General features: G+C 60.7%; 54 protein-coding genes, 1 tRNA gene and 1 pseudogene (2 of these 56 running past the window's edge). 23 read left to right on the top strand and 33 right to left on the bottom strand.

The genetic code is table 11. From position 1 onward, the window contains the following. The 10 genes from urtC to CUR33_RS04875 all read left to right on the top strand — a co-directional run. Positions 1-377 carry the 3' end of an urea ABC transporter permease subunit UrtC gene (urtC, locus tag CUR33_RS04920; RefSeq protein ID WP_289238870.1) on the top strand. The gene continues 715 nt to the left of window position 1, outside the view, so the window shows 377 of its 1,092 coding nt (coding positions 716-1,092); its start codon lies off the left edge, out of view; its stop codon occupies positions 375-377. Continuing rightward, positions 377-1,228: an urea ABC transporter ATP-binding protein UrtD gene (gene urtD / locus CUR33_RS04915; protein ID WP_289238869.1), complete on the top strand. Its 852-nt coding sequence runs from the start codon at positions 377-379 to the stop codon at positions 1,226-1,228. The genes urtC and urtD overlap by 1 nt, the downstream gene beginning before the upstream one ends. Positions 1,229-1,275: 47 nt before the next feature. Continuing rightward, a complete protein-coding gene (urtE, locus tag CUR33_RS04910; protein WP_090249594.1) occupies positions 1,276-1,974 on the top strand; it encodes an urea ABC transporter ATP-binding subunit UrtE in 699 nt (232 codons plus the stop codon). A gap of 63 nt (positions 1,975-2,037) precedes the next feature. Then, a complete protein-coding gene (locus tag CUR33_RS04905; protein ID WP_289238868.1) occupies positions 2,038-2,451 on the top strand; it encodes a hypothetical protein in 414 nt (137 codons plus the stop codon). After that, positions 2,448-3,281, top strand: coding sequence for an urease accessory protein UreD (locus tag CUR33_RS04900; RefSeq protein WP_289238867.1), 834 nt, complete (start codon positions 2,448-2,450; stop codon positions 3,279-3,281). The genes CUR33_RS04905 and CUR33_RS04900 overlap by 4 nt, the downstream gene beginning before the upstream one ends. Next, a complete protein-coding gene (gene ureA / locus CUR33_RS04895; RefSeq protein WP_289238866.1) occupies positions 3,281-3,583 on the top strand; it encodes an urease subunit gamma in 303 nt (100 codons plus the stop codon). Before CUR33_RS04900 ends, ureA begins: the two co-directional genes overlap by 1 nt. Before the next feature lie 2 nt (positions 3,584-3,585). Beyond that, positions 3,586-4,080 carry a GNAT family N-acetyltransferase gene (locus CUR33_RS04890; RefSeq protein ID WP_289238865.1) on the top strand — a complete coding sequence of 165 codons (495 nt, stop codon included), beginning with the start codon at positions 3,586-3,588 and terminating at the stop codon, positions 4,078-4,080. A gap of 7 nt (positions 4,081-4,087) precedes the next feature. Beyond that, a complete protein-coding gene (locus tag CUR33_RS04885) occupies positions 4,088-4,393 on the top strand; it encodes an urease subunit beta (protein WP_090249604.1) in 306 nt (101 codons plus the stop codon). Positions 4,394-4,496: 103 nt separating this feature from the next. Next, positions 4,497-6,197 (top strand): urease subunit alpha, encoded by a 1,701-nt coding sequence (ureC, locus tag CUR33_RS04880; RefSeq protein ID WP_289238864.1) that lies wholly within the window; start codon positions 4,497-4,499, stop codon positions 6,195-6,197. Positions 6,198-6,358: 161 nt separating this feature from the next. After that, positions 6,359-6,859 (top strand): REP-associated tyrosine transposase, encoded by a 501-nt coding sequence (locus CUR33_RS04875; protein ID WP_289238863.1) that lies wholly within the window; start codon positions 6,359-6,361, stop codon positions 6,857-6,859. A 147-nt stretch (positions 6,860-7,006) separates the two neighbouring features. Here CUR33_RS04875 and CUR33_RS04870 read toward each other — a convergent pair whose 3' ends face one another. The 6 genes from CUR33_RS04870 to CUR33_RS04845 form a co-directional block, all read right to left on the bottom strand. Further along, positions 7,007-7,273 carry a DksA/TraR family C4-type zinc finger protein gene (locus tag CUR33_RS04870; protein ID WP_160085639.1) on the bottom strand — a complete coding sequence of 89 codons (267 nt, stop codon included), beginning with the start codon at positions 7,271-7,273 and terminating at the stop codon, positions 7,007-7,009. A gap of 74 nt (positions 7,274-7,347) precedes the next feature. Further along, complete coding sequence (locus CUR33_RS04865; RefSeq protein WP_090249614.1) at positions 7,348-8,211, bottom strand: isocitrate lyase/PEP mutase family protein; 864 nt, start codon at positions 8,209-8,211, stop codon at positions 7,348-7,350. Positions 8,212-8,338: 127 nt separating this feature from the next. Continuing rightward, on the bottom strand, positions 8,339-9,331 hold the full coding sequence (locus CUR33_RS04860; protein ID WP_289238862.1) for a type II secretion system F family protein: 993 nt from the start codon (positions 9,329-9,331) through the stop codon (positions 8,339-8,341). 43 nt (positions 9,332-9,374) lie between these two features. Further along, the gene (locus CUR33_RS04855) at positions 9,375-10,094 is read right to left on the bottom strand and encodes a substrate-binding periplasmic protein (protein WP_170049509.1); all 720 of its coding nucleotides are present in this window, start codon (positions 10,092-10,094) and stop codon (positions 9,375-9,377) included. 88 nt (positions 10,095-10,182) lie between these two features. Next, a complete protein-coding gene (locus tag CUR33_RS04850) occupies positions 10,183-10,950 on the bottom strand; it encodes a substrate-binding periplasmic protein (protein ID WP_289238861.1) in 768 nt (255 codons plus the stop codon). An 88-nt stretch (positions 10,951-11,038) separates the two neighbouring features. Beyond that, positions 11,039-11,980, bottom strand: coding sequence for a substrate-binding domain-containing protein (locus tag CUR33_RS04845; protein WP_289238860.1), 942 nt, complete (start codon positions 11,978-11,980; stop codon positions 11,039-11,041). Positions 11,981-12,223: 243 nt separating this feature from the next. On the opposite strand from CUR33_RS04845, the gene CUR33_RS04840 reads away from it, so the two are divergent. The 4 genes from CUR33_RS04840 (at position 12,224) to CUR33_RS04825 (ending at position 15,938) form a co-directional block, all read left to right on the top strand. Beyond that, positions 12,224-12,952 (top strand): VC0807 family protein, encoded by a 729-nt coding sequence (locus CUR33_RS04840; protein ID WP_090251281.1) that lies wholly within the window; start codon positions 12,224-12,226, stop codon positions 12,950-12,952. 24 nt (positions 12,953-12,976) lie between these two features. Further along, the gene (locus tag CUR33_RS04835) at positions 12,977-13,414 is read left to right on the top strand and encodes a YqaA family protein (protein WP_289238859.1); all 438 of its coding nucleotides are present in this window, start codon (positions 12,977-12,979) and stop codon (positions 13,412-13,414) included. 149 nt (positions 13,415-13,563) lie between these two features. Continuing rightward, entirely contained in the window at positions 13,564-14,517 is a 954-nt protein-coding gene (locus tag CUR33_RS04830) for a lysylphosphatidylglycerol synthase transmembrane domain-containing protein (RefSeq protein WP_090249629.1), read from the top strand. 155 nt (positions 14,518-14,672) lie between these two features. Further along, a complete protein-coding gene (locus CUR33_RS04825; RefSeq protein ID WP_289238858.1) occupies positions 14,673-15,938 on the top strand; it encodes an Hsp70 family protein in 1,266 nt (421 codons plus the stop codon). A gap of 72 nt (positions 15,939-16,010) precedes the next feature. Here CUR33_RS04825 and CUR33_RS04820 read toward each other — a convergent pair whose 3' ends face one another. Next, the gene (locus CUR33_RS04820; protein ID WP_289239504.1) at positions 16,011-18,326 is read right to left on the bottom strand and encodes a YgiQ family radical SAM protein; all 2,316 of its coding nucleotides are present in this window, start codon (positions 18,324-18,326) and stop codon (positions 16,011-16,013) included. 203 nt (positions 18,327-18,529) lie between these two features. Between CUR33_RS04820 and CUR33_RS04815 the strand changes: the two genes are divergently transcribed. Together CUR33_RS04815 and CUR33_RS04810 are read left to right on the top strand one after the other, a co-directional pair. After that, positions 18,530-20,437 (top strand): diguanylate cyclase, encoded by a 1,908-nt coding sequence (locus tag CUR33_RS04815; RefSeq protein WP_289238857.1) that lies wholly within the window; start codon positions 18,530-18,532, stop codon positions 20,435-20,437. A gap of 133 nt (positions 20,438-20,570) precedes the next feature. Then, positions 20,571-22,475 carry a diguanylate cyclase domain-containing protein gene (locus tag CUR33_RS04810; protein ID WP_448703119.1) on the top strand — a complete coding sequence of 635 codons (1,905 nt, stop codon included), beginning with the start codon at positions 20,571-20,573 and terminating at the stop codon, positions 22,473-22,475. Position 22,476: 1 nt separating this feature from the next. Here CUR33_RS04810 and alr read toward each other — a convergent pair whose 3' ends face one another. The 8 genes from alr to rnr form a co-directional block, all read right to left on the bottom strand. Continuing rightward, entirely contained in the window at positions 22,477-23,556 is a 1,080-nt protein-coding gene (gene alr, locus CUR33_RS04805; protein WP_289238856.1) for an alanine racemase, read from the bottom strand. Between the two features lie 100 nt (positions 23,557-23,656). Beyond that, complete coding sequence (gene dnaB / locus CUR33_RS04800; protein ID WP_090249643.1) at positions 23,657-25,051, bottom strand: replicative DNA helicase; 1,395 nt, start codon at positions 25,049-25,051, stop codon at positions 23,657-23,659. A gap of 115 nt (positions 25,052-25,166) precedes the next feature. Beyond that, positions 25,167-25,613: a 50S ribosomal protein L9 gene (gene rplI, locus CUR33_RS04795; RefSeq protein ID WP_090249644.1), complete on the bottom strand. Its 447-nt coding sequence runs from the start codon at positions 25,611-25,613 to the stop codon at positions 25,167-25,169. A gap of 21 nt (positions 25,614-25,634) precedes the next feature. Then, positions 25,635-26,528 carry a hypothetical protein gene (locus CUR33_RS04790; protein WP_167142969.1) on the bottom strand — a complete coding sequence of 298 codons (894 nt, stop codon included), beginning with the start codon at positions 26,526-26,528 and terminating at the stop codon, positions 25,635-25,637. Positions 26,529-26,564: 36 nt separating this feature from the next. Further along, complete coding sequence (gene rpsR / locus CUR33_RS04785; RefSeq protein ID WP_069519637.1) at positions 26,565-26,795, bottom strand: 30S ribosomal protein S18; 231 nt, start codon at positions 26,793-26,795, stop codon at positions 26,565-26,567. Between the two features lie 28 nt (positions 26,796-26,823). Continuing rightward, positions 26,824-27,246: a 30S ribosomal protein S6 gene (rpsF, locus tag CUR33_RS04780; protein WP_090249650.1), complete on the bottom strand. Its 423-nt coding sequence runs from the start codon at positions 27,244-27,246 to the stop codon at positions 26,824-26,826. Positions 27,247-27,498: 252 nt separating this feature from the next. Continuing rightward, positions 27,499-28,254, bottom strand: coding sequence for a 23S rRNA (guanosine(2251)-2'-O)-methyltransferase RlmB (gene rlmB, locus CUR33_RS04775; protein ID WP_289238855.1), 756 nt, complete (start codon positions 28,252-28,254; stop codon positions 27,499-27,501). Then, entirely contained in the window at positions 28,251-30,797 is a 2,547-nt protein-coding gene (gene rnr, locus CUR33_RS04770; protein ID WP_289238854.1) for a ribonuclease R, read from the bottom strand. The genes rlmB and rnr overlap by 4 nt, the downstream gene beginning before the upstream one ends. A gap of 215 nt (positions 30,798-31,012) precedes the next feature. Between rnr and CUR33_RS04765 the strand changes: the two genes are divergently transcribed. Further along, a tRNA-Leu gene (locus CUR33_RS04765) sits at positions 31,013-31,099 on the top strand. A gap of 106 nt (positions 31,100-31,205) precedes the next feature. On the opposite strand, the gene CUR33_RS20675 is transcribed toward CUR33_RS04765, so the two are convergent. From CUR33_RS20675 to CUR33_RS04700, 14 genes and pseudogenes are all read right to left on the bottom strand, one after another. Beyond that, positions 31,206-32,090: a methyl-accepting chemotaxis protein gene (locus tag CUR33_RS20675; protein WP_420875451.1), complete on the bottom strand. Its 885-nt coding sequence runs from the start codon at positions 32,088-32,090 to the stop codon at positions 31,206-31,208. Next, a pseudogene (locus CUR33_RS20670) lies at positions 32,064-32,261 on the bottom strand (HAMP domain-containing protein); the annotation flags it as partial. The gene CUR33_RS20675 and the pseudogene CUR33_RS20670, both read right to left, overlap by 27 nt. A gap of 1,016 nt (positions 32,262-33,277) precedes the next feature. Beyond that, complete coding sequence (locus CUR33_RS04755; RefSeq protein WP_167142979.1) at positions 33,278-34,573, bottom strand: adenylosuccinate synthase; 1,296 nt, start codon at positions 34,571-34,573, stop codon at positions 33,278-33,280. A 64-nt stretch (positions 34,574-34,637) separates the two neighbouring features. Beyond that, on the bottom strand, positions 34,638-35,825 hold the full coding sequence (locus tag CUR33_RS04750; protein ID WP_282874899.1) for an ATP phosphoribosyltransferase regulatory subunit: 1,188 nt from the start codon (positions 35,823-35,825) through the stop codon (positions 34,638-34,640). 37 nt (positions 35,826-35,862) lie between these two features. Then, complete coding sequence (locus CUR33_RS04745; protein ID WP_289238852.1) at positions 35,863-36,048, bottom strand: DUF2065 domain-containing protein; 186 nt, start codon at positions 36,046-36,048, stop codon at positions 35,863-35,865. A 100-nt stretch (positions 36,049-36,148) separates the two neighbouring features. Then, positions 36,149-37,018, bottom strand: coding sequence for a protease modulator HflC (hflC, locus tag CUR33_RS04740; protein ID WP_282874898.1), 870 nt, complete (start codon positions 37,016-37,018; stop codon positions 36,149-36,151). Then, positions 37,018-38,175, bottom strand: a complete 1,158-nt coding sequence (hflK, locus tag CUR33_RS04735) for an FtsH protease activity modulator HflK (protein ID WP_289238851.1) — start codon at positions 38,173-38,175, stop codon at positions 37,018-37,020. The genes hflC and hflK overlap by 1 nt, the downstream gene beginning before the upstream one ends. Before the next feature lie 96 nt (positions 38,176-38,271). After that, positions 38,272-39,573, bottom strand: a complete 1,302-nt coding sequence (gene hflX / locus CUR33_RS04730; protein ID WP_289238850.1) for a ribosome rescue GTPase HflX — start codon at positions 39,571-39,573, stop codon at positions 38,272-38,274. 14 nt (positions 39,574-39,587) lie between these two features. Next, positions 39,588-39,848, bottom strand: a complete 261-nt coding sequence (gene hfq, locus CUR33_RS04725; RefSeq protein ID WP_090249679.1) for an RNA chaperone Hfq — start codon at positions 39,846-39,848, stop codon at positions 39,588-39,590. 101 nt (positions 39,849-39,949) lie between these two features. Further along, positions 39,950-40,927, bottom strand: a complete 978-nt coding sequence (miaA, locus tag CUR33_RS04720) for a tRNA (adenosine(37)-N6)-dimethylallyltransferase MiaA (protein WP_289238849.1) — start codon at positions 40,925-40,927, stop codon at positions 39,950-39,952. Positions 40,928-40,955: 28 nt separating this feature from the next. Next, the gene (gene mutL / locus CUR33_RS04715; RefSeq protein ID WP_289238848.1) at positions 40,956-42,833 is read right to left on the bottom strand and encodes a DNA mismatch repair endonuclease MutL; all 1,878 of its coding nucleotides are present in this window, start codon (positions 42,831-42,833) and stop codon (positions 40,956-40,958) included. Then, entirely contained in the window at positions 42,830-44,260 is a 1,431-nt protein-coding gene (locus tag CUR33_RS04710) for an N-acetylmuramoyl-L-alanine amidase (protein WP_374725303.1), read from the bottom strand. The genes mutL and CUR33_RS04710 overlap by 4 nt, the downstream gene beginning before the upstream one ends. A gap of 7 nt (positions 44,261-44,267) precedes the next feature. Then, positions 44,268-44,735, bottom strand: coding sequence for a tRNA (adenosine(37)-N6)-threonylcarbamoyltransferase complex ATPase subunit type 1 TsaE (gene tsaE, locus CUR33_RS04705; protein ID WP_289238847.1), 468 nt, complete (start codon positions 44,733-44,735; stop codon positions 44,268-44,270). Further along, positions 44,723-46,222 (bottom strand): NAD(P)H-hydrate dehydratase, encoded by a 1,500-nt coding sequence (locus tag CUR33_RS04700; RefSeq protein ID WP_289238846.1) that lies wholly within the window; start codon positions 46,220-46,222, stop codon positions 44,723-44,725. The genes tsaE and CUR33_RS04700 overlap by 13 nt, the downstream gene beginning before the upstream one ends. A gap of 60 nt (positions 46,223-46,282) precedes the next feature. Between CUR33_RS04700 and queG the strand changes: the two genes are divergently transcribed. Next, on the top strand, positions 46,283-47,344 hold the full coding sequence (gene queG, locus CUR33_RS04695; protein ID WP_090249692.1) for a tRNA epoxyqueuosine(34) reductase QueG: 1,062 nt from the start codon (positions 46,283-46,285) through the stop codon (positions 47,342-47,344). Positions 47,345-47,389: 45 nt separating this feature from the next. On the opposite strand, the gene orn is transcribed toward queG, so the two are convergent. Next, on the bottom strand, positions 47,390-47,932 hold the full coding sequence (gene orn, locus CUR33_RS04690) for an oligoribonuclease (RefSeq protein WP_090249695.1): 543 nt from the start codon (positions 47,930-47,932) through the stop codon (positions 47,390-47,392). A 75-nt stretch (positions 47,933-48,007) separates the two neighbouring features. Next, on the bottom strand, positions 48,008-48,787 hold the full coding sequence (locus CUR33_RS04685; protein WP_167143002.1) for a class I SAM-dependent methyltransferase: 780 nt from the start codon (positions 48,785-48,787) through the stop codon (positions 48,008-48,010). A 119-nt stretch (positions 48,788-48,906) separates the two neighbouring features. Here CUR33_RS04685 and rsgA point away from each other — a divergent pair, with 119 nt between their 5' ends. Next, positions 48,907-49,938, top strand: coding sequence for a small ribosomal subunit biogenesis GTPase RsgA (rsgA, locus tag CUR33_RS04680; protein WP_170049449.1), 1,032 nt, complete (start codon positions 48,907-48,909; stop codon positions 49,936-49,938). 48 nt (positions 49,939-49,986) lie between these two features. Here rsgA and motB read toward each other — a convergent pair whose 3' ends face one another. Both motB and motA read right to left on the bottom strand, forming a co-directional pair. Then, positions 49,987-51,009 (bottom strand): flagellar motor protein MotB, encoded by a 1,023-nt coding sequence (gene motB, locus CUR33_RS04675; protein WP_289238845.1) that lies wholly within the window; start codon positions 51,007-51,009, stop codon positions 49,987-49,989. An 8-nt stretch (positions 51,010-51,017) separates the two neighbouring features. Continuing rightward, positions 51,018-51,869 (bottom strand): flagellar motor stator protein MotA, encoded by an 852-nt coding sequence (gene motA / locus CUR33_RS04670; RefSeq protein ID WP_167143010.1) that lies wholly within the window; start codon positions 51,867-51,869, stop codon positions 51,018-51,020. A gap of 119 nt (positions 51,870-51,988) precedes the next feature. Here motA and CUR33_RS04665 point away from each other — a divergent pair, with 119 nt between their 5' ends. From CUR33_RS04665 to CUR33_RS04650, 4 genes are all read left to right on the top strand, one after another. Then, complete coding sequence (locus tag CUR33_RS04665) at positions 51,989-53,503, top strand: HDOD domain-containing protein (RefSeq protein WP_167143013.1); 1,515 nt, start codon at positions 51,989-51,991, stop codon at positions 53,501-53,503. A 44-nt stretch (positions 53,504-53,547) separates the two neighbouring features. Beyond that, positions 53,548-54,363 (top strand): rhodanese-like domain-containing protein, encoded by an 816-nt coding sequence (locus CUR33_RS04660; protein ID WP_289238844.1) that lies wholly within the window; start codon positions 53,548-53,550, stop codon positions 54,361-54,363. A 31-nt stretch (positions 54,364-54,394) separates the two neighbouring features. Further along, complete coding sequence (gene asd / locus CUR33_RS04655; RefSeq protein ID WP_289238843.1) at positions 54,395-55,261, top strand: archaetidylserine decarboxylase; 867 nt, start codon at positions 54,395-54,397, stop codon at positions 55,259-55,261. A 232-nt stretch (positions 55,262-55,493) separates the two neighbouring features. Continuing rightward, on the top strand, positions 55,494-56,489 hold the 5' portion of the coding sequence (locus CUR33_RS04650) for a molecular chaperone (RefSeq protein WP_289238842.1). Its footprint extends 810 nt past the window's final position; the window shows 996 of its 1,806 coding nt (coding positions 1-996); its start codon is at positions 55,494-55,496; its stop codon lies off the right edge, out of view.

Genomic DNA, 56,489 nt, shown 5'->3' with positions numbered 1-56,489 from the left:
CGGCGCTGCGTGATGCGGAAAACCGCCTGATGTTCTGCGGTTATGACCCGCGCGGCTACAAGCTGTTTATCTGGGTGCTCAGCGCCGTGTTGTGCGGCCTGGCCGGCGCGCTCTATGTTCCGCAGGTGGGCATCATCAACCCCAGTGAAATGTCGCCGACCAACTCCATCGAGGCGGCCGTGTGGGTCGCCCTCGGCGGGCGCGGCACGCTGATCGGCCCGTTGCTCGGCGCCGGTTTGGTCAACGGCATGAAGAGCTGGTTTACCGTAGCCTTCCCCGAGTATTGGCTGTTCGCCCTGGGCTTCCTGTTTATCGTCGTGACCTTGTTCTTACCCAAAGGGGTCATCGGCCTGCTGCGTAAAAAGGGAGAGCAATGATGCGCGCCACTCCGGTACCCGAATTTATGCTCGAACCCGCCTATGACCCGTCCGGCAGCGGCCGTGACCCAATCGGTGCCAGCGCCCTGGCCAGCAAGGGTCTGAACGTGCGCCACGGCACCATCCTGACCCTGGAAGACATCAACGTCAGCTTCGATGGTTTCAAGGCACTGACCAACCTGACGCTGTACATCGGCGTCGGTGAACTGCGCTGCATCATCGGCCCCAACGGCGCCGGCAAGACCACCATGATGGACGTGATCACCGGCAAAACCCGCCCGGACAACGGCGTCGCTTACTTCGGCGAAACCCTCGACCTGACCCAGATGAGTGAAGTGGAAATCGCCCAGTCCGGCATCGGCCGCAAGTTCCAGAAGCCGACGGTGTTCGAGGCGCTGAGCGTGTTCGAGAACCTGGAGCTGGCGCAGAAAACCAACAAGTCGGTGTGGGCCAGCCTGCGCGCCAAATTGACTGGCGAGCAGAAAGACCGCATCGACGACGTGCTGCAGACGATCAAGCTCGACGCTTCGCGCCAGCGCCCGGCCGGCCTGCTGTCGCACGGACAGAAGCAGTTCCTCGAGATCGGCATGCTGCTGGTACAGGACCCGCAATTGCTACTGCTGGATGAGCCGGTGGCGGGCATGACCGACGCCGAAACCGAGTTCACCGCCGAGCTGTTCAAGTCGCTCGCGCGCAAGCACTCGCTGATGGTGGTGGAGCACGATATGGGCTTTGTCGGCAGCATTGCCGACCACGTCACCGTGCTGCACCAGGGCAGCGTACTGGCCGAAGGCTCGCTGGAGCAGGTACAGGCCGATGAACGAGTGATTGAGGTTTATCTGGGCCGCTAACGCCACGATCACGACCTTCCAAACTCCACAGAATTGAGAGCCTGAACATGCTGCAAGTTGAGCAACTGCATCAGTACTACGGCGGCAGCCATATCCTCCGTGGCCTGTCGTTCGACGTGAAGGTCGGCGAAGTCACCTGCCTGCTCGGCCGTAACGGCGTGGGCAAGACCACCCTGCTGAAATGCCTGATGGGCCTGATCCCCGCAAAAGAAGGCGCGGTGAAGTGGGAAGGGCAGCCCATCACCGCCTTCAAGCCGCACCAGCGCGTGCACGCCGGCATTGCCTACGTGCCCCAGGGCCGGGAAATCTTCGGCCGCCTGACCGTGGAAGAAAACCTGCTGATGGGCCTGTCACGTTTTCCCGGCAGCGACGCCAAAGTGGTACCGGAATTTATCTACGAGCTGTTCCCAGTGCTGCGTGAAATGAAGCAACGCCGCGGCGGCGACCTTTCCGGCGGCCAGCAGCAACAGCTGGCCATCGGCCGCGCGCTGGCGAGCAAGCCACGCTTGCTGATCCTCGATGAACCCACCGAAGGCATCCAGCCCTCAGTGATCAAGGAGATCGGTTTGGTCATCAAAAAGCTCGCCGAACGCGGTGACATGGCCATCCTGCTGGTCGAGCAGTTCTATGACTTTGCCGCCGAGCTGGCCGATCAGTACCTGGTGATGAGCCGTGGCGAAATCGTCCAGCAGGGCCGTGGCGAAACCATGGAAGCCGACGGCGTGCGCGGACTGGTCGCAATCTGAATGGCGACGCTGGCCCTTTACTTTGCGCATAATCAGGCTTTCGCCCACGGATTCGAGGCCCCGATGTTTGCCCTGCGTCACGCTCTGCTCCCGCTCACCGCACTGACGGGTATCGCCCTGCTGATCTGGGCCGGCAGCCAGCCGGACTACTGGATGCTGCGCGCCCTGCCCGCCGGCAGCGAACTGCCCTACCCGCTGAAACCGGTGCTGATTTTCTGCGCCATCGCCTTGGCCGAATGCGGCCTGTTGCTGGCGCTGCTGCGTCCGCGCTCTTACTGCCGCTCCTGGGGCCGTGCGCTGTGCGCCTGCCTGCTGGCCATAGGTCTGGCGCTGTTCTGGCTGCAAGGCACGCTGCATGCCCCGCCCTACTACGGCATGCACCTGCAATGGTGGCTGGTGGTCAGCTTGGGGCTGGTTCTGCTGTGTGTTTACTCCGCCGTGCACGCCTGGCGTCAACGCAACCGGGTGAGCGCATGAACGCTCCCGCCGCCGTCTTCACGCCCAGCTGGCACGCCGAACTGGAGCTGGGCTATGGCCGCGATGGCGATTGCACGCGGCCGACCTTGCGCCGGCATAAAGGCCCGCTGCGGGTGCAGAAGCACCTGTACGCCGAAGGCCCCGAGGTGTGCCAACACATCATCGTCCACCCGCCCGGCGGCATCGCTGGCGGTGATCGTCTAGACATTTCGGCCACGGTCGGCAGCGGTGCCTGGGCGCAATTGACCAGCCCCGGCGCAGCCAAGTGGTACCGCGCCGCCGGCCTGGCTTACCAGAGCCTGAAACTGCGCGTGGAAGCCGGTGCCACCCTGGAATGGCTGCCGCAGGAAACCATCGTCTACGCTGCGGCTCAGGCGGAACTGACCACCGAGATCGACCTGTTCGGCGATGCCAAGCTGCTCTACTGGGACATCGTCGCCCTCGGCCGCCCGGCCAGTGGTGAACGCTTCGATACCGGCCACTTCCACGCGCAGCTGAATATCCGTCGCGACAACCAGCTGCTCTGGCACGAACGCCAGCGCGTGGTCGGCGGCGATGGCCTACTCGACTCGCCCATCGGCCTGGCGGGCAAACCGGTGTTCGCCACCCTGCTGATCAGCGGTGAAATCGACAGCGACCTGCTGGAGCACTGCCGCAATCTGAGCACACCGCTGCGCGGCGACCTGACCCAATTACCCGGCCTGCTGGTGGCCCGCTGCCTGGCCGACGAAGCCTTGCACGCGCGCGCCTGGCTGATTGCCCTCTGGCAGCTGTTGCGCCCGGCCCTGCTCGGCCGCACCGCAGTGCCCCCACGTATCTGGAGTACCTGATGGACCTGACACCGAGAGAAAAAGACAAACTGCTGATCTTCACCGCCGGCCTGGTGGCCGAGCGGCGCCTAGCCCGTGGCGTCAAGCTCAACTACCCGGAAGCCATGGCCTACATCTCCGCCGCCTTGCTCGAAGGCGCGCGCGAAGGCCAAACCGTGGCCGAGTTGATGCACTACGGCACCACTCTGCTGAGCCGCGATCAGGTGATGGAAGGCATCGCGGAGATGATTCCGGAGATTCAGGTGGAAGCCACCTTCCCTGACGGCACCAAGTTGGTCACCGTCCATCAGCCGATTGCTTAAGCATGATGATTCACGACGCTACTGCCGCCGACCTGCCTGCAATTCTGGCCATCTACAACGATGCCGTGCAGCAGACCACGGCGATATGGAACGAAACCCTGGTTGACCTGGGCAACCGCCAGGCTTGGCTGAATGAACGCACAGCGGCCGGTTTTCCGGTGTTGGTGGCCCACAGCGACGCGGGCGAGGTGCTCGGCTATGCCAGCTACGGCACCTGGCGTGCCATTGAAGGCTTTCGTCACACCGTTGAGCACTCGGTGTATGTGCGCAGCGACCAACGCGGTCAGGGCCTAGGCCCCTTGCTGATGCACGCCTTGATCGAACGCGCGCAAGCGGCCGGTCTGCACGTGATGGTCGCTGCCATCGAGAGCGGCAACAGCGCCTCGATCCGCCTGCACGAGCGCCTTGGCTTCGTTACCACCGGCCAGATGCCGCAGGTCGGCCGCAAGTTCGGCCGCTGGCTGGACCTCACCTTTATGCAATTGACCCTGGAGTGAAGCAGCGATGATCCCCGGCGAATACCAGATTCAGGACGGCGAAATCGAGCTTAATGCCGGCCGTCGCACGATCAGCCTGAGCGTGGCCAACAGCGGCGACCGGCCCATCCAGGTCGGCTCGCACTACCACTTCTTCGAAACCAACGACGCGCTGACCTTTGACCGCAGCGCCGCGCGCGGTATGCGCCTGAATATTCCGGCCGGCACTGCGGTGCGCTTCGAGCCCGGGCAGAGCCGCGATGTGGAACTGGTCGATCTGGCGGGCCATCGCCGCGTATTCGGTTTTGCCGGTCGGGTGATGGGCGACCTCTAATCCACGATTTTCGTAGGGTGGAAAACGCCAAAGGCTTTTCCACCCCAGCAGACTCACGGTGGACAAGCTTCGCGCTGTCCACCCTACGGACAGGACCCACAGCATGAAAATCTCCCGCCAAGCCTATGCCGATATGTTCGGCCCCACCGTCGGCGACAAGGTGCGCCTGGCCGATACCGAGCTGTGGATCGAGGTCGAGAAGGACTTCACCACCTACGGTGAAGAAGTGAAATTCGGCGGCGGCAAGGTGATCCGCGATGGTATGGGCCAGGGGCAGCTGTGCGCCGCCGATGTGGTCGACACGCTGATCACCAATGCGCTGATCATCGATCACTGGGGCATTGTCAAAGCCGACGTCGGCCTCAAGGACGGACGCATTGCCGCCATCGGCAAGGCCGGTAACCCGGACATTCAACCCGACGTGACCATTGCCATCGGCGCCGGCACCGAGGTGATTGCCGGCGAAGGCATGATCCTCACCGCCGGCGGCATCGACACCCACATCCACTTTATCTGTCCGCAGCAGATCGAAGAGGCGCTGATGAGCGGCGTCACCACCATGATCGGTGGCGGCACGGGACCTGCCACCGGCACTAACGCCACTACCTGCACCTCAGGGCCCTGGCATATGGCGCGCATGCTCCAGGCCGCCGACGCCTTCCCGATGAACCTGGGCTTTACCGGCAAGGGCAATGCCTCGCTGCCCGAGCCGTTGATTGAGCAGGTCAAGGCCGGCGCCATTGGCCTGAAACTGCATGAAGACTGGGGCACCACCCCGGCGGCCATCGACAACTGCCTGAGCGTGGCTGACCAGTATGACGTGCAGGTGGCGATCCACACCGACACGCTGAACGAGTCCGGCTTCGTCGAAACCACCCTCGGCGCGTTCAAAGGCCGCACCATTCACACCTACCATACCGAGGGTGCCGGCGGCGGCCATGCGCCGGACATCATCAAAGCCTGCGGCTTCCCGAATGTGCTGCCCAGCTCGACCAACCCGACCCGGCCGTTCACCCGCAACACCATCGACGAGCACCTGGACATGCTGATGGTCTGCCATCACCTCGACCCAAGTATCGCCGAGGACGTAGCCTTCGCCGAGAGCCGCATCCGCCGCGAGACCATTGCCGCCGAAGACATTCTGCATGACCTCGGCGCGTTCAGCATGATCAGCTCCGACAGCCAGGCCATGGGCCGCGTTGGCGAGGTCATCACCCGCACCTGGCAGACCGCCGACAAGATGCATAAGCAACGCGGCCCGCTGGAAGGCGACGGCCCGGGCAACAGCAACTTCCGGGTCAAACGCTATATCGCCAAGTACACCATCAACCCGGCCATCACCCACGGTATCAGCCACGAAGTGGGCTCCATCGAAATGGGCAAATGGGCGGATCTGGTGCTCTGGCGCCCGGCCTTCTTCGGCGTCAAACCGACGCTGATCCTCAAGGGCGGCGCGATTGCTGCCAGTCTGATGGGCGACGCCAATGCCTCGATCCCCACGCCGCAACCCGTGCACTACCGGCCGATGTTCGCCAGCTACGGCGGCAGCCGCCACGCCACCAGCATCACCTTTATCAGCCAAGCGGCGTTCGAGGCCGGTGTACCCGAGCAGCTGGGATTGAAGAAAAAGATCGGCGTGGTCAAAGGCTGCCGCGAGGTGCAGAAGACCGACCTGATCCACAACGATTACCTGCCGACCATCGAAGTCGACCCGCAGAATTATCAGGTCAAGGCTGATGGCCAGCTGCTCTGGTGCGAGCCGGCGGATGTACTGCCAATGGCGCAGCGCTATTTCCTGTTCTGAAGCAGCTATTCTGAGCAGCTTGCCGATGTTGGGCTTCGCTGCGCTCAACCGCAACCTACATAGTCACCCGTAGGTTGCGGTTGAGCCGCGCAGCGGCGAAGCCCAACACCCAGGCCCCTGGTCTACACTCGAAGCTCTTGCACTCACCAAGGACGGTGAATATGCGCTATCGACGCGCCTGGGTGCCGGGCGGCACCTACTTCTTTACGGTCACGCTCGCTGATCGCAGCCAAACATTACTGACCGACCACATCGAGCCACTGCGCCAAAGCATTCGCCGCGTTCGCACCAGCCATCCATTCGAAATTCTGGCAATGGCGGTGTTGCCCGACCATCTACATTGCATATGGCAACTACCGGAAGGCGATCTGGATTACCCGACTCGATGGGCCCTGACCAAACCAGGTTTCAGCCGTCAGATAGGACGAGGCGAGTGCGTTTCGCTTTCGCGTCACCTCAAACGAGAGCGAGGCATCTGGCAGCGACGTTACTGGGAACATTACATTCGTGATGAGTTGGATTTGCAGCGACATATCGACTACATCCACTACAACCCGGTCAAGCACGGCCATGCAAAGCAGCCAACTGACTGGCCCTACTCATCCATTCACCGCTACGTGCGCCAAGGCCTGCTGCCAGCAGACTGGAGCGGAACTCCGTAGGTTGGGTTGAGGAGCGAAGCGACAAAGCCCAACGAGACATGCCAAGTAACTGTTGGGCTTCGCTGCGCTCAACCACAACCTACATAGCCACCCGTAGGTTGTGGTTGAGCCGCGAAGCGGCGAAGCCCAACAACTGCCATTACACCCTCAACGCAGTTGGCTGTCCTTACTGCCCCGGCGGTTATAGCCGCTGAATCGGGCCTGTTCCTTGTCATGCGCGGTCTGGCAAGCCACGCACAGGTGCACGCCGGGGATGGCGTTGCGCCGCGCCTCGGGAATGGCCGCGGCGCATTCCTCGCAATGGCTCAGGCTTTCGCCGCGCGGCAGCTGGCTGCGGGCGCGCTGAATGGCGTCCTCGATGCTGCTGTCGATCTGCTCCTGTACCGCACCATCATTTGCCCAGCCACCGGCCATCGCACTTGTCCTCCGCCGTCTATGCCTCTAGATATGCGCCGCCTGCGGGCAAATCTCAAGCGCACGCGGTCGGCCTACTCCTTGACCTCCATAAACTCGCGCGCCCAGACAATGTAGTCCTCGGGCTGAGTGTATTTGTGGGTCAGCTCGGTGGCGTTGAGGTCGCATGCATCAACACCACGCTGCTCACGCAGGCAGTCGTAAGTGGCCTTGATCGCGGCGAAGTAGGCGGCATGACCGTTGACCACGATGCGCACACCTAGGCTGGCCAGACGCGCGTTATCGCGCAACGACGGGTTGCCGTAAGTCACCAGCATCAACGGAACGCTGAGGTGCGCAGCAATCTGCTCCAAGTGAGCAAAATCCTCGACCCCAACCAAGCAGATGGCGTCAGCGCCGGCCGCCTGATAGGCCTGGGTACGGCGAATCACTTCGCTGACATCCAGCACGCCGGCATGGGTGCGAGCGATGATCGCCAGGTCCGGATCAACCCGCGCTTCCAGGGCCGCACGGATCTTGCCGACACCTTCGTCGATGCTGATCAGGTCGGTGGATTTGCGGCCGAATTGCGCCGGCAGCAGAGTGTCTTCGATGGTCAGCGCGGCAATCCCCGCGCGCTCCAGTTCCACCACCGTGCGCATTACGTTGAGCGCATTGCCATAGCCGTGGTCAGCATCGGCGATGACCGGCAGGCGGCTGACGCGGCCGATCCGCGTGGCCTGCTCGACAAACTCGCTGAGGGTGATCAGGGCGAAATCCGGTGCGGCCAGAACTTGTAGTGAAGCTACAGAACCGCCCAAAATGCCGACCTCAAAGCCAAGGTCAGCGGCAATTCGAGCGGCCATAGGATCAAACACAGAAGCGGTGTGATAGCAGCTATTCGAAGCAAGAAGCGCACGAAATTGTGCGCGAAGGTCGTGATGCGAGGCTCTTTGCATGGGGTGCACCATCGTTCATGGTCAATTCTGAGCGAGTGATTATGTAGCAAAACTACAAAACCCGTCATGTAGTAAAACTACATAGTCGACCAGTAACCTTGCACCCTCCTTTCAGTCCACCGTGTCACTAACCTAACTCTGCCGGTAAGCGCGGCCCAAAGCCTGCGCCAGTCAGCAGCCCATAGGCCATCCACAGCATCACCCCGGCATACAGCGCACGCGGCAACCAGGTCGCCAGCTGTTCGGTCAGGCTATCGAGTTTCTGTGTTTCCACCCCGGCGTAGTTGAGCAGGCTGGCTGGCAAGGTGCCACTGGCCTCCCCCGTACGAATAAGGCCAAGGGCCAAGCCATGGCCGGGGAAGTCCAGACTGGCCAGGGCCTGCGCCAGGCTCTGACCACGCTGTACAGCCAGCTGCACACTACTGAAACGTTTGCGCAGTGGCGTATGGCGGATCACCGCGCAGGCCTTGGGCAGGGCGTCGAGCATGGGCATGCCGGCCTCCAGCATCAGCCCCAGGCTCTCGAAAAAGTCCCGCAGATTACGCCGCAGCAGCGCCGTGCCAAAGACTGGTACGCCCACCAGCAGGGCATCGAGCGGCGAAGCCGCGGCCGCTGGCGCGCGCTCACGCCGACGATAAAGCCCACGCCCCAGCGCATAGAGCGTACCCAGCGCCAGCATCGGCCAGAGTAAGCCCCACAGATACCCGGCAATACTCAGCTGGCCACCGACCAATGCAGGCAGCGGCTGGATAAACAACGCCAACACCAGCACCGCTGCGGGCAACAGCAAGCGTGATTTTACTGCCGCGCCCTGCTGCGCGCGGTGGCTGTAGCGCTCGGCCAGTCGCTGATAAACCGCAGCCAGACAACCGCTGGCCTGGGCGGCGCGCAGTAGGGTGCTGTCCAGCGGGGTGAACACGCCACTGCGCAGTCCGGCACTGGCCATATCGCTGCCGCTGGCTATCTGTGCCTGCAGGCTGGATAACGCGGCCTTGCTGCTCCCCGGTAGCGATACGCTGAGCAATGCCTGCGTCACAGGCACCCCAGCTTTTTCCATAGCGGCCAAGTGGGCAAATAACTGCGCACGGACTGAAAAATCCAGCGAAACAGGACGGGGCATTAACAATGCTCGATACGTAAATGGGCGATCTAGAGGTACTGGACTATTCAGTCGCAGTGGGCGGTTGGGCGTGTGGCATCCAACGGCGAAAAATCTCAGTGAAACTACCATCCTGATGCATGCCATCCAGTGCACGACGCCAGCGCTGCACGACAGCGGCATCCGTTTGCGGGGAAAAGGCGATGTAGTAGGCCGAGCGCATAAACGGCAGGTGCGCTTGCACTTGGTCGGCGCGCAACCCACCGCGCGCCAGCTCAGCGTCCAGCGTCAGGTCTTCGGTGGCAATCAATTGCACACGGCCATGTTTGAGCATGGTCACCATGCTCTTCGAACTGGTCACCCCATAGAGGTTCGTGAAACCTCGCGCCGCCAACGTCTCATAGGTGTACCACTGCTTCGGCACAGCCAGAGGGCCACTGTCGGCCGCCTGCTGCAGGTTATCGAACTGCAGATTGCGTGATTTCAACGAGTAGAAACTGGTGGTGCCGATCAACAAGGGCCCCACCCATTGAAACTTGGCCTCCCGTTCAGGGGTGCGCACGGTGGAGAAAATCGCTGTATCGGCCTGCTGCTGGGCCAGGTGGTAGGCACGCGTCCAAGGCAGCAACTGGATGCGCGCCTCATCGCCCGTGCGCCTGATGAGCTCACGCACCACTTCCACCGCCAAGCCATGCAGCTCGCCATTCTGACTGAAGCTTGTGGGTGGTGCTTCCTCGGTCAGCAACTGCAACTCAGCACGAAGCGAACCGGACAAGCAGCACATCAGCCAGATACTGAGCAGGCAACATCGTTTCAGCAAGATGGAATCTCCGAGCACTGCAATCAGCCTAGCTCAGTGCCAACGAATTGCGTCAAGGCGCCGGGGCCAGTACCGGCATGCTGTTAGGGTCAGAAAACCAACGCCGATGGATGCGCAGCAGGCCGCCATCACGAGTCAATTGATCCAGCGCCTGCTGCCAACGCTGCACCAACGCTGGGTCGGTATTTTTGGAAAAAGCGATGTAGGAGTTAGTACCCATCAGGGTGAATTGCAGCTCCACATCCCGGGCGCTCATACCCTGCTCCGCCAGCATGTCATCCAACGCCAGACTGCTGGCCACCAGCAATTCGATACGGCCATGCTTGAACATCTTGGTCATGTGCTGCGGCGTCGGCACCGCGTAGAGGTTTTTTAACCCCTTATCACTGAGGTACTCGTAGGAGTACCACTGCTTGGGAACCGCAACGGTACTGAAGCGCTCGACATCTTTGAGCGAGCGTACATTCAGCCCGGCACCACGCCGGGCATAAAAGCTGGTATGCCCAAGGGCTATCGGGCCAACCCACTGGAACAGGGACTCTCGTCGTGCGGTGCGGACGATTGAGAACAGACCGGTATTGGCCTCACGCTGCACCTGATGGTAACCCCGAGTCCAGGGCACCACCTGAATGCTTGCAGAGGCCCCAGTGCGCTGGATCAGTTGCTCGACGACTTCAACCGCCATGCCGGTGAGCTTGCCATCGTCGAAATAGCTCAGCGGGCGGTATTCCTCGGTATACAGCTGCAACTTCGCCGCCAGCGCCAGACTGGAGTAACCGATGAGCAGCAACAGAGCACCAAGCAGGGGCATAAGCCGCATGGCAACACCTCGGATAAACGAGGACAAGACCCCATTCATGATATGCAGGCCACGACATCACAGCCAGTTCGCGGCCTCACAAAACCGCTTAGGGCTGGCCGGAGAGCGTGTTCTGCAACTGCGTTTGCTCCCACTGCGCCAAGTTGCCTTGATCAACTCGCTCAGCGTCCAGGGCGACCACCACACGCTCCGCCGGCAACTCGCCACGCGCAGCACGTGCGGCTAACTGCACCGCACGGAAGCCCAGCAGATGGGCCTGCTGGATATACAGGCTGTGAATTTCCCCCGACCGCAACGCCTCGATTAATAACGGGTCGCCATCGAAGCCCACATGCAGCAGCTGCCCGGTTTTACCCAAACGCCGCAACGCAGCCAATACCGCACGGGAACTCGTGCTGTTCGGCGTGAACAGCCCATCCAGCTGATCGACCTGCCCTTGCAGCGCCTGCACGGCCAACTGCCTGTCTTCGCCTACATAGACATCCAGCAGCACCTGCAAGCCCCCAGCCTCTGCGGCCTGGCGAAAGCCACGCTCGCGCTGGGTGGTCGACGTCACGTCGGGGCGCAAACGCAATAACGCGACGCGGCCCCGACCACCCAGAGCGCGCACTAGGTATTGCCCAGCCTGCTCACCGGCGCGGTAGTTATCGGTCGCGACGAGGCCGCGCGCCACGCTACCTGGCATGTCGCGGTCAAAAAAAATAGTGGTTATTCCGCTGGCTGACAGCTGATTAACCCGCCGCGTGATCTCCTCACCGCTGGGTGCGATGACCAGCGTTCGGCAACCGCGCGCCAGTACCCAGTCAATCATTTCCAACTGGGTCTCCACGCTGCCTTCATGGGTGGGCCCACGAACAAGCACTTCCAGCCGATTCTCGGCCCCGGCCTGGCGCGCACCCGCTTCCACCTGGCTCCAGTAGGGCGTGAAGCTGGCGGTTACCACTCCCACGCATGCCATCGCCGAGGACGCCCACCCACTCAACAGCACACATAACGCCACCAGCGGTTTCCACAAGCCTCGGCAATGCATGGCGATCACTCCCAAAAACGAGACCAACAAGCACCCGTGTGCCACTGCCGGACTGATCTAGAGCCAGTACTAGCAGATTAGCATCAAGCAGTTAGCCTCGCCGGGCGCAGAGCAGTGACGGCCCGTCAAAAACTGAACGGCAGCCCCCGGTCTCACACTTTTTCACACTCCAGGCGACGGCTGGGCTGGTAGCGGCCGCTCAAGCAGGCGATGATCGCGCCTCTCTCCTACACCTTGAATGACATGACCGATACCACGCACAGCACTCAGGCAACGCACAAACCCCGCCCGCTTATCGATCTGCTGGTCAGCATCCTGATTCCTTCCCTGATCCTGATGAAACTCAGCGGCGAGAGCCGACTGGGCGCTGATGGCGCGCTGATGCTGGCGCTGGCCTTCCCGCTGGGCTGGGGCAGCTTCGAGCTGATCAAGTACCGCAAATTCAACTTTATCGCTCTGCTCGGGCTGGTCAGCGTGCTGCTGACTGGCGGCATCGGCCTGCTCAAGCTGGACAACCAGTGGCTGGCGATCAAGGAAGCGGCGATCCCCGGCATCATCGGTATTGCCGTGCTGGTATCGACGCGCACCCGCTTCCCGTTGATTCGTACCATGCTGTTCAACAAGACCGTGCTCAACGTCGACAAGATCCATGAGCGCCTGGAGCAGGCCGGTAATACCGCGCTGTTCGAAACGCGCCTGCTCAGAGCGACCTACTGGCTGAGCGGCACCTTCTTCTTTTCCTCGGCCATGAACTACGTGCTGGCCAAGTGGATCGTCATCAGCCCGGCCGGCAGCGAAGCCTTCAACGCCGAACTGGGGCGGATGAACCTGCTTAGCTACCCGATGATCGCGATCCCCTCGATGATCATGCTGATGGCCATCTTCTATTACCTGTGGCGCACCATTCACGGGCTGACCGGCCTCAAGCTGGAAGACGTGATGGCCAATGCCGAGCAGGAAAAACAGCCTTAAGCCAGGCAATCCGGCGCACCCGGGATGCTGACGTTCTCTGCCTACCTGGGCCTGTTTATTTCGGCCCTGGGCGCCGCCACGCTGCTGCCACTGCAATCTGAAAGCGTGCTGGTAGCGTTGTTGCTCAGCGGCACCTATTCACCATGGTTACTGCTGGCGGTAGCGAGCGCCGGGAACATTCTCGGCGCGCTGCTCAACTGGCTGCTGGGCCGTTACCTTGAGCACTTTCGTCATAAGCCCTGGTTCCCGGTTAGTGAGGCGCGCTTGCAGCAAGCACAGCGCGGCTATGCCCGTTATGGCCGCTGGTCACTGCTGCTGAGCTGGGTGCCGATCATCGGTGACCCGCTGACCCTGGTGGCAGGGGTGATGCGCGAACGCCTGTGGGTTTTCCTGCTGATCGTCGGTCTGGCAAAAACCGCCCGCTATGCTGTATTGGCAACCCTGACCCTCGGCTGGAGCTGATTGCGCCTACACGACACACGCCGTAACGCCAACGGCAATTCTGAGGTTGAGCATCGGCCATGCCTCCGTGATACTGCGCAGCCTTCGCACGGGCGTGTGCGAAGACCGTCACCGTGCGAAGGAGTGATCTGAGTGGAGCGGCATCCGTAATGAAAAGGAGCGATCTGGCCTGGACCCTAGTGGGGCTGAGCGCCGTGCTGCTGTCGTGCTACTTGCTCTATCACCAAGTGCGCACCATTTCCCTCGATGAAATTGCCGATAGCCTACGCGCCATCCCGCGCCTGGATTGGCTGTTGGCCGCCGTGGCCACTCTGGGCGCCTACAGCGCCCTGGCCTGGTACGATCGCATCGCCCTGGCTCACCTGGGCAAGAAGATTTCCTGGCGCTTTATCAGCCTGTGCTCCTTCACCACCTATGCGCTGGCCCACAACATCGGCGCCTCAGTATTCTCCGGCGCCCTGGTGCGTTATCGCGCTTACCGCAGCAAAGGCATGACGCCGCAGGAAATCGGCATCCTGATCGTCTTCTGCTCCTTCACCTTCGTCCTCGGCACCATCCTCGCCAGCGGCTGCGTACTGGTGCTAGAGCCGGATCTGATCCACCGCGTAGCCAAGGTCACACCGCTGGTCTCCGAGATTATCGGCGTGCTCCTGCTGCTGTTGGTTGCGCTCTATGTGCTCGGTTCCTGGCGGCACTTCAAGCCCTGGCACTGGGGCAAGCTGCATCTCGAATACCCGCGCCTGGGGATTGTCGGCCGCCAGCTGCTGGCCGGACCGCTGGAGCTAGCCTGTGCGGCAGCGATCATCTACTTCGCCCTGCCGGCTGAGCACAATCCTGGCTATCTGGTGGTATTCGGCGTGTTCCTCGCATCGTTCTCCCTGGCACTGTTGTCTCACGCACCTGGCGGCCTGGGCGTACTGGAAGTGACCTTCCTTGCGGCGATGCCAGAGTTGCCCGCCGCTGACGTGCTTGCGGCACTGATTGTGTTCCGCTGCTTCTACCTGCTGCTGCCGTTCGCCCTGTCGTTGCTGGTGGTGCTGGGCTTTGAGTGGTCGCAGTGGCAGAGCCGCCGCAACACCCCTGACAACCCGCCCTTGCCCTGAGTCGCACACACCGGATAACCGGGGGCAGCATTGCGCCGCGCACTCGCATAGAATGCGCGGCCGTTTTTGCGGCACGCCTGTACAACAGCCACTCGCCGGCTTCGTGACAGGATGCTCAGAAACCTCCCGGTACTTATTCAGGAACAGCGCGCCGCATGACTCTCTCTACACCCGCCCGCGCCTGCGGCATCGACTTCGGCACCTCCAACTCCACCGTCGGCTGGCTGCGCCCCGACGCCGAAACCCTGATCCCACTGGAAGACGGCAAGATCACCCTGCCCTCGGTGGTGTTCTTCAACCTCGAAGAGCGCCGCCCGGTCTATGGCCGCCTGGCCCTGCAGGAATACCTGGAAGGCTACGAAGGCCGCCTGATGCGCTCGCTGAAAAGCCTCTTGGGCAGCAAGCTGCTGAAAAGCGAAACCACCGTGCTGGGCAGCGCCCTGCCGTTTAAAGACCTGCTCGGATTTTTTATCGGTGAGCTGAAAAACCGCGCCGAGGCCACTGCCGGCCGTCCCTTTGAAGAAGTGGTGTTGGGCCGCCCGGTGTTCTTCGTCGACGATGACCCGGTGGCTGACCTGGAAGCACAAAACACTCTGGTGGCCGTGGCGCACAAGCTCGGCTTCAAGGACGTGTCGTTCCAGTACGAGCCCATCGCCGCAGCCTTCGACTATGAGTCGGGCATCAGCCGCGAAGAGCTGGTACTGATCGTCGACATCGGCGGTGGTACCTCGGACTTCTCCCTAGTACGCCTGGCGCCCGAACGTCGCGCAGTGGCTGATCGCCACAACGACATCCTCGCCACCGGCGGCGTGCACATCGGCGGTACCGACTTCGACAAGCAGCTTTCTCTGGCTGGCGTGATGCCACTGTTCGGCTACGGCAGCCGAATGAAGAGCGACGCACCGATGCCCACCAGCACCCACCTCAACCTGGCCACTTGGCACACCATCAACGCGGTGTACTCAGCGCAGTCGCAGCGCCAGCTGCAGAGCATGCGCTACGACATCGTCGACCCTACCGGTATCGACCGGCTGTTCCAGCTGATAGAGCGCCGTGACGGCCACTGGCTAGCCATGCAGGTCGAGGAAAGCAAGATTGCCCTGACCGAGCAGGATGCGCGCCCCATCGACCTCAGCCGCCTGGAAGACGGCCTGGTCGCCGAGCTGACCCGCACGCTGTTTGAGGATGCCATCGAGCCGCTGCTGGAGCGCGTGCGCGCCAGTGTCACCCAGCTGCTGAGCGATGCCGGCGTCAGAGTCGAGCAAGTGGATACGGTGTTCTTCACCGGCGGTTCCAGCGGTATTCCGGCGCTGCGCCAGAGCGTCGCAGCCATGCTGCCCAATGCGCAGCACGTGGAAGGCAATACCTTCGGCAGCATCGGCAGCGGCCTGGCCATCGAAGCGCAGAAGCGCTACGGCTGATCAAATGCCGCAAGGTGCCCGGCCACAATAAAAAACGCCAGCTCGAAGCTGGCGTTTTTTATTGCTGAAGAATCAGCGCGGCACGGCCGGCTTCTTCACCGGTTTCTTGCCTTTGCCCTTGGCAGCATCGGCACGTTCCTTGGCCGCCTGCTGATTACGCGCCTGCGCGGCCGCTTTGGCCTGCTCGCGCTTGTCCCAAGGGTTGCCACCTGCTGCGCCGGTGTCACGCGGCGGTAAGCCGGTGTGCTGGGTCAGCATTGGCTTGCTCTTGGTGGTGTCTTTGGCGACTTTGTGGCTACCGGCTGGTGTCGAGTTCTTGCGACGCGCGCTCTGGTAGCTGTCAGTGGCGGGTTGATGCAGCGGGATCAGCTGATTCTTGCCCGGCCCGATCAGATCGGCGCGGCCCATGCGGGTCAGCGCTTCACGCAGCATCGGCCAGCCTTTCGGGTCGTGATAGCGCAGGAAGGCCTTGTGCAGGCGACGCTGCTCCTCGCTCTTGACGATGGTCACGCCGTCGCTCTTGTAGCTGACCTTGCGCAGCGGGTTCTTGCCCGAGTGATACATAGCCGTGGCGGTGGCCATCGGCGACGGGTAGAAGGCCTGCACCTGGTCGGCACGGAAGCCGTTGCCCTTGAGCCACAGCGCGAGGTTCATCATGTCCTCGTCGGTGGTACCAGGGTGCGCGGCGATAAAGTACGGAATCAGGTACTGCTCTTTGCCCGCTTCTTTCGAGTACTTCTCGAACATGCGCTTGAATTTGTCGTAGCTGCCAATGCCCGGCTTCATCATCTGATTCAGCGGGCCTTCCTCGGTGTGTTCCGGGGCGATTTTCAGGTAGCCACCGACGTGGTGAGTGACCAGCTCCTTCACATACTCCGGCGACTCGACGGCCAGGTCGTAACGCAGGCCCGAGGCGATCAGAATCTTCTTCACCCCTGGCAGCGCGCGAGCGCTGCGGTAGAGCTGAATCAGGCTGGAGTGATCGGTGTTGAGGTTCGGGCAGATGCCAGGGAACACGCACGACGGCTTGCGGCACGCGGATTCGATTTCCGGGCTCTTGCAGGCGATGCGGTACATGTTGGCGGTCGGCCCGCCGAGGTCGGAAATCACCCCGGTAAAGCCTGGCACCTTGTCACGGATCTCTTCGATCTCACGGATGATCGACTCTTCCGAGCGGTTCTGAATAATCCGGCCTTCGTGCTCGGTGATCGAGCAGAAGGTGCAACCACCAAAGCAGCCACGCATGATGTTCACTGAAAAGCGGATCATGTCGTAGGCAGGGATTTTCTCTTTGCCATACGCCGGGTGCGGGACGCGCGCATAGGGCATGCCGAACACGTAGTCCATTTCCTCGGTAGTCATCGGGATGGGTGGCGGGTTGAACCACACATCCACTTCGCCATGCTTCTGCACCAGCGCGCGGGCGTTACCCGGGTTGGTTTCCAGGTGCAGCACGCGGTTGGCGTGGGCGTACAGGACGGGGTCGTTGCGCACCTTTTCCATGGACGGCAGGCGAATCACCGTCTTGTCGCGGGTCATGCGCGGGCTGGCGAGCAGCTGCACGACCTTCGGCTCATTCGGGTCTTCCTGCGGACCCTTCTCCTGCTCGATGGCGCAGGCCTGGGTATCCTGAGTGTTCACGTACGGGTTGATGATCTTGTCGATCTTACCCGGCCGATCAATACGGGTGGAGTCCACCTCATACCAGCCCTGCGGCGTATCACGACGGATAAACGCGGTGCCGCGCACGTCGGTGATGTCTTCGATCTTATGGCCGTAGGACAGGCGCTGGGCCACTTCAACGATGGCGCGCTCGGCGTTGCCGTACAGCAGAATGTCGGCGCTGGCATCGATCAGGATCGAATTGCGCACACGGTCTTGCCAGTAGTCGTAATGGGCGATGCGGCGCAGGGAGGCTTCGATACCGCCGAGGACGATCGGCACGTGTTTATAGGCTTCTTTGCAGCGCTGGCTGTACACCAGGCTGGCACGGTCCGGGCGCTTACCAGCCAGGCCCCCGGGGGTGTAGGCGTCGTCGGAACGGATTTTCTTGTCGGCGGTGTAGCGGTTGATCATCGAGTCCATGTTGCCGGCCGCGACGCCGAAGAACAGGTTCGGCTCGCCGAGCTTCATAAAGTCGTCTTTCGACTGCCAGTTTGGCTGGGCGATGATGCCCACACGAAAGCCTTGCGACTCCAGCAGCCGGCCGATAATCGCCATGCCAAACGATGGGTGATCCACATACGCGTCACCGGTGACGATGATGATGTCGCAGCTGTCCCAGCCAAGCTGATCCATCTCTTCCCGGCTCATTGGCAGGAAAGGCGCAGGCCCGAAACACTCGGCCCAGTACTTTGGATAATCGAATAACGGCTTGGCGGTTTGCATGGACATGAAAGTGACCGGCGGTGGCGAACAGGGATAGAAAATCGCGGGCGCGGAATATAGCACAAAATTTAACCAAATCCGACTTAGACGCTAGGTTTAACGCCCGAAACAGCCCATTGAAGTTGTAGCTTTACGGTAGTGGCTTACGGCTATACTCCAGCGAATAACATCGGTCGCAACCAGCCGGGATAGGGGTCAATGCAGTGCAACGCTTAGCCTTCTCGATCGTCCTCACGCTGAGCCTGGCACTTGCTAGCGCCTTGGCGCACGCCGCTATCGAACTGACACCGACAAGCAGTGGCGCCTCACTGAATGATCAGATCGAACTGCTCGAAGATACCAGCGGGCAACTGACCATCGCCGACATGGCCGACCCCGCCGTTCAAAATCGTTTCACACCCGCCAATGGACGCGCCACAGTCGGCCAGAGCCGCAACCCGTGGTGGATCAAGGTCACGTTGCGACGCACCGCCGATGCCCCGACACAGTGGTGGCTGGAAAATGCCGGCATCACCATTTTCAACCTGCAGCTTTATCTGCCAAACGGCCAAGGCGGCTGGACGGTTCGAGAAACCGGTGACGCGGTGCCTTATCTGGACGGCCGCGACTACGCCTACCGACGCATGGTGTTCCAACTGCCAGAAATCGGCGAGCAACCGCTGACCCTCTACTTCCGCAGCCTGGATCCGGCCGGGAACTCCTTCCCACTGAAAATCTGGCAGCTGCCTGACTTGGCGCAGCTAGCGGGCAACGAGAACATTGGTTTTGGTCTGATCTACGGGGTGATCCTCGCCCTACTGCTGTACAACCTGTTCATTCTGGTTGCCCTGCGCGACCGCGCGTATTTCTGGTACGTAATGGCGACCGCTTGCGTGCTGGTTTTTATCCTCAGCATGACTGGACATGGCGCTCAGTACCTTTGGCCAGACAACGCCGTGCCGTTCTGGCTGGACCGCATAACACTGCCCGCTCTGTGGGGCATCTTCGTGATGCGCTTCACCCAGGAGCTGCTCTACACCAAACGCGGCCTCGCCTGGCCCCACCGCCTGCTGAATGCTGGCTGCGCACTGTATGTGACCGCCATCGTGATCAATGCCTTTGGCTACCGAGCAGAAGGCGCACTGATGATTGCCCTGACCCCTATTGTCACCGTACCGATGGCTTTACTCAGTGCTGGTATCCGCTGCTACCAGGGGTTTATCCCTTCGCGCTTTTACCTGCTCGGTTACGGTGCAGTACTGGCCAGTACCGTGGTGCTGGTCATGCGTGCAGCAGGCTTAATTGAGCCGAGTAATTTCACCGCCTACCTGTTCCCGATTTCAGTTGCCGCCGAAACCATTCTGTTCTCCTTTGCGCTGGCTTATCGCATTCAGATGCTCAAGCTGGAAAAAGCCGAAGCCCTGCAACAGGCCGACCGCGAGAAAACAGCACGATTAGCCCAGGCGCAAGCCAATGCCGCAGAGCTCAAGCACTCGGTAGAGCAGCGCACGGCCGAGCTTGCCGCCACCAATGAACGATTACTGCAGCGCGAAAGCGAACTGCAGCACGCCGCCTTCCACGACCCGCTAACCGAGCTGCCCAACCGGCGTTTTCTGGTCGAGCGCTGCGAGGCCGCGCTGGCCAATGCGCGGCGGCACAATGAAGCCACCGCCCTGCTGCTGATTGACCTCGACCATTTCAAGCCGATCAACGACAAATATGGCCACGATGCCGGCGACCTGATGCTGCAAACCATCGCACATCGCCTGCGCGAACATGTGCGCTCGGGAGATGCCGTTGCACGCCTGGGCGGTGATGAGTTTGCAGTGCTGATCTGCGGCGAAGACGCCGAACAGCACGCCCGCGAAATCGCTCGCCGCTTACTGGATGAACTGGCCAAACCGGTGGCCTATGGCGCGGATCGGCTGACTGTCACCATCAGCATCGGTGTGGCGCTGTACCCGCGCCACGCCAGCAATTTCACCACGCTGTACAAGGCGGCGGATGAAATGCTCTATAAGGTCAAGGGCCGTGGTCGCTCGGGCTCAGCGGTGTGCGGAGAAGATGGCGAACTGAGCAGCAGTGCACGCCTGCAACTGGACGTGCTCAACGTACCCAGTGGTTTAAGTTGACGGCTCAGCGGTCGAGATCACCTCGCGCAGCCCAGCCATCCACCCAACCAACGACGTGCCGGCAACTTCTGTGAACGATCACGCCGCTGCGCCTATACTCGCGCAACCGCCACTCGACACCGGGAAGTCCGCAGTGCAGCGCCTCACCCTATCCATTCTTCTACTGCTAAGCCTGTTTAGCGGTCCGAGCGTTGCCAGCACGGTGCAACTAAGCACCTCCAGCAGTGGCAGCGTGCTCAACGGCCAGGTCGAACTGCTGGAGGATGTCGGCGGCCAACTGAGCATTGCCGACATGGCCGACCCTGCTGTGCAACGCCGCTTTCAACCCGCCGCCGGGCGCACCAGCGTTGGTCAGAGCAGCAACCCCTGGTGGATCAAACTCAGCCTGCAGCGCAGCAGTGACGCGCCTGCACAGTGGTGGCTGGAAGTCGGCGCGGTCACCCTGCTCGACCTGCAAATCTTCCTTCCCAGCGCCACGGGCCAATGGCAACTGCGCCAGGCGGGTGAACGCGTCGGTTTTGCCGAAGGACGCGACCATGACTACCGCCGCGCCGTGTTCCGCCTGCCAGTCCTTGGCGAACAGCCTCAGACTATTTACCTGCGTACGTACGACCCGGCAGGAAACTCCTTCCCGCTGCGTATCTGGCAGCTGCACGACCTCGAACAACTGGCCAAGCGCGAACACCTGGTGCTCGGTCTGATCTACGGGGTGATCCTCGCCCTGCTGCTTTACAACCTGTTTATCCTGCTGGCCCTGCGCGACCCGACCTACCTCTGGTATGTGCTGACCATGGCGGCGTCATTGATCTTTATCGCCAGCATGAGCGGTCATGGTTTTCAGTACCTCTGGCCGGACGGCCCAGTACCGGCTTGGCTGGACCGCATCACCCTGCCCATTCTGGTTAGCCTCGGCATCCTGCGCTTTGCCCAGGCGCTGCTATCCACCCGCACCACCCTGCGCATTGCCCATCACATCCTCAACGGCTGTATCGCCGTGTACCTGCTGGCCCTGGCGGTCAACCTGGCCGGTTATCGCAGTGAAACGGGCCTACTGATCGGGCTGATCCCGATTGTTACCGTGCCCACCCTACTGTTCAGCGCGGCCATCCGCTGGAAACAGGGTTTTACCCCGGCGCTGTTCTACCTGCTGGGCTACGGCAGCGTGCTGCTGAGCTTTGTGATTCTGGTGCTGCGCGCCGCTGGCGTGGTACAGCCAGGCGAGTCCACCGCTTACCTGTTCCCACTGGCGGTGGCGGCCGAGGCGATTCTGTTCTCCTTCGCGCTGGCATATCGCATCCAGATTCTCAAGCAGGAGAAAGCTGACGCCCTCCAGCAGGCCGACCGCGAAAAAACTGCACGCCTGACCCAAGCTCAAGCCAACGCCGCCGAACTGCAACATTCGGTTGACCTGCGCACCGCAGAACTGGCCGCCACTAATGAACGCCTGCGCCAACGTGAACAAGCACTGCAACACGCGGCGTTTCACGATCCCCTGACCGAGCTACCAAACCGCCGCTACCTGGTGGAGCGCTGTGAAACCGCCCTGGCCAATGCGCGCCGTCACAGTGAAGCACTGGCCCTGCTATTGATCGACCTCGACCACTTCAAACCGATCAACGACAAACACGGCCACGATGCCGGCGACCTGATGCTGCAACAGATCGCCCAGCGCCTGCGCGAGCATGTTCGCGCCGGAGATACCGTGGCACGTCTGGGCGGCGACGAGTTTGCCGTGTTGGTAGGGGGCGCCGATGCCGAAGAGCACGCCCGGGAAATCGCTAATCGTTTGCTCGCCGAGCTGGCCAAACCGGTGATGTACGGTGCAGAACGACTGACCGTGACCATCAGCATTGGCGTCGCGCTGTACCCACAGCACGCAGGTACCTTTACCGCGCTGTACAAGGCGGCCGACGAGATGCTCTACCGAGTCAAGACACGTGGTCGCTCAGGCTCCGCGGTGTGCGGCGAAGATGGCGAGCTGAGCAACAGCGCGCGCCTGCACCTGGATGTGCTCAGCGTGCCCAGCGGCCTGCTCTGACTCAGCTGTTGCGGTAGCGCCGCGGCACCCGCGCAGTGACCTTGCTGAGCAGCTCGTAACCAATGGTACCGGCTGCCTGCGCCACCTCATCCACCGGTAACTGCGCACCCCACAGCTCGACCGCATCGCCCACGGCGGCATCCGGCACGTCCGTAAGGTCGATCATCAGCATATCCATGGACACCCGCCCGACCAGCGTCACGCGCAGGCCCCGGACGACAACCGGCGTGCCGGCCGGCGCATGGCGTGGGTAGCCATCGGCATAACCGCAACTTACGGTGCCGATACGCGACGGCCGCTCAGCACGCCAGGTGCAGCCATAGCCAACCGCTTCACCCACCTCTACATCGCGACAGGCAATCAGCTGCGCGGTCAGGCTCATCGCCGGGCGCAAGCCCAGCTCAACGGCACCCAGATCAGCAAAAGGTGTTGCGCCATAGAGCATGATGCCCGGACGCAGCCAATCCATATGCGCAGCCGGAATGGTCAAAATTGCCGCAGAGTTGGCCAGTGAGCGCTGAGCAAAATCCAGATCCAGCAGCTCGAGAAACTGCTCCAGCTGCAGCTCGGTGGTTTCACTGCCGCGCTCATCGGCGCAGGCAAAGTGACTGAGCAGATTCAGCTCGGCCACCTGCGCTGCGCCCTGTAAACGACCATGCCAATCACGCAGCGACGCAGCGCTGAAACCGAGGCGGTGCATACCGCTGTCTAGCTTCAGCCACAGATTCAGCGGCCGCGATAGATTAGCGGCGAGCAGCTGCTGCGCCTGTTGCTCGCTGTGCAGCACCACATCCAGATCCAGCTGCGCGGCGAACTGGTACTCGTCCGCTTCAAAGCATCCCTCGAGCAACAGAATCCGCGCCTCACCGTGCAGCGCACGCACCTCGGCGGCTTCCTCCAGGCTGGCCACAGCAAAGCCATCGGCGACATCGTGCAAGGCCGTCACCACCTCGCGCACGCCATGCCCGTAGGCATTCGCTTTGACCACCGCAAACGCCTGTCGCCCCGGCGCACAGCGCCTGGCCACCGCGTAGTTATGAGCAATGGCAGACAAATCGACAGTGGCTACAAGAGGACGCATGGAGAAAAGTCCTTAAACAAAACGGGCAGCCAGTTTACCCACTGGCTGCCCGTTTTTATTGATCTGACACGGCAACACGCTGCGTTGCGCGCCCGCCGCTCTACTCGTCGTCGAACTGGTAGCTACCCGGCGCGAGGTTTTCGAAACGCGAGAACTTACCGAGAAACGCCAGCCGCGCCGTGCCCAATGGACCGTTACGCTGCTTGCCGATGATGATTTCGGCCACGCCCTTGTACTCGGTCTCGGGGTGATACACCTCGTCGCGGTAGACGAACATGATGATGTCGGCGTCCTGCTCGATGGCCCCGGATTCACGCAAGTCAGAGTTGATCGGGCGTTTGTTCGGGCGCTGTTCCAGGCCACGGTTAAGCTGCGACAGGGCGATAACCGGGCAATTGAATTCCTTGGCCAGGGCTTTTAGCGAGCGAGAGATTTCGGAAATCTCGTTGACTCGGCTGTCACCGCTGGAACCTGGAATCTGCATCAGCTGCAGGTAGTCGACCATGATCAGACCGATCTCGCCGTGCTCACGAGCCAAACGGCGGGTACGTGCGCGCATCTCCGAGGGCGAGATACCGGCGGTATCGTCAATAAACAGCTTGCGGTCGTTGAGCAGATTGACCGCCGAGGTCAGACGCGGCCAATCGTCGTCATCCAGGCGACCGGCACGCACCTTGGTCTGATCGATACGCCCTAGCGAGGCGAGCATACGCATCACGATGGAGTCGGAAGGCATCTCCAGCGAATACACCATCACCACCTTGTCGCTGCGCATCAGCGCGTTTTCCACCAAGTTCATGGCGAAGGTGGTCTTACCCATCGACGGCCGGCCGGCGACTATGATCAGGTCGGCCGGCTGCAGGCCGCTCGTCAGGTTGTCCAGATCGGTAAAGCCGGTGGACAGACCGGTGATCGCGTCACCAGCATTGAACAGGGTATCGATACGGTCGATGGCCTTGACCAGAATATCGTTGATCCCCACCGGGCCACCGGTCTTCGGCCGCGCCTCGGCGATCTGAAAGATCAGGCGCTCGGCCTCATCAAGAATCTCGGCGCCAGTACGGCCTTGTGGCATATAGGCACTGTCGGCAATTTCGCCGCTGATGCCGATCAACTGGCGCAGCGTGGCGCGCTCACGAATGATCTGCGCATAGGCCTTGATGTTGGCCACCGAAGGCGTGTTCTTCGCCAGCTCGCCGAGGTAGGCCAGCCCGCCGACTTGCGACAGCTGCCCTTCCTGATCGAGTTGCTCGGATACGGTCACCACGTCGAAGGGGTGGTTACGCTCAGCCAGCTTGAAAATCGCGCGGAAGATCAGGCGATGGTCATGCCGATAGAAGTCGCCATCGGACACCGCATCGAGCACTCGCTCCCAGGCATTGTTGTCGAGCATCAGGCCGCCCAGTACGGCTTGCTCCGCCTCGATCGAGTGCGGCGGCACCTTCAGGGCGGAGGTTTGCAGATCGTACTGTTCGGGCAGGCTGATGTCGTTCATAAGGCTCGGGCAAAGAATTCTGTGTTGGAAAAACAAAGGGCACGGCATCGCTTTCGCAATGCCGTGCCCGATGTTAGCGAGCCTGCACTCAAGTGCAAGCCCGTTGAGCAGCCAGTTAGGCGGCTACAACAACAACCTTAACGGTTGCTTCAACGTCGCTGTGCAGGTGCACGGCTACGTCGTATTCGCCGAGTTGACGAATGGTGCCGTTCGGCAGACGCACTTCAGCTTTGGCCACTTCAACGCCAGAGGCGGTCAGGGCTTCAGCGATGTCGTGAGTACCGATGGAGCCGAACAGTTTGCCTTCATCGCCCGCGGTAGCGGTGATGGTGACTTCCAGTTCAGCCAGCTGAGCAGCGCGGGATTCAGCGTAAGCTTTCTTCTCGGCGGCCAGTTTTTCCAGCTCGGCGCGACGCGCTTCAAACGCAGCAACGTTTGCAGGAGTAGCGGCAGTGGCTTTGCCTTGCGGCAGCAGGAAGTTACGACCGTAACCGGACTTAACATTCACTTTATCGCCCAGGTTGCCCAGGTTGGCGACTTTTTCCAGCAGGATCAGTTCCATTTGGTAATAACCTCTTAACTTTTAACCTTCACCGTTCGCGGGGCCCGAGCCTTGTTTGCGCTCAAAGCGACCACGAAAATCAAGCAGACTGTCGACAATGGCCAAAACCACCAGTAACGGATAAGTCAGCTGCATAAACAGCAACAACGTGATGTACAACCCGACCAGCCAGAACTTACCTAGCCGACCTTGCGCCACCATCCCATGCAACAGGGCGATGCCCGCAAACGCCAACGGCACACTGCACAACGGCGTCAGCATGGCCATTTGCGGACCCAGATTGGGTCCCAACAGCATGCCAACCAGCAGCAACATCGCCAGCGGGGTCGGGAGGCGTAGTGCGCGAAACTCGCGACCGAAGCCACCCGGGTTATACAACTGCGCCTGCCAGAAGCGCCCAAGCATCAGGCTCAACAAGCTGACTATCTGCAACAACGCCGCGATCAATCCGGTCAGTACCGGTGCAATCAGGCTATCCAGGCGCGCTCGCTCATCCACCGACATCTGCTGGTGAACCCCATCAAGCATTTGCGGCATCAGCTTTTGCAGCTCAAGCGCCATTGCTTCGATGGGTTCGCGGAATACCGCACCCAAGACCAGCCCATACACCAGGCCCAATGCCACACTGCACAGCAGCACACGATTCCAGGACAGGTTGGCGCGTAACAACAACGCCAATCCCAGCGCACCGAGCAACACCAACAGGGTGCGCGGCTCACCGAAATACCACCAGCCAATGGCCGGCAGCAGGGCCCAGGCGAGGATGCCAGCGGCATCACTCCAACCGCGCCGCAGAAGCACCAGGCTTCCAGCGGCAGCACTCAACCAGAACAACAGCGGCAACGCCGCAGAAACCACCACTACGAGAGTGGCCTGCATACGGCCGCGCATAATGAATTCAGCTATGGCGCGCATGCGATCTATCCCTTACTTCTTGTCGAACATCCGGTCTCAGCGGCCGTGGCTGTCGGTGTAAGGCAGCAGGGCCAGGAAGCGGGCGCGCTTGATAGCGGTAGCCAGCTGACGCTGATAACGAGCCTTAGTACCGGTGATACGGCTAGGAACGATCTTGCCGGTTTCCGAGATGTAAGCTTTCAGCGTGTTGAGATCTTTGAAATCGATCTCTTTCACTTCTTCTGCGGTGAAACGGCAGAATTTACGACGACGGAAGAAACGTGCCATGAGAGTGGCTCCTCAATAGATCCGTGGATTACTCGTCAGCGTTGTCGCTGTCGTTGTTGTCGCTGTCATCGCCATCAACAGAATCGGCGTTGTCAGGACGGTCACGACGCTCACGGCGCTCACTGCGGTTTTCTTCGGCCTTGAGCATCTCGGACTGGTCAGTAACGGCCTCGTCGCGACGGATGACCAGGTTACGGATCACGGCATCGTTGTAACGGAAGTTGTCTTCCAGCTCAGCCAGGGCTTTACCGGTGCACTCAACGTTAAGCATCACGTAGTGAGCTTTGTGGACGTTGTTGATGGCGTAAGCCAGCTGACGACGGCCCCAGTCTTCCAGGCGGTGAATCTTGCCGCCGTCTTCTTCGATCAGCTTGGTGTAACGCTCAACCATGCCGCCGACTTGCTCGCTCTGGTCCGGGTGAACCAGAAAGATGATTTCGTAATGACGCATAAATGCTCCTTACGGGTTGTAGCCTGCCGCGAAATGCGGTCAGGCAAGGAGTGAATTTCACTTGTTTGTCTTGCTGTAACAGAAAGGCGCAAAAGCACCTGCCGTCGCGGCAAGGGGCGACATTCTAGTGAAGCCCCCTGCTACACGCAAGGTGAACTGGTGATTATTTGAACAATGCTGCGCGACTGCGCGGACGGAAAAGTCATTGCCGAGGTCAACGGCAACGGGCGCCTTGCAGGCGCCCGTTGCGCATTACTTCTTGCTGCCAGCCTTGCGCTGGCGCAAGGCCTCGAACAGGCAAACACCGGTCGCTACCGACACATTGAGGCTGCTAACGCTGCCCGCCATCGGCAACTTGACCAGGTAATCGCAGTGCTCACGGGTCAGGCGACGCATACCTTTGCCTTCGGCCCCCATGATCAGCACGGTCGGCCCCGTCAGGTCATGCTCATACAACTCCATCTCAGCCTCACCGGCCGTGCCCACAACCCACAGGCCGCGCTGCTGGAGTTTCTCCAGGCTGCGCGCCAGGTTGGTCACTGCAACTAGCGGGATCACTTCTGCTGCGCCGCAGGCGACTTTGCGCACGGTGGCATTGAGCGTGGCGGACTTGTCCTTCGGCACAATCACCGCCAGCGCACCCGCCGCATCGGCAGTCCGCAGGCAGGCACCAAGGTTGTGCGGGTCTGTCACGCCGTCGAGTACCAGCAGCAGAGGCGCACCTTCGGTGCGGTCGAGCAGCTCGTCGAGCATCGCCTCGCCCCAGACCTGACTGGGGCTGACATCGGCGACTACGCCCTGATGCACACCACCCTCGACCCAGGCATCCATCTCACGGCGCTCACACTGACCAACAGACACTCGCGCATCCGCCGCCAGCGCCAGCAACACCTGCACGCGCGGATCATTACGCCCTTCGGCTAGCCAGATTTGCTTAACCCGCTTTGGATGGTGACGCAGCAGCGCTTCTACAGCATGCACGCCGTAGATTTTCTCCAGCTGACTCATGACTTCGCCTTACGCTTGCGTGCACCGCCGGACGCCTGAGCCCCACCAGCCGGAGCGCCCTTGCGGTGCGCACCTGGCTTACCTGACTTGCTGGCTGGTTTGGCAGACTCACTCTTGGCAGCGCCCTTGCCGGCCTTGCTCTTCGAATCACTGAGCAGCGACTTTTTCAGCGCACGGCTCTTTTCCACATCGGTATTACCTGGCGCAGCACGCTCGCTGCGACGCCCAGTTTTACCCCCAGCCGATTCAAAACCACCACGACGCTGACCGGCCGGCATAGCCGTTTTACCTTCAGCCAGTTCAAAGTCGATCTTGCGCTCGTCCAGATCGACGCGCATGACCTTGACCTCAACACTATCGCCCAGACGGAAACTGCGACCGCTGCGTTCGCCCGCCAGGCGGTGATGCACGGGATCAAAGTGGTAGTAATCGCCCGGCAAGGCGGTGACGTGCACCAGACCCTCGACGTAAATGTCCTTCAACTCAACGAACAGACCAAAGCCTGTAACAGCCGTGATCACACCCGGGAACGTTTCGCCGACGCGATCCTTCATAAACTCGCATTTGAGCCAATTCACTACATCGCGAGTCGCCTCATCGGCGCGGCGCTCGGACATCGAGCACTGCTCGCCAAGCTGCTCGAGAATCGCATCGTCGTATGGGTAGATCCGCGCCCGCGGCATGATCGCCGCACCGGCACGCTTGACGTGCGGGGTATCAAGTTTGGAACGGACCACACTGCGGATCGCTCGATGGATCAACAGATCCGGATAACGGCGAATTGGTGAAGTGAAGTGCGCATACGCCTCATAGTTCAGACCGAAGTGACCCTGGTTATCCGCACTGTAAACAGCCTGACTGAGCGAGCGCAACATGACGGTCTGGATCAGGTGGTAATCCGGGCGCTCGCGAATGCTTTCCAGCAGCAGCTGATAGTCCTTGGGCGAAGGACCGTCCTTCGACTTGCCGCGGTGCAGCGACAGCCCCAGCTCGGCGAGGAATGCTTTGAGCTTCTCAACACGCTCCGGCGGCGGGCAATCATGTACGCGATACAACGCCGGAATTTCATGCTTCTGCATAAACGCAGCGGTGGCCACGTTGGCAGCCAGCATGCATTCTTCGATCAACTTGTGCGCATCGTTACGCTGGGTTGGGCGAATCTCGGCAATCTTACGTCCAGCCCCGAAGATGATCCGGGTTTCCTGGGTTTCAAAATCAATGGCCCCACGCTCATGACGCGCAGCCAGCAACACCTGGTACAGCGAGTAAAGCTGCTTGAGGTGCGGCAGCACTTCTTTGTACTCGCTACGCAACGCCTTGCCTTCACTGCTTTTCGGCTGCTCAAGCATAGCGCTGACCTTGTTGTAGGTCAGTCGCGCATGGGAGTGGATGACCGCTTCATAGAACTGGTAGTCGGTCATCTTGCCGGTCTTGGAGATACTGATCTCACAGACCATGGCCAGACGATCGACATGCGGGTTCAGCGAGCACAGGCCGTTGGACAATTCTTCCGGCAGCATCGGAATTACCCGCTCAGGGAAGTACACCGAGTTGCCACGCACCTGAGCTTCAGCATCCAACGCCGAATCGATTTTCACATAGTGAGAAACGTCGGCGATGGCGACATAGAGCTTCCAGCCGCCGGAAAACAACCGCCAGTTGCTGCCGTTTTTCTCGCAATACACCGCATCATCGAAGTCGCGCGCGTCTTCACCATCAATGGTGACGAACGGCAAGTGGCGTAGGTCGATACGCTTTTCTTTGTCCTTCTCTTCAACTTCTGGCTTGAGCTTGTGCGCTTCTTTTACAACCGCGTCCGGCCAGACGTGGGGAATGTCGTAGCTGCGCAATGCAACGTCGATCTCCATACCGGGCGCCATGTAGTTGCCAACCACCTCAACCACGTCGCCCTGGGGCTGGAAGCGCGTAGTCGGCCAGTGAGTAATTTTCACCTCAACAAACTGACCCTGTTTGGCGCCGGCATTACGCCCTGGCGTCACCAGCACTTCTTGCTGAATTTTCGGGTTATCGGCCACAACGAAGCCAACGCCGCTTTCTTCGTAATAGCGGCCAACAATGCTTTCGTGGGCACGGGAGATCACCTCAACCACCGCACCTTCACGACGACCACGGCGATCAAGACCAGAAACACGCGCTAAAGCACGGTCACCATCGAACACCAGGCGCATTTGCGCGGGACTCAGAAACAGATCATCACTGCCATCATCCGGCACCAGAAAGCCGAAACCATCACGGTGCCCGCTCACGCGCCCGAGAATTAGGTCGAGCTTATCAACAGGGGCATAGGTGCCGCGGCGGGTATAGATCAGCTGGCCATCACGCTCCATGGCGCGAAGACGGCGACGCAGGGCTTCGAGCTGCTCTTCAGTGGCCATGCCAAATTCATCAGCCAGCTCTTCGCGAGATGCTGGAGAGCCGCGCTCATCCAAGTGTTTCAGAATCAGTTCACGACTTGGAATGGGGTTTTCATATTTTTCCGCTTCACGAGCGGCCTCGGGATCGAGGGATTGCCAATCGGCCATTAGAGGTAATTCACCTTATCTACACAAATTCGGTTTGCCATGTGCCTATTGAAGCGCGAAACCACTGTCCAGGTCAGCACGGCACACAGAATAAAATTTTTTAACAACAGGGGTTTACAAGTAAAAACCCGATCCGTATTATGCGCGCCACAACGACGGGAAACGAAGTTAACCAAGTTGTAGTTGATAGCAAATAAGCAAGTTTTGCAATCAATGCCCAGGTGGTGAAATTGGTAGACACGCCAGCTTCAGGTGCTGGTGACCTTACGGTCGTGGAAGTTCGAGTCTTCTCCTGGGCACCAATTCAAAAAAACCGAGCCACTGGCTCGGTTTTTTATTGCCTGCGATTTAACCCCCAGATGCGTAAACAACTTGGTGGGCGCTCAGGTGCGCCCACCCTGAATCGGCTTAAACGCGAAACTGACCCAAACTGGCTTTAAGCTTCTTCGCCAAACCATCCAACACGCGACCGCTATTGGCCGTAGCCGCAACAGCCTCAGCCGCGCGTTGCGCCTCAACATGAATAACCTCAACACGCCCACGCACGGCATCGGCCCCCTCCGCCTGATGCGCAGCCGCCTCTGTCGCGGCATTGATCGCGCCGTGCACTTCCTCCACCGCTTCACGCACCGACTGCTGCACCCGCGCACTTTCGCGCAGAGCCGATAAGCCTTGATCAGCCTGCTTGCCGGCCTGACTAATGGCCTCAACTGCTTCGCGTGCACCCTGCTGCAATGCGCCGATATGGGTCTGAATATCGCCAGTGGACTGCTGCGTCTTACTGGCCAGCGCGCGCACCTCATCGGCCACCACAGCAAAACCGCGACCACTCTCGCCCGCACGGGCCGCCTCAATGGCCGCATTCAGGGCCAATAAGTTGGTTTGCTCAGCAATTGAGCGAATCACCGTTAGCACTACTTCAATCTGCTCACTCTGCTTGGCCAGCCGCTCGATGACCGAAGCCCCCGTTTCCACACGCCTCACCAACTCTTCGATCGAGCCCCCCACACGCAGCGCAATCGCAGCATTGTCATCAGCAGCCTGACGAATCGCTCCAACACGCTGCAAGGCCTCGCGCATGGCATGGCTTTCCGCCTGCGCTTCGCTGGCCATTTCAGCCAACGCCTGCAAACTACCGGCAACCTCATCACGCTGACGCTCGGCCGCTGACTCCGCCGCCGCACTGCGCGAGGCCAGATTGCCGATTTCCTGCCCAGTGAGCGATGCCACCTCACCCGCCTCCCGCACGATCGGCTGCAACTTGGCGACGAAGCGATTGACCGCCGCCGCCATATCGCCAATTTCATCACGGCTATTAAGTTCGACCCTGCGAGTCAAATCACCCTCTCCCGCCGCCCAGTCATTCAACACCGCAATCAATGTATGCAGCTTGCTGACCACTCGCCGCCCGAGCACCAAGGCCAAGACCAACAGAATCAGCAGCGCCACGACCGCAAGGCCCATGCTGATATTCCAACGCAAACCAGCTGCAGCCTGCTGCACCACCTGACGACTGCTCTGCTCCATACCGCCAGCCGCCTCACGCGCAACACTCAATCGCGCCGCCAGAGCGTCCGCACTGCTGGTGGCCGCACCACTTAAACTGTCTGAAACCAACTGCCCACTGCTGTCGATCAAACTGACGAAACGCTGATCCAACTTCGCCAGCTCCTCATCCACCGATGCAGTCGAAACCCCCAACAGCACCTTACCGATATCCGAGCCCATTGGACTGATCGTCGCCTCGGCGATATACACGCCAGGATCATTGGCAGCAGCCTGCAGCACCTTATCCAGTGCACCACCACCTTCCCCCTTGGCCATCAAGGCACGTACACGTGCGTCCTGCCGATTGAGATGGCGTGTCAGCCGTTCGCCTTGCGCATCGAGGTACACCGCAAATAGCACCGCCGGATTGCGATGCGCTCCACGGACTAACTCAGTGAGCGCGGGCACATCGGCATCCCAGATAGCCTTTGGCGCAACGGCCGATAGCAGCTGCGCCAGCTCGTCCGCCGAACGCTTAAGATTGCTGTCCAACACGCCACGAATTTGCGCCTGTTCCTCGGCCAGCCGGGTAGAAAGGCCTTTGGCCAATTGAGCTTGAGTGCTGGCGGAGAGGCCATCCAGACCGCCACGCACTTCATCACCAGCTTTAGTCAGCTCGTCTACCAATCGTGCCGTATCGGACTGCATGCCTTTGGCCAGATCGGCCTCAAGCGTTGCCACCGTGGTCCGGGTCAACGCCACAGCCACAATGACTTGCACCAACAAGGCCACGCCCAGCGCCAGAAACACCGGCAACAACAAACGACTGCGCAGCACAGAAATAATGGCAAACACGGCAGACACTCCTAACAGCGGTAATGCCTATAACGGCGGGGAAGCTGATTTATAAAGGCTAGCTCGGATATTTTTACGCGGACCAGAAACGACAAAGGGCCGCCAATTGGCGACCCTTTGTGCACTACCTGTGACTATCAGGCAAACGGATGACGCAACACAATAGTCTCGTTGCGGTCCGGGCCGGTGGAAACGATATCAATCGGCGCACCGACCAACTCTTCCACACGCTTGATGTAGGCACGCGCAGCTGCTGGCAGCTCCTCTAGGGTCTTGGCACCCAGGGTCGACTCGCTCCAGCCTGGCAGCTCTTCGTAGACCGGCTGCAGACCCAGGTAGCTGTCGGCATCCGTCGGCGCATCAACCAGCACATCGCCGTTCTGATCTTTATAGCCCACGCAGATACGGATGGTTTCCAGGCCGTCGAGCACGTCGAGCTTGGTCAGACATAGGCCGGAGATGCTGTTGATCTCGATGGCGCGACGCAGGATCACCGCATCAAACCAACCGCAACGACGCGCACGACCGGTGGTGGAGCCGAATTCGTGGCCACGCTTGGCAAGGAACGCGCCGGTTTCGTCGAATAGCTCAGTAGGGAACGGCCCCGAACCCACACGGGTGGTGTAGGCCTTGGTGATACCGAGGATGTAATCCAGGTACATTGGACCAAAACCGGAACCCGTAGCGATGCCGCCCGCTGTGGTGTTGGAGCTGGTGACGTAGGGGTAAGTACCGTGGTCAATATCCAGCAGCGAGCCCTGAGCACCTTCGAACATGATGTCCTTGCCCTCACGACGCATGTCGTGCAGCACGGCGGTCACGTCGGTCATCATCGGCTTGAGCAGCTCGGCGTATTCCATGCACTCGTCGAGCGTCTTCTGGAAGTCGATGGCCGGCTCTTTGTAGTAATTGACCAGTACGAAGTTGTGGTAATCCAGCAGCTCACCGAGCTTGGCGGCGAAACGCTCACGGTGGAACAGATCACCAATGCGCAGACCGCGACGCGCCACCTTGTCTTCGTAAGCCGGGCCAATGCCACGGCCAGTGGTGCCGATCTTGGCATCGCCACGGGCTTTCTCACGGGCCTGATCGAGGGCCACGTGGTAAGGCAGAATCAACGGGCAGGACGGACTGATACGCAGACGCTCGCGCACCGGCACACCCTTCTCTTCCAGCTTGATGATTTCACGCATCAGCGCATCAGGCGCAACCACCACGCCGTTGCCGATCAGGCACTGCACGTTTTCGCGCAGGATGCCGGAGGGGATCAGGTGCAGAACGGTTTTTTCGCCGTCGATTACCAGGGTGTGGCCAGCATTGTGACCACCCTGATAACGCACAACAGCTGCAGCCTGTTCGGTCAGCAGGTCGACGATCTTGCCCTTGCCTTCATCGCCCCACTGGGTGCCCAGGACTACGACATTCTTACCCATAACACTAACCCTCTTCGCAAACTTGATGCCGGCCATAGCCGACGGAAACTTTTCGCACGACCACTCAGGCTGTCAGCGCAGCCAACTGCCAGCGGCCATCACGCAACAGCAGCTGACGATCACAGCCTGCAGCCTCGGCGTCAGCCGCGAACTGCCCAGGCAATGCCTGAACCACGCGCTGACCGTCCTGGCGCAGGCGCACAATCGCCTGCCACAAAAACACATCATGGTTATCCGGAGCCCAGATACCGGCAGGCTCTTCACCCAACTGCATCTGTCCCAGGCTTACCAGGGTTTTCAGGTCTGTGGAGAAACCTGTCGCCGGACGCGCGCGGCCAAAATCGGCGCCGATGTCGTCATAACGACCGCCCTGGGCGATGGCATAACCCACACCCGGTACGAAGGCCGCGAACACTACGCCGGTGTGATAGTGATAACCGCGCAGCTCGCCCAGATCGAAGTACAGCGGTAATTCCGGGTAGCGCAAGCTCAGCGCATCGGCAATCGCCATCAGGTCATCCAGCGCCGCATGCACATCGTCCGGCGCATCGACCAGGCAGGCCTGAGCCAGGTCCAGCACTTCACGACCGCCGCACAGCTCGCTAAGCGCGCGCAGCATTTTGCGCAGGTCATCCGGCAGGGTTTCAGTCAGCTCAACGACTTCATCCAGCGCCTTGCGCTGCAGCGCGTCGAACAACTGCTGCTCGACCTCGCCAGACAGCTCGGCAGCACGCGCCAGGCCGCGGTAGATACCAACATGACCAAGATCCATGTGCACATCCGGCACCGCTGCCAGCTCTAGGGTGTTTACCAGCAGGCTGATCACTTCCACATCACTGGCCGGGCTGGCGTCGCCATACAGCTCGGCACCCAGCTGGATCGGGCTACGCGAGGTGGTCAGCGCACGCGGCTGGGCATGCACCACGCTACCGGCGTAGCACAGTCGGCTCGGTCCTTCACGGCGCAGGGTATGCGCATCAATGCGCGCCACCTGCGGCGTGATGTCGGCACGAAAGCCCATCTGCCGGCCGGACAACGGATCGGTAACCTTGAAGGTGCGTAGATCCAGATCCTGGCCCGCGCCAGTCAGCAGCGATTCCAGGTACTCGATATGTGGAGTGACCACAAATTCATAGCCCCAGCGCTGGAACAGATCCAGCACCTGGCGGCGCGCCACTTCAATACGCCCTGCGTACGGCGGCAGTACTTCTTCGATGCCATCTGGCAGTAGCCAGCGGTCTACCGTTGCCATTTAGCCATTCCCCTCTTGAACCGGGCGGCACAAGCCTTCAGTGAAGCCAATAAAGAACGGTTGTTCCCAGCAGCATGCAGGCCAACCCCAGCAGACGCAGCTGCCTGTCAGACAACTGCGTCAGTTGTAAAAGCGTGTCACGCCAATGGCGCGGAGACAGAAAGGGCAGGATGCCTTCCAGCACCAACACGAGACACAGCGCGATGCCTAATTCCTGCCACATGCTTCCCACAGACGCAAAAAAGCCGGGATTTTCCCGGCTGCCGCATCATACCACGTTTTCCGAAAGGATCACCCCGGCGGCTGCCCGCCGGGGTGATGGCTCAAGGCTTGGACTTCTCCAGATAGCGGAAGAAGTCGCTACTCGGATCCAGCACCAGCACATCACGCTTATCAGCGAAGCTCTCGCGATAAGCCCTCAGGCTGCGATAGAACGAATAGAACTCCTGGTCCATGCCATACGCCTTGGAGTAGATCGCAGCGGCCTGGGCATCGCCCGCACCACGCAGTTCTTCAGCTTGACGGTAGGCATCTGCGAGCAACACGCGACGCTGACGGTCGGCATCGGCACGAATACCTTCGGCCAGCTCCTTACCCTTGGCGCGGTGCTCACGGGCCTCACGCTCACGCTCGGAACTCATACGATCGAACACGCTGCGATTCACTTCCTTCGGCAGGTCGATGGCCTTAACGCGCACGTCCACAACCTCGATACCCAGCTCTTTCTGCGCAGCCTTATTCAAGGAGGCGGTCACATCAGCCATCAGCGCATCACGCTCACCGGATACCGATTCATGCAAGGTACGCTTACCGAACTGGTCACGCAGCGACGCTTCAAGACGACGCGCCAGACGCTCGTCGGCAATCTGCTTCATACCGGACGTCGCGGTGTAGAAACGCTCAGCGTCAAGCACTCGCCATTTGGCGAAGGCATCAACCATCAGCGCTTTCTTTTCCAGCGTGAGGAAACGCGAGCTGGTGGAGTCCAGGGTCAGCAGACGCGCATCAAACTTACGCACCTGGTTGACGTACGGAATCTTCACATGCAGGCCCGGCTGTACGTCCGGCTGGACGATACGACCAAACTGCAACAGCACTGCACGCTCAGTCTGCGACACGATATAGAAGCTATTCCAGGCGACCAGCGCCAGCACCACGCCAACAATAAGGGCGATCAGCGATTTATTGCTCATCAACGGCTCTCCCTTGTACGCAGTTCAACCTGACGCGGATCGATGGTTACCCGCGAGCCGGCGTCTGCAGTACCCGCAGCGCCAGATATCGAGCTAGGCGCAGACGTGCTACGTCCATCAATCATCTTGTCCAGCGGCAGATAAAGCAGGTTGTTCTGCCCCTTGTCGCCAGTCACCAGCACCTTGCTGGTATTGCTCATCAGCTCTTGCATAGTGTCCAGATACAGACGCTCGCGAGTGACCTCTGGCGCTTTGCGGTACTCGGTCACCAATGCAGTGAAACGATCCGCCTCACCCTGTGCGCGAGAAACCACTTCGTCGCGATAACCGCTGGCATCTTCAATCAGGCGCTGCGCCTGACCACGAGCTTCCGGCACCACGCCATTGGCATAGGTTTCGGCCTGATTCTTCTCACGCTGCTCGTCTTCACGGGCGCGGATCACGTCATCGAAGGCTTCCTGCACTTCGCGCGGCGCGGCCGCACTCTGCAGGTTGACCTGAGTGACAGTGATACCGGTGCGGTAGTTGTCGAGGAAGCGCTGCAGGCGATCCTTGACCTCACTGGCCATCAGCTCACGACCTTCGGTCAGCACCTGATCCATCTCGGTAGAACCCACCACGTGACGCACGGCGCTGTCGGTCGCATGCTGCAGACTGACTTCCGGCTGATCGACGTTGAGGACGAAATCCTGCAAGTTGCTGACGCGGTACTGCACGGTCAACGGCACTTCGATGATGTTTTCGTCTTCGGTCAACATCTGCCCTTGCTTGCTGTAAGCGCGCTCGCGGGTGACATTTTCCTGAAACTTGCGATCAATCGGCGGGAAATAGATATTCAGGCCCGGGCCGACTGTTTCGTAGTACTTGCCGAAGCGCAGCACCACGGCCTGCTCCTGCTCATCAACGACATAGATCGCGCTGTACAGCCAGACCGCAGCCAACAGTCCCAGGCCAACGAACAGCAAGCCGAAGCCGCCGCCATTGCCCGAGCCAGTCTCACTGCCTCGTTTCTTGCCGCCACCGAACAGCCCATTCAGGCTCTCCTGCAGCTTGCGGAAGGCCTCATCGATATCCGGCGGCCCCTTGCGATCACCGTTCTTACGGCCACCCCATGGGTCCTGATTATTCGAGTTGCCACCCGGCTCATTCCAAGCCATAGCGCTCTCCATCTGATAAAGCAAAGACGCGCCCACGGCGCGCCCGCCAATGCTACAGAATGCATGCAACCAGCGGCAAAGTCGCTGATGCAGGCTTTATTGCAAAGTGTGTTGCTCAATAAATTCCTGCGACTTCAAGCCTTCACGACTAACCAGCCGATTTAGCTCGATCCGCGGCAAACGCACCGCCAGCAGACTGCTGCCGTCCTCGGTGTAGGACTCGCTTTGCACCGCACCCAAGGCGAAAAATTGTGCGCGCAAGCGCGCAAGACGCTGTGGCAGCTGCAATGTACCGACAAACAGGTCATCGCCCAACAGCTCAGCTATCGCCTGACGCAGCAACGGCAGGCCACGCCCATCACGAGCCGACAACCAGACGCGCTGCGGTTTGCCGTCGGCATCGCGCTGAATCTGCGGCTCCACACCCTCAAGCAGATCGAGTTTGTTATACACCTCAAGCATCGGCAGCTCATGGGCACCGATTTCACCCAACACCGCCAAAACCTGCTCGATCTGTTGATCGCGCTCGGGCTCGTGGGAGTCGATTACGTGCAGCAGCAGATCGGAATTGCTCGATTCCTCAAGCGTCGCGCGGAACGCCTCGACCAGCTTGTGCGGCAAGTGCCGGATAAAGCCCACGGTATCGGCCAGCACAATCGGCCCCAGATCATCCAGCTCCAGACGACGCAGGGTGGGATCAAGGGTGGCGAATAGCTGATCAGCCGCGTAGACATCCGAGGTAGTCAGGGAGTTGAACAGGGTCGATTTGCCGGCGTTGGTGTAGCCCACCAGCGACACCGAAGGAATATCAGCACGCTGGCGGCCGCGCCGAGCCTGCTCGCGCTGGCTGCGCACTTTTTCCAGTTTCTGCTTGATCTGGCGAATCCGCACGCGCAACAGACGGCGGTCGGTTTCCAGCTGGGTCTCACCGGGGCCACGCAGACCGATACCACCCTTCTGTCGCTCAAGGTGGGTCCAGCCGCGTACTAGCCGCGTACTCATGTGGTCGAGCTGGGCCAGCTCGACCTGCAACTTACCTTCATGGGTACGCGCACGCTGAGCAAAAATGTCGAGGATCAGACCGGTACGGTCCAATACTCGACACTCGAAAGCGCGCTCAAGATTGCGCTCCTGGCTCGGCGTAAGCACGTGATTGAAGATAACCAGATCAGCCTCGGCGGCCTTGACCTGATCACGCAATTCTTCAACTTTGCCACTGCCTATCAGGTACTTGGCCGTCAGCCGATTGCTCGGAACACTGAGGAACGCGACGGTTTCAGCACCGGCCGAGATGGCCAGCTCCTGAAACTCCTGCGGATCCTCGCGCGCCTCGGAATTTTGGCCGTCCAGATGTACCAGAATGGCCCGCTCTCCACCTTCATGGCGCTCGAAGAACAATGCAGCCTCCTAAATCAGGCGTTACCAGGCTCAGCTTCAGCTTGCTCAGTTTCGCTGGCGCTCGGCAGACGCACCGGACGGCTTGGCACTACAGTGGAAATGGCGTGTTTATAGACCATCTGGCTGACAGTGTTTTTCAGCAAAATCACGAACTGGTCGAAAGATTCAATCTGGCCCTGCAGCTTGATGCCGTTAACCAAATAAATAGAAACCGGGACGCGTTCCTTACGCAAGGTATTCAGGTAAGGGTCTTGTAGCGAATGCCCTTTTGACATGTGCCGCACTCCTTTAAGGATAATTTTTCAATAATTTTAGTAAACCAACTAACGGCTTAAAGCCGCCATACCCCCAAGGATAGACGGCCAACGGCAAGGTCTCAGGTCAATATGGAGACCGCAGCCAGGTATTTCAAGGCACGCGGCAGATTGTCACAGTCGGCACTATCGAGCCAGTGCACGTCCTGCGGCCAACCGCGTAACCAGGTGAACTGTCGCTTGGCCAACTGGCGCGTGGCGATTATGCCCCGCTCCTGCATTTGTACAGCATCTAACTTGCCGTCCAGATGATCCCAGACCTGGCGATAACCCACCGCTCGTATAGACGGCAGCCCAACGTGCAAGTCACTTCGCTGACGCAAGCGTTCGACCTCGGCCACCAGCCCCTGTTCCAACATCAGGCGAAATCGCAGGGCTATTCGCTCGTGCAACAGCTGTCGTTGCGCCGGGGCAATGGCCAATTGCGCCACAGTATAGGGGAATTGGCGCGCCGCCGATGCGCCACCCGCAGTATTTTCTGCAGCCTGGCGCTGACGATGGACTGTCATGCTCTGCCCACTCACGTGATAGACCTCCAAGGCCCGAATCAAGCGCTGCGGGTCGTTGGGGTGGATACGCGCGGCGGACTCGGGGTCGACCGCACGCAGCTCAGCGTGAAGCATCTCCCAACCTTCGGCCTGGGCGCGCGCCTCCATCTCGGCGCGCAACGCCGCATCTGCGCTGGGCATCTCGGCCAGGCCTTCAAGCAACGCCTTGAAATACAGCATAGTGCCGCCCACCAGCAGCGGAATACGTCCGCGCGCGGTGATTTCAGCCATGGCCGAAAGGGCATCGGCACGGAACTCGGCTGCCGAATAGCTCTCGGCCGGGTCACGAATATCGATTAAGCGGTGAGGAAACTCAGCCAGCGTGGCCTTATCCGGCTTGGCGGTGCCGATATCCATATCACGGTAGATCAGCGCAGAATCGACGCTGATCAGCTCGCACGGCAGAACACGCGCCAGTTCGATGGCTAGATCGGTCTTGCCGGCCGCAGTTGGCCCCATGAGGAAAATCGCCGGAGGCAGGCGCTCGGACATGCTCAAAATTCTCTAAATGGCGCGGTGCTTAACGGCCGCGCAGAAACAGCTTGTCGAGGTCATCCATGCCCATCTGCGTCCAGGTCGGACGCCCATGGTTACACTGGCCGCTGCGCTCGGTGTGTTCCATATCGCGCAACAAGGCATTCATTTCCGGCAAGGTCAGGCGCCGGTTGGCGCGCACGGCGCCGTGGCAAGCCATGGTGCCGAGCAGCTCATTGAGGTGTGCCTGAATGCGGTCGGTGGTGCCGTATTCGAGCAGATCACCCAGCACATCCTGCACCAGACGAGTGGCCTCGGCCTGCTTGAGCAATGCGGGAATCTGTCGGATAGCCAGGGTTTCCGGGCCCAAACGCTGCAGCTCAAACCCCAAGCGCTGAAACCATTCGGCATGCTCTTCGGCGCAGTCGGCTTCACGCTGGCTTACGGCAATCGACTCCGGCACCAGCAGCGGCTGACCACGCAGGCCTTCGCTGGCCATGGCAACTTTTAAGCGCTCGTAGGTGATGCGCTCATGGGCTGCGTGCATGTCCACCACAACCAGGCCCCGAACGTTCTCGGCAAGAATATAGATGCCCTTAAGCTGGGCGATCGCATAGCCCAAGGGTGGAATATCACCTTGCGCATCCGGTAAGCCATCAGGAGCCGACGCAGTGGTCATCGGCGAGAAAAACTCGCGATAGGCGCCCTGTGCTTCGGCGGCCGGCAAGGCTGCTTCCGGACGGGCGCTTTGATAGCCGGCACCCGGCGAGCGCCATACTGAGGTGCTGGGCGCAGGCTGCAGCAGACTGGCGGCCAAGCCGATTTCACCTTGCGGGCCAAACTCGCCAGCTGCCTGCCCCGTGGGGCGCACCATCTCGCTCACAGCTGCTGGAGCAGCGAGCTGATCCTCCGGACGCACCTCACCCAGGGCTCGGTGCAGCGTGCCGTAGAGGAAGTCATGCACCATACGCCCATCACGGAAGCGCACTTCGTGCTTGGTCGGGTGCACGTTGACGTCTACCACCGACGGGTCAATTTCCAGAAACAGCACAAATGTAGGATGGCGACCGTTGAAGAGCACGTCGCGGTAAGCCTGGCGCACTGCGTGGGCAACCAGCTTGTCGCGCACCATGCGCCCATTTACGTAGAAGTACTGCAGATCCGCCTGGCTACGGGAGAAGGTCGGCAAGCCCACCCAACCCCACAAGTGCAGGCCGTTGCGTTCGATATCGATCGGCAGTGCCTGCTCAAGAAACGCAGGACCACAGACCGAGGCTACCCGCCGCGCGCGGCTCTGCTCATCCGGCGCCTCATGCAGACCGAGCACAGTCTTGCCGTTGTGACGCAGGTGGAAGGCCACGTCAAAACGCGCCAGTGCCAGGCGCTTGATCACTTCCTGCAGGTGATCGAATTCGGTTTTTTCGGTCTTGAGAAACTTGCGCCGTGCCGGAGTGTTAAAGAACAGGTCGCGCACTTCTACCGAAGTGCCGACCGGATGCGCCGCGGGCTGCACGCGCGGCTGCATATCACGGCCTTCGGTTTCCACCTGCCAGGCCTGCTCGGCGCCTTCGGTGCGCGAAGTCAGGGTCAGGCGTGCGACGGAGCTGATCGACGCCAGCGCCTCACCACGGAAGCCCAGGCTCATGACCTGCTCCAGGTCTTCAAGCTCGCGGATCTTGCTGGTGGCGTGGCGGGCCAGTGCGAGCGGCAGGTCATCCGGGGAGATGCCACTGCCGTTATCACGCACCTTGAGCAACTTCACGCCACCCTGTTCAACATCCACCTCGATGCGTTTGGCGCCGGAATCCAGGCTGTTCTCCAACAGTTCCTTGATTACCGAGGCCGGGCGTTCAACTACCTCACCGGCAGCAATCTGGTTCGCCAGCCGCGGGCTGAGCAGCTGGATACGCGCAGCTTCACTCATGGCTGCACAGCCAGAGCAGTCGCGGGAATCTGCAAACGCTGTCCGACCTTGATCACATCGTTTTTCAGTGAGTTGGTACTGCGCAGCACAGCCAGGCTGACTTGATAGCGCTGTGCAATCAGCGCCAGGCTTTCGCCAGAGCTGACCACATGTTCGCGCGGCCCGAGGGCAATCTTGCCGTTGTCACGCAGCCAAGCCACGTGAGTGCCAGGCGGCGGGTTTTCATGGAAGAACTGCCGCACGCCTGTGACGATCGAGCGCGCCAGCGCTTGCTGATGGCTGGCGCTGGACAGTTTGCGGGCTTCATTGGGGTTGGAGATAAACCCGGTTTCCACCAGGATCGACGGAATATCCGGCGATTTCAGCACCATAAAGCCGGCCTGTTCTACCCGCCGTTTATGCAGCGGCGTCACCCGGCCCATATTGCCCAGCACCTTGTTGCCGACGTTCAGGCTGGATGACAACGATGCCGTCATCGACAGGTCGAGCAGCACCCCGGCGAGCATCTTGTCCTTGTCGTCCAGACTGACATTGCCGGCGCCGCCGATCAGGTCCGACTGGTTTTCCGCATCGGCCAGCCAGCGTGCAGTCTCCGAGGTGGCGCCGCGATCTGACAGGGCATACACCGACGCACCGAATGCAGCGGCACGCGGTGCAGCATCAGCATGGATGGAAACAAACAGATCGGCGCCCTTCTTGCGGGCAATCTCAGTGCGTTTACGCAATGGAATAAAGTAGTCGCCCGTGCGTACTAACTCGGCACGGAAGCCTTTTTCGGCATTGATCTGCCGCTGCAGCTCCTTGGAAATCGCCAGGGTCACGTGCTTTTCATACTGGCCTTTAACCGGCGACAGGGCGCCCGGGTCTTCACCGCCATGGCCGGCGTCGATGGCAATCACAATATCGCGCTTGCCGTTGGGCACTGGCGTCAGTTTCGGCGGCGCTTGCGTTGGCGTGACCGGAACTTGCGGTGCGGTGGCCACGGCCGTGCTCGGCAAGCTCGGTGCCGCGCCACTCTCCTGATCGAACAAATCAACCACCAGACGATGCCCGTACTGCTGGTTAGGGGCCAGGGTAAAGCTCTTTGGCGTGACCGCTGCGGAAAGGTCAATCACCACACGCAGATCTTGCGGGGTGCGTTGTGCCGAGCGTACGCCGGTGATCGGGGTATTACTCAAGGTCAGCTGATCGAAGCTGGTAGCCAGTTTGGCCCCACTGACATCAATGACAATACGATTGGGCGCGGACAGCAGAAATACGCTGTGCTGCACTGGACCGGACAGGTCAAACACCAGGCGCGTGTTATCCGGCGCACGCCACAAGCGGACACTGCGCACATCCGAAGCGGCCATTACATCGGCGACCAACGCCACCAATGCCACTCCAATTGCGATGAAACGCGCGCCTATGCGCATAGCCAACCCCATATCAAATTCATGCCCCGACGGCCAAAGTGGCGCACCAGGCGTTGCCGCGCTCGCCTTCCGCCCGCAGATGCAGCGCCCGGCCGGCTCCGTGCGGGCTAATGGTAATGTCCATGTCCGCCTTTGGCAAAACGCCTGCGCCGCGCTGCGGCCACTCGACCAGACACAGGGCATCACCTTCGAAATAGTCACGAATGCCGAGAAACTCCAGCTCCTCAGGATCAACCAAGCGGTACAGGTCGAAGTGATAGGCCCGTACTGCACCTAACTCATAGGGTTCGACCAGGGTAAAGGTCGGGCTTTTCACCGCCCCGACATGCCCCAGGCCGCGAATGATGCCGCGCGACAAGGTAGTTTTACCGGCGCCGAGATCGCCATGTAGGTAGATCACCCCAACGCCGCCGCTCGCCTCGGCGATGCGCGCGCCCAGCGCCAGCATCGCGTCCTCATCGGCGGCAAACAGTTCTAATTCAGACACGCAGACTGCTCCTGCAACAATTGACGAATAACCGCACATAAATCACTGGCCGCCAGACCACGGCCCTGCAGCGCCAACTGCTCACCCGCGCAGGCATGCAGATAGACCGCCAGCTGGGCCGCTTCCAGCGCAGGCAGACCCTGGGCTAGCAGCGCACCGATCAAACCGGCCAACACATCGCCCAAGCCAGCGCCGGCCATGACGGGATGGCCACGATCACACAACCACAAACTACCATCCGGCGCAGCAATCAGGCTGCCTGCGCCTTTCAGCACACATACCGTTTGATAGCGCCGCGCCAGGGCTCGTGCGGCGGCCGGACGATCGGCCTGCACCTCGGGCGTGCTGATACCCAGCAAGCGCGCTGCCTCGCCGGGGTGTGGCGTCAACACGGCACCTGCTGGTAACTGGACCTGCGCGCGCGCCAACAGGTTCAGCGCATCAGCATCCCACACCTGCGCAGCGCGGCTGACGGAAGCCGCCGACAGCAGGCTGCGTCCCCATGCATCCTGACCCAGCCCCGGTCCGACCACCCAGACGCTTGCATTCGCGCCCAGCGCCAGCAACTGATTGGCCGAGGCCACGCCAGCGGCCATTACCTCGGGTAAACGCGCCTGCGCTGCAGGCAAATGCTCACCACGGGTCGCCAAACTCACCAGCCCGGCACCCGCGCGCAGTGCGCTTTGCGCCGCCAGCAGGCCGGCGCCGGCAAAGCCACGATCCCCACCCACGACTAACACATGGCCTAACTGGCCCTTGTGCACGCTGCGCGAGCGAACCGGCAACTGCGGCAAGCTGGCTGGCGTAAGGCGCTGCGCGGCAAAGGCCTGAGCGGCGACCAAGGCAGCATCGGACTGCAGATCAGCAAACTGCAACTCGCCTAGGTAATCTGCAGACTGCCCGGTAAACAGGCCCAGCTTTAGGCCGATCAGGGTGACCGTCAGTTCTGCACGCACGGCAACGCCCAACACTTGGCCGGTATCGGCGCAGAGCCCGGACGGAATATCCACAGCCAGCACCGGCAGACCGCTGACATTCAACAGGCGAATGGCCTGGGCATACGGTTCACGCACGGCGCCCTGCAAGCCCGTGCCAAGCAGCGCATCGAGCACCACGCCCTGCAGCTCGATGCACTCGCTACAGGGCTGCACCGCCACACCAGCAGCCAGCGCATGGTCACGGGCCAACGCGGCATCGCCCTGCAGCTGCGCCGCCTCGCCGACCACCAGCACCTGCACCCGCCAGCCCGCACGCAACGCCAAAGCCGCCACCAGATAGCCGTCACCGGCGTTATTACCGCGCCCGGCCAGCACCGTCAGCACGCCCGCATCCGGCCAACGCCTACGCAGGGCACGCCAGATGGCATGTGCGGCGCGACTCATTAGCTCAAAACCCGGCGTGCCGGCAGCGATCAATCGCGCATCCAGCTCACGCACTTGGACGGCGCTGTACAGCGGCAGAGGAAGATTGTCAGGCGAATGCAGCATGCGTCGGCTCCGATGTCTGGCAGAATTATACCCACCTGCGCCCCGGTTACCCGCCCTCATATGAACACTGACACCCTTGACCTTATCGCCCTTGCCCAGTCGATCAAAGACTGGGGCCGCGAGCTGGGCTTTCAACAGGTCGGGATTGCCGATGTGCAGCTGGGCGAACACGAGGCGCACTTGCAGCGCTGGCTGGATGCGGGTTACCAGGGCGAGATGGACTATATGGCCGCCCACGGCAGCAAACGTTCCCATCCGGATGAACTGGTGCCTGGCACCCTGCGCGTGGTATCGCTGCGCATGGACTACCTGCCCGGCGACACGCAAATGGCCCAGCGCCTCGGTGAGCCGGAAAAAGCCTATGTATCGCGCTACGCCCTGGGCCGCGATTACCACAAGCTGATCCGTAAGCGCTTGCAGCAGCTGGCCGAACGCATTCAGCAGCAGATCGGGCCGTTCGGCTACCGCGCCTTTGTCGACAGCGCGCCAGTGCTGGAGAAGGCCATCGCCGAACAGGCCGGGCTTGGCTGGATCGGCAAGAATACCCTGGTACTCAACCGCAAGGCCGGTAGCTACTTCTTTCTCGGCGAACTGTTTGTCGACCTGCCGCTGCCGGTCGACCCGCCCCACGCCAGCGAGCATTGCGGGCGTTGCACGGCCTGCATGGATATCTGCCCCACCGCCGCCTTTGTTGGCCCCTATGTGCTGGATGCGCGGCGCTGTATTTCCTACCTGACCATCGAACTCAAGGGCTCAATCCCTGAAGAGCTGCGCGCGCCCATCGGCAACCGGGTGTTTGGTTGCGACGACTGCCAAATGGTCTGCCCATGGAACCGCTTTGCCAAACCCACCGAACAGGGAGACTTCCAACCGCGCCATAGCCTGGACAATGCCGAGCTGGCCGAGCTGTTCTGTTGGAGCGAAGAAGAATTTCTTAACCGCACCGAGGGCTCGCCGCTGCGCCGCGCAGGCTACGAGCGCTGGCTACGCAACCTGGCCGTCGGCCTGGGCAACGCGCCCTCCAGCATCCCAGTGCTAGAAGCACTCAAAGCGCGCCGCGAGCATCCATCAGAATTAGTGCGCGAGCACGTCGAATGGGCGCTAGCCCGCCACGGCCTGTAACCGAGCACGCAGAAAAAAGCCCGCAGTAGCGGGCTTTTTCGTGCATCACACTTTAAGAAAGTGTTGACGGTAGTGCTTCAACTCGGCGATGGACTCGCGAATATCGTCGAGAGCCTGGTGCGTGCCCTGCTTCTGGAACGATTCCTTGACCTGCGGCGCCCACAGGCCAGCAAGGATTTTCAGGGTAGACACATCCAGATAGCGGTAGTGAAAGTAGGCTTCCAGGTTCTGCATGTATTTGTAGAGGAAGCGCCGGTCCTGGCCAATGCTGTTGCCACAGATCGGCGACTTGCCCTTCGGCACCCACTGCTCAAGGAAGGCGATGGTCATGGCTTCCGCTTCGGCAGGACCAATGGTGCTTTCGCGCACGCGCTGGGTCAGGCCGCTCTGCCCGTGAGTACGGGTGTTCCACTCATCCATGCCGGCAAGCAGCTCATCACTCTGGTGCACGGCAATCACCGGGCCTTCGGCGAGGATGTTCAAATCGCTGTCGGTAACGATGGTGGCCATCTCGATGATGACGTCTGTTTCAGGCTCCAGACCGGTCATTTCTAGGTCGATCCAGATCAGGTTATTGGCGTTCTGCATGCGCGGCTCCTCAACTAAGGCCGACAGTTTAACAGGTCGCCGGAAAACCACTGCGCTCGGCTGACAGCATTGCGCTCAAGCCGCGCCGCGCATGCGCCACACCAGTAGCCGCGACTTGCGCCAGTCGTGCAGTTCGATCTGCTGATCCGCCGGCTGCCCCGGCACCTCGAAAGTGTTGCTGATCAACAGGCTGCCGGCCGGCATCTGCTCGCAGGCCTTGGCCCACAGCTCGGGCATCGGCGCAGGTGAGAGGAAGCAATACACCACATCAAAAGCAGCCAAGTCGGTGCACCAGAGGTTTTCGTAGCGAATCTGGCAATTGCGCTGAGGCACGGCACGCAACCAGGCGATGGCGAAGGACAACGGCGCGGTCTCAACACCAACAAACTGCGCCTGCGGATAATGGCGGGCCAAGCTCAGCAGCGCACCGGCAGGACCACAGCCCAGATCAATAAAACGAAACTGCGCAGGCTGCTGGTCAAGCACTGCGCACAAGTGCTGACGCGCACCGGCAGCGGTCAGGTACAAGGGCACCCGCTCGCCAAAGCTATTCCAGTTGAGCAACAACAGCAGGACAAAACCGCCGAGAAATACCCAGGATGGCAGCGGCGCACCACTGGCCAGCAACAGCGCAGGAACGAACAGCAGGTTCAAGCCGCACCACCAGCGCGACAACCCCAGATAACGTGCCAGCGTGGCAGCCAGCAGCCCTTGCAGCAGGCCGGCCGCCATTAAGGTTGGACGCCAGGGTGACAGCTGAGCGATCAGGTACAGCGCCAAACCGACCAGCAGGGTTGCCCCCAGCTGAGCAGACAACGCCAGCAACGCCGGATAGTGGCGAACAACGCGCAACATGCAGACTCCTCAACCGCCCGACCGATGATGCGCCGCAGTTTAGCTGCGCCAGCAGCTCAATAGGCAGCCCGTGCTAGACTCGCGACCGTTTATTGCGCAATTCAACTCTCGGAAGACCCATGGCCAAACGCCAACTCAACCGCCGGCAAAACTGGCGTATCGAAAAAATTCAGGGCGAGCGTGCCGCCCGCGCCGCCAAGCGCGAGTCGCAGGCGGTACAGATTCTTGAAGGCGGCGACCTCGGCCCGGAACAGACCGGCCTGGTCATCGCGCACTTCGGCGTACAGGTCGAAGTGGAAGCGCTGGATGGCGAATTGGCTGGCCAGGTATTCCGCTGCCACCTGCGCGCCAACCTGCCGACCATGGTCACCGGTGACCAGGTGGTGTGGCGCGCCGGCAACCAGGGTATTGGCGTGATCGTTGCGCAACTGCCGCGCAGCACCGAACTCTGCCGCCCGGACACCCGTGGCCAGCTCAAGCCGGTGGCCGCCAACGTCGACCTGATCGTGATCGTCTTCGCCCCACTGCCCGAGCCCCACGCCAACCTGATCGATCGCTACCTAGTGGCCGCCGAGCACGCAGGCATCCGCCCACTGCTGTTGCTGAACAAGACCGACCTGCTGGATGAGCAGAATGCCGTGGCCCTCAACCGCATGCTCGGCGTGTATCGCGAACTCGGTTATCCGCTGCTGGAAGTATCGGCCCACGGCGGCGACGGCATGCAACAGCTGCAACAGCAACTTGATGGCCACGTGAGCGTCTTCGTCGGCCAGTCCGGCGTCGGTAAATCATCGCTGGTCAACAGCTTGCTGCCGGAAGTCGATACCCGCGTTGGGCCGCTCTCCGAACTGACCGGCAAAGGCACCCACACCACCACCACCGCGCGGTTGTTCCACTTCCCCGGCGGCGGCGAACTGATCGACTCCCCCGGGATTCGCGAATTCGGCCTTGTGCACGTGAGTCGTGATGACGTCGAAGCCGGTTTTATCGAGTTTCACGACCTGATCGGCCAATGCCGCTTCCGCGACTGCAAGCACGATCGCGAACCGGGCTGCGCTCTGCTCAAAGCCCTGGAAGATGGCCGCCTGCACCCGCAGCGCATGGCCAGCTACCGGCATATCCTGGCCAGCCTGCCAGAAGCCGAGTACTAAGATGCACAAGGCCGCGACAATGCGCGGCCTTGTGTCAGCAGGGCATACTCACTCAGCGGGCTGATCGAACTGCAGCACGCCTTCTTCGAAGATATTCAAACGCTCACGCAATTGCCCATCCGGCAATGGATCACCAGGTGCGGCAGGTGCAGCCGTAGCCGGTGCTGTCAGGGCAGCGCCAGGCACTGCAGGCGCTTCATCTGCCGTGGCATCGCTTTGCTCACCTTCGATGGCGCGCTGCGCCTTCTTGGTCAGTACAACAATATCGATACGCCGGTTGACCGGATTGAGCGGATTCTCGCGATCAAACAACGCCGAGGACGCATAGCCCACCACGCGCGCGACCTGTTCGTCGTCATAGCCACCCGCAATCAGCACACGCCGCGCCGCATTGGCTCGGTCTGAAGACAGCTCCCAGTTTCCATAACCACCGCGCCCGACGAAGGGCGCCGCATCGGTGTGACCACTGACACTGATCTTGTTCGGTACTGCGGCGATGGTGTCGGTCATGGCCAACAAAATGTCTTCAAAATACGGCTGTAAGCGTGCGCTACCGGAGGCAAACATCGGCCGATTTTCGGCATCCATGATCTGGATGCGCAGACCGTCCTGGGTGATTTCGAAGAGGATCTGGTCCTTGAAGTTCTGCAGCTGAGGGTTTTCTTCAACCTTGTTCTGCAGCTCCTGCAGCAACAACTCCAGTCGCTCGCGCTCGACTTCTTCGGCGACTGATTCGGCCTGCAACTTGTCCACATCGGCCTGGGCATCCTCAGCAGGGCTTTGCTCTTCCTGGGGTTCAGGGTTGAGGGTGCGATCAGGCGCCGGCGTTGGCGTGCCGCCCAGGTCAATCACATACGGGCTGGCGCTTTCCGAGAAGCCTACCGGGTCCTGAAAGTAGCCGGAAATCAACTTCTTCTGCTCAGGCGTCGCCACGGTCATCAGCCACATCACCAGAAAGAACGCCATCATTGCCGTGGCAAAGTCGGCAAAGGCAATTTTCCAGGCGCCTCCGTGATGACCACCGGCAACCTTCTTTACCCGTTTGACGATAATGGGCTGATTGTTTTCCATGCTATGACTCAGCCCCCACGCATGGCCTGTTCAAGCTCGCTAAAGCTTGGACGGTGCGCTGGGAACAGCACCTTGCGGGAGAACTCCACAGCCAGCGACGGCGGCATACCGGAGGCCGAAGCCACCAAACCGGCCTTGATCGCTTCATAGACGTTCAGCTCTTCCTTGGCATCGTGCTCCAACGCTGCCGACAGGGGCCCGAAAAAGCCGTAGGAGGCCAGAATCCCAAGGAAGGTACCGACCAGCGCGGTGCCCACCTTCTGCCCGATCTCCGCGTTATCCGCTTCGGCGAGAATCGACATGGTGATCACGATACCCAGTACCGCCGCCACGATACCCATGGCTGGCATACCGTCGGCCACCTTGGCTACGGCATGCGCAGGGTGCTCGATTTCTTCCTTGAGGCTGGAAATTTCCATATCGAACAAGCCTTCCAGCTCATGCGGCGCCATGTTGCCGGATGACATGATGCGCAGGTAATCACAGATGAACGAGGTCATCTGCTGATCCTTAAGGATGCCGGGGTACTTACTGAAAATCGGGCTGGCGGCAGGGTCTTCAACATCGGCCTCAATAGCCATCATGCCTTCGCGGCGGCTCTTGTTGAGAATCTCGTACAGCAGCTTTAGCACATCAAGGTAATACGCATGAGTAAAGCGCGAGCTGAACATGCTCAGCGACTTCTTGAACACATGCATAAAGGCGCTGCCGGGGTTGGCTTGCAGGAAAGCCCCTAACGCAGCACCACCGATGATCATCACCTCAAAGGGATGGACCAACGACATAAACGTACCGCCCGAGAAAATAAATCCGCCCAACACGCTGGCGAATACAACAATGATACCGATGATTTTTGCCATAGAAAGAGACTTGCCAGAGAGGGTAGAAAGGGGCTTTGCAAAACAACCCTTCTATTTATCGGAAGTTTTGCGCGAGACTATAGCCAGTTAAGGTCAAAAGCCAGCTTGTCTCAACCCGCATGCCAAAGCCCGCCTCTTATCCGCGCACCCTGACAGACTGGCTCAAGCAGCTAGACAGCCAGCTATTGCCTGCGTCCAGTGATAGCCAGCAGAAGCTGCGCCGCGCCTTGGCAGACAGCAATCGCTCCATGCGCGAGCTGGCTGACTTGATGCAAAGCTGCCCCGCGCTGGCGCTCAGCGTGTTGCGCGAAGCCAACCGCAAGAGCAGCGGCCTCAGTGAGCAAACCGAAAGCCTGGAGGCCGCCATCAGCCGCCTCGGCATCAAGCGCACCGAACAACTGCTCAACGCCCTCCCGGCCATGCCCGAGCAGGAACTGCCGAAAGCGCTACGGCAAATCCTGCTAATCAGCCAACACGCCAGTCACCAGGCAAATGGTCTATTTGCAGGCCGCCTGGCAAGGCTGTGGCAGGAGATACACTGGGGCAGCCTGCTGTTTCTGGCGCCAATATGGACGTTGCTTGCAGCGCACGCTGAACTGTTCGAGGTGTGGGAGCAGCGCGTTTTGGTCAAGGGCGAAGCCGCAAGCAAGGTTGAACAAGAGCTGCTGGGCGTACCGTTACTTAAATTGTGCTTGGCGCTGAGTGAGCAGTGGCATTTGCCAGAATGGGTCATCCAGGGCTATCGACTACTGGTCAGCGACCGACGCCTGCTGGTCAAAGCGCTGCACATTGCCCGCGACAACGAACACCCACTGCACCAGCAGCAAATCCTCGACGCAGACAGCAACCTGCGCCGCTGGCTGACGCAGCCAGCCAACAGCATTCTGTTGGCCAACGGCCTGGCGCTTTCCGCGCACTACGCGTGGAATAGCCCACACAGCCTGCGCTGGCAGCGTCTGACCGGTTTATTCCTGCAACTGCCGCTCGATAACGTGCAACAGCTGCTACACCAGAATGCTGTTAGCAGCGCCCGACAGATGGCCAGCACCGACCTCTGGCACCCCGCAGAAGCGCTGCTCTGGCCCTGGCAGGCGCGGCACCTGCAAGCCATAGTCGAGCAACCCAAGCCCGCAGTTATCAGTGAATGGCGTCAGCAATGTGCGCAACTGCTCGCCCAACCCAGCGCATTCAGCAATGTGCTGCAGCTCACCGCCTGCGCCAATCAGGCTATCCAGGCCTGCGGCATGCAGCGTGTACTGATTTTACTGGCCGACCGCAATCACACACGCCTGATGGCCCAGCAGCAGAGCGGCCTGGATAAAGCCGCCGCCAGCCTCAGTCTGGATCCGCAGCAAAGCCAGGTGCTGCGCCGCCTGCTCAGCGCTCCCGCGCAGCTAAAACTGAGCCCAGCCAACATCGCGCAGTTTTCCGCCATGCTGCCTGGCTCGCTGAAAAGCCTGTTCCCCAGCGAGCACTTGCTGATTCGCTCGATTGCCAGCAACAACCGCGTGGTCATGCTGATCTTCGCCGACCAGGGCGGCCGGGCGCTGAGCGATGCCGGCATGCAGGGCTTCGGCAAAACCGTGCAATGCATTGAGCGAGCCCTGACCAGCTTTGCCAACCGCGGGCGCTAGGCTTTCCGCTACAATCCGTCCTTTCCTGTCAAAAGAGGCCTGGCATGACCGCCTTCGCTGAGCTGCCCCTGCTGATCGAACCTGCGCACCTGGCCAGCCGCCTGGATGCACCCGAGCTGATCCTGGTTGACCTGACCAGCAGCACGCGCTATGCCGCTGGCCACATTCCGGGCGCATATTTTGTCGACCCCAAGCGCACCCAATTGGGTCAACCGCCGGCGCCAGGCTTGCTGCCAGAGCAGGCGCAACTTGAGCAACTGTTCGGCGAGCTAGGGCATAACCCCAACGCGGTTTATGTGGTGTACGACGATGAAGGCGGCGGCTGGGCCGGACGCTTTATCTGGCTGCTGGATGTAATTGGTCACACGCGTTACCACTACCTGAACGGCGGCCTGCATGCTTGGTTGGCAGAAGAGCGCGAACTCAGCACAGCAGTCCCCGCGACTCACACACAGCCCGTTGCGCTGCAACTGGACAGCGCACCAACCGCCACGCGCGAATACCTGCTAAGTCGCCTTGGCGCTGCCGATCTGGCGATCTGGGATGCCCGCACACCAGCCGAATACCGTGGCGAGAAAGCCCTGGCCCAAAAAGCTGGGCATATTCCTGGCGCGATCAACTTTGAATGGACCGCCGGCATGGACCCTGCCCGTGCATTGCGCGTCCGCTTGGATATCCAAGCGCAACTCAGCAGCCTCGGTATCACGGCCGATAAAGAAATCATCACCCACTGCCAGACTCACCACCGCTCAGGCTTCACCTACCTGGTTGCCAAGCTCCTTGGCTACCCGCGAGTCAAAGCCTACGCAGGCTCATGGGGCGAGTGGGGCAATCATCCGGACACGCCGGTCGAGCGCTGAACACCTGCCGACCGCCAGCCACTTTTAAGGAATGTTAATGAAAGACCGCCTGTTTATCCTCAGCCAGTACCTGCTGCCGCACCACTTACTGTCGCGCCTGATTGGCTGTGCCGCCGAATGCCGCGCCAACTGGTTCAAGAATCGCCTGATCGGCTGGTTCGCCAAGCAGTACCACGTCAACATGAAAGAAGCCCAGGTTGAAGACCTGACTGCTTTTGCTCACTTCAATGACTTTTTTACCCGCGCCCTGAAAGATGGCGCCCGCCCGCTCGACAGCAGCCCTGGCGCCGTGCTCTGCCCGGCCGATGGCGCAGTCAGCCAACTGGGTAAAATTGAACAAGGCCGGATCTTTCAGGCCAAGGGTCACAGCTTCAGCGCGATCGAACTGCTGGGCGGCGACACGGAGCGCGCAGCAGCATTTATGGGCGGTGAGTTCGCCACTATTTACCTGTCGCCCAAGGATTATCACCGCGTGCACATGCCGCTGGCCGGCACGCTGAAAGAAATGGTCTACGTACCCGGTCGACTGTTCTCGGTCAACCAGACAACCGCAGAGAACGTGCCTGAACTGTTTGCCCGCAATGAGCGCGTGGTCTGCCTGTTCGACACCGAGCGCGGCCCGATGGCCGTGGTGCTGGTCGGCGCCATGATCGTGGCATCGATCGAAACCGTCTGGGCGGGGCTGGTGACACCGCCAAAACGCATGCTGAAAACATTCAGTTACGATGAAGCTGCCCGCGCACCGATCGTGCTGGACAAAGGCGCAGAACTCGGACGTTTCAAGCTGGGCTCTACCGCCATCGTACTGTTTGGCCCGGAGCAGGTGCAGTGGGCTGAAGAACTAGCCGCCAACAGCCCCGTCCAGATGGGCCAACGTCTCGGCGCAGCACGCGGCTAACCCTCAAAACCCGGCCCTGTCCGCGCATGCGGACAGGGCCGTGACGACCGCTCAGAGTGAACCTCTGAGCATGAAAACCAGTCACAACAAAGACTTCCAGATGATTTGTGTGTCGCGCCAGCTTGGCAACCCAGCCAAGGACATGGCTGCGAGGCATGCGAGATGCTGCTAGAGTCGAAACATAATTCTTAGACTCACCTGCCTTGCCCGTGTGCTGGAGTATCCGATTTAGATGGATAAACAGAATTCTCACTTGCTACTGCGCGTTACCACGCCGGATAAGCAAAGCCTGTCATTCTGCGACGCCAGTCCTCGTGATCTGAAGAAATGGGTCGACGGCCTACCCAAAGCCAATATCGGTGAAACCGCACGCCAGCTATACCAAGCACTGGTCGAACTCAACCAACTGCTGACGCCCTCGGAAAATCGCCTGCAACTGCTGGAAATTCTCCGCCCGGAAATCTACTTCGTCTGTAAACAGCTGGAAAAGCACTTCCTCAACCAAGCCATCGTGCTGGATGAGCGGCCACGCAAGGTCGCCAACCTTTGCCAGGCCCTGCAAAACCACCTGGCCATTGGCTACAAACTGATCGTGGCACGCCTAGCTGCACAGCCTGGCCGCGAACGGCATCAACTGCTTGCCGTTGCCCTGCAGCGTGCAACCCATAGCCTGTGCGGCCCGTTGATTCGTGCCAGCCAGCTGTACTGCCCGGTCCCTGAAGGGCTTTGGCTTGAGCTGCATCAGCTGTATCAGATCGCTCTCGCACGCAGCCTGCACAAGACCATGATTCGTGATACTCAGGCCCTGCGCACACAAGGTCTGAGCACCGAACAAAGCTATCTGGTAGCTCTGCTGCTCGGCTGCGCGCGCTGCAACCAGATGCGCCAGAGCGCCATCGCACGCTTGGCAGAAGTGCTTGAGCCCTGGAGCGCGCTGACCACCCTACAGGCTGGCGATGAGCCGTCCAGCCTGTTCGCTGTAGCCCCGCAACTGGACGGTCCGCCCCGCTATATTTCGCTGTTTCAGCAAACCGAGCTGCACAAAGCGCTCGGAATCGACCCCAGCCAACTGGTCGACGCCATCAAAGAGCACCTGCTGCTGCCGGCCGAAAATATTGCTCAATCACGCCTGACCGTGCCCGAAGGCTTCAGTCACGACATGCTGCAGCATCTGGCGGCAGCCTGGGGCGATATAGCCGAGCGCACCTTCCAGCGCAGCCAGGGCCAA

Source organism: Pseudomonas sp. FEMGT703P (assembly GCF_002786345.1).
GTDB classification, from domain to species: domain Bacteria; phylum Pseudomonadota; class Gammaproteobacteria; order Pseudomonadales; family Pseudomonadaceae; genus Aquipseudomonas; species Aquipseudomonas peli.
The sequence above is the reverse complement of the archived record's forward strand: the minus strand, read 5'-3'. Positions and strand labels throughout refer to the sequence as shown.

What these genes read in the sequence shown, in the direction of transcription:
- urtD (WP_289238869.1), top strand. Translation starts at nt 377, where the DNA reads ATGCGCGCCACTCCGGTACCCGAATTTATGCTCGAACCCGCCTATGAC.
- urtE (WP_090249594.1), top strand. Translation starts at nt 1,276, where the DNA reads ATGCTGCAAGTTGAGCAACTGCATCAGTACTACGGCGGCAGCCATATC.
- CUR33_RS04905 (WP_289238868.1), top strand. Translation starts at nt 2,038, where the DNA reads ATGTTTGCCCTGCGTCACGCTCTGCTCCCGCTCACCGCACTGACGGGT.
- CUR33_RS04900 (WP_289238867.1), top strand. Translation starts at nt 2,448, where the DNA reads ATGAACGCTCCCGCCGCCGTCTTCACGCCCAGCTGGCACGCCGAACTG.
- ureA (WP_289238866.1), top strand. Translation starts at nt 3,281, where the DNA reads ATGGACCTGACACCGAGAGAAAAAGACAAACTGCTGATCTTCACCGCC.
- CUR33_RS04890 (WP_289238865.1), top strand. Translation starts at nt 3,586, where the DNA reads ATGATGATTCACGACGCTACTGCCGCCGACCTGCCTGCAATTCTGGCC.
- CUR33_RS04885 (WP_090249604.1), top strand. Translation starts at nt 4,088, where the DNA reads ATGATCCCCGGCGAATACCAGATTCAGGACGGCGAAATCGAGCTTAAT.
- ureC (WP_289238864.1), top strand. Translation starts at nt 4,497, where the DNA reads ATGAAAATCTCCCGCCAAGCCTATGCCGATATGTTCGGCCCCACCGTC.
- CUR33_RS04875 (WP_289238863.1), top strand. Translation starts at nt 6,359, where the DNA reads ATGCGCTATCGACGCGCCTGGGTGCCGGGCGGCACCTACTTCTTTACG.
- CUR33_RS04870 (WP_160085639.1), bottom strand. Translation starts at nt 7,273, where the DNA reads ATGGCCGGTGGCTGGGCAAATGATGGTGCGGTACAGGAGCAGATCGAC.
- CUR33_RS04865 (WP_090249614.1), bottom strand. Translation starts at nt 8,211, where the DNA reads ATGCAAAGAGCCTCGCATCACGACCTTCGCGCACAATTTCGTGCGCTT.
- CUR33_RS04860 (WP_289238862.1), bottom strand. Translation starts at nt 9,331, where the DNA reads ATGCCCCGTCCTGTTTCGCTGGATTTTTCAGTCCGTGCGCAGTTATTT.
- CUR33_RS04855 (WP_170049509.1), bottom strand. Translation starts at nt 10,094, where the DNA reads ATGTGCTGCTTGTCCGGTTCGCTTCGTGCTGAGTTGCAGTTGCTGACC.
- CUR33_RS04850 (WP_289238861.1), bottom strand. Translation starts at nt 10,950, where the DNA reads ATGCGGCTTATGCCCCTGCTTGGTGCTCTGTTGCTGCTCATCGGTTAC.
- CUR33_RS04845 (WP_289238860.1), bottom strand. Translation starts at nt 11,980, where the DNA reads ATGCATTGCCGAGGCTTGTGGAAACCGCTGGTGGCGTTATGTGTGCTG.
- CUR33_RS04840 (WP_090251281.1), top strand. Translation starts at nt 12,224, where the DNA reads ATGACCGATACCACGCACAGCACTCAGGCAACGCACAAACCCCGCCCG.
- CUR33_RS04835 (WP_289238859.1), top strand. Translation starts at nt 12,977, where the DNA reads ATGCTGACGTTCTCTGCCTACCTGGGCCTGTTTATTTCGGCCCTGGGC.
- CUR33_RS04830 (WP_090249629.1), top strand. Translation starts at nt 13,564, where the DNA reads ATGAAAAGGAGCGATCTGGCCTGGACCCTAGTGGGGCTGAGCGCCGTG.
- CUR33_RS04825 (WP_289238858.1), top strand. Translation starts at nt 14,673, where the DNA reads ATGACTCTCTCTACACCCGCCCGCGCCTGCGGCATCGACTTCGGCACC.
- CUR33_RS04820 (WP_289239504.1), bottom strand. Translation starts at nt 18,326, where the DNA reads ATGCAAACCGCCAAGCCGTTATTCGATTATCCAAAGTACTGGGCCGAG.
- alr (WP_289238856.1), bottom strand. Translation starts at nt 23,556, where the DNA reads ATGCGTCCTCTTGTAGCCACTGTCGATTTGTCTGCCATTGCTCATAAC.
- dnaB (WP_090249643.1), bottom strand. Translation starts at nt 25,051, where the DNA reads ATGAACGACATCAGCCTGCCCGAACAGTACGATCTGCAAACCTCCGCC.
- rplI (WP_090249644.1), bottom strand. Translation starts at nt 25,613, where the DNA reads ATGGAACTGATCCTGCTGGAAAAAGTCGCCAACCTGGGCAACCTGGGC.
- CUR33_RS04790 (WP_167142969.1), bottom strand. Translation starts at nt 26,528, where the DNA reads ATGCGCGCCATAGCTGAATTCATTATGCGCGGCCGTATGCAGGCCACT.
- rpsR (WP_069519637.1), bottom strand. Translation starts at nt 26,795, where the DNA reads ATGGCACGTTTCTTCCGTCGTCGTAAATTCTGCCGTTTCACCGCAGAA.
- rpsF (WP_090249650.1), bottom strand. Translation starts at nt 27,246, where the DNA reads ATGCGTCATTACGAAATCATCTTTCTGGTTCACCCGGACCAGAGCGAG.
- rlmB (WP_289238855.1), bottom strand. Translation starts at nt 28,254, where the DNA reads ATGAGTCAGCTGGAGAAAATCTACGGCGTGCATGCTGTAGAAGCGCTG.
- rnr (WP_289238854.1), bottom strand. Translation starts at nt 30,797, where the DNA reads ATGGCCGATTGGCAATCCCTCGATCCCGAGGCCGCTCGTGAAGCGGAA.
- CUR33_RS20675 (WP_420875451.1), bottom strand. Translation starts at nt 32,090, where the DNA reads ATGGCGGCGGCGGTCAATCGCTTCGTCGCCAAGTTGCAGCCGATCGTG.
- CUR33_RS04755 (WP_167142979.1), bottom strand. Translation starts at nt 34,573, where the DNA reads ATGGGTAAGAATGTCGTAGTCCTGGGCACCCAGTGGGGCGATGAAGGC.
- CUR33_RS04750 (WP_282874899.1), bottom strand. Translation starts at nt 35,825, where the DNA reads ATGGCAACGGTAGACCGCTGGCTACTGCCAGATGGCATCGAAGAAGTA.
- CUR33_RS04745 (WP_289238852.1), bottom strand. Translation starts at nt 36,048, where the DNA reads ATGTGGCAGGAATTAGGCATCGCGCTGTGTCTCGTGTTGGTGCTGGAA.
- hflC (WP_282874898.1), bottom strand. Translation starts at nt 37,018, where the DNA reads ATGAGCAATAAATCGCTGATCGCCCTTATTGTTGGCGTGGTGCTGGCG.
- hflK (WP_289238851.1), bottom strand. Translation starts at nt 38,175, where the DNA reads ATGGCTTGGAATGAGCCGGGTGGCAACTCGAATAATCAGGACCCATGG.
- hfq (WP_090249679.1), bottom strand. Translation starts at nt 39,848, where the DNA reads ATGTCAAAAGGGCATTCGCTACAAGACCCTTACCTGAATACCTTGCGT.
- miaA (WP_289238849.1), bottom strand. Translation starts at nt 40,927, where the DNA reads ATGTCCGAGCGCCTGCCTCCGGCGATTTTCCTCATGGGGCCAACTGCG.
- mutL (WP_289238848.1), bottom strand. Translation starts at nt 42,833, where the DNA reads ATGAGTGAAGCTGCGCGTATCCAGCTGCTCAGCCCGCGGCTGGCGAAC.
- CUR33_RS04710 (WP_374725303.1), bottom strand. Translation starts at nt 44,260, where the DNA reads ATGGGGTTGGCTATGCGCATAGGCGCGCGTTTCATCGCAATTGGAGTG.
- CUR33_RS04700 (WP_289238846.1), bottom strand. Translation starts at nt 46,222, where the DNA reads ATGCTGCATTCGCCTGACAATCTTCCTCTGCCGCTGTACAGCGCCGTC.
- queG (WP_090249692.1), top strand. Translation starts at nt 46,283, where the DNA reads ATGAACACTGACACCCTTGACCTTATCGCCCTTGCCCAGTCGATCAAA.
- orn (WP_090249695.1), bottom strand. Translation starts at nt 47,932, where the DNA reads ATGCAGAACGCCAATAACCTGATCTGGATCGACCTAGAAATGACCGGT.
- CUR33_RS04685 (WP_167143002.1), bottom strand. Translation starts at nt 48,787, where the DNA reads ATGTTGCGCGTTGTTCGCCACTATCCGGCGTTGCTGGCGTTGTCTGCT.
- rsgA (WP_170049449.1), top strand. Translation starts at nt 48,907, where the DNA reads ATGGCCAAACGCCAACTCAACCGCCGGCAAAACTGGCGTATCGAAAAA.
- motB (WP_289238845.1), bottom strand. Translation starts at nt 51,009, where the DNA reads ATGGAAAACAATCAGCCCATTATCGTCAAACGGGTAAAGAAGGTTGCC.
- motA (WP_167143010.1), bottom strand. Translation starts at nt 51,869, where the DNA reads ATGGCAAAAATCATCGGTATCATTGTTGTATTCGCCAGCGTGTTGGGC.
- CUR33_RS04665 (WP_167143013.1), top strand. Translation starts at nt 51,989, where the DNA reads ATGCCAAAGCCCGCCTCTTATCCGCGCACCCTGACAGACTGGCTCAAG.
- CUR33_RS04660 (WP_289238844.1), top strand. Translation starts at nt 53,548, where the DNA reads ATGACCGCCTTCGCTGAGCTGCCCCTGCTGATCGAACCTGCGCACCTG.
- asd (WP_289238843.1), top strand. Translation starts at nt 54,395, where the DNA reads ATGTTAATGAAAGACCGCCTGTTTATCCTCAGCCAGTACCTGCTGCCG.